This is a genomic window from Halobacillus alkaliphilus (genome assembly GCF_900113125.1).
Classification (GTDB): domain Bacteria; phylum Bacillota; class Bacilli; order Bacillales; family Halobacillaceae; genus Halobacillus; species Halobacillus alkaliphilus.
Window position 1 is genome coordinate 1 of sequence record NZ_FOOG01000032.1, and the last position, 48,138, is coordinate 48,138.

General features: G+C 42.3%; 48 protein-coding genes and 1 riboswitch. Of the genes, 13 read left to right on the forward strand and 35 right to left on the reverse strand.

Annotated elements, in window-relative coordinates; translation table 11 throughout:
* From BMZ06_RS14995 to BMZ06_RS15010, 6 genes are all read right to left on the reverse strand, one after another.
* Window positions 1-322, reverse strand: a 322-nt coding sequence (locus BMZ06_RS14995; protein ID WP_139205840.1) for a helix-turn-helix domain-containing protein, incomplete at its 3' end; no start/stop codon positions are given.
* Window positions 323-536: 214 nt separating this feature from the next.
* Window positions 537-1,547, reverse strand: a complete 1,011-nt coding sequence (gene moaA / locus BMZ06_RS15000; protein ID WP_089753115.1) for a GTP 3',8-cyclase MoaA — start codon at window positions 1,545-1,547, stop codon at window positions 537-539.
* Between the two features lie 23 nt (window positions 1,548-1,570).
* Complete coding sequence (locus BMZ06_RS15005) at window positions 1,571-2,833, reverse strand: molybdopterin molybdotransferase MoeA (protein WP_089753117.1); 1,263 nt, start codon at window positions 2,831-2,833, stop codon at window positions 1,571-1,573.
* Between the two features lie 144 nt (window positions 2,834-2,977).
* Window positions 2,978-3,112, reverse strand: a complete 135-nt coding sequence (locus tag BMZ06_RS21165) for a hypothetical protein (RefSeq protein WP_281244482.1) — start codon at window positions 3,110-3,112, stop codon at window positions 2,978-2,980.
* Between the two features lie 108 nt (window positions 3,113-3,220).
* A complete protein-coding gene (locus BMZ06_RS20785) occupies window positions 3,221-3,358 on the reverse strand; it encodes a hypothetical protein (protein WP_175477904.1) in 138 nt (45 codons plus the stop codon).
* A 358-nt stretch (window positions 3,359-3,716) separates the two neighbouring features.
* Window positions 3,717-4,253 (reverse strand): HD domain-containing protein, encoded by a 537-nt coding sequence (locus BMZ06_RS15010; protein ID WP_089753119.1) that lies wholly within the window; start codon window positions 4,251-4,253, stop codon window positions 3,717-3,719.
* Window positions 4,254-4,380: 127 nt separating this feature from the next.
* Here BMZ06_RS15010 and BMZ06_RS15015 point away from each other — a divergent pair, with 127 nt between their 5' ends.
* The 3 genes from BMZ06_RS15015 (at window position 4,381) to BMZ06_RS15030 (ending at window position 6,930) form a co-directional block, all read left to right on the forward strand.
* Window positions 4,381-5,130, forward strand: a complete 750-nt coding sequence (locus BMZ06_RS15015; RefSeq protein WP_089753121.1) for an SDR family NAD(P)-dependent oxidoreductase — start codon at window positions 4,381-4,383, stop codon at window positions 5,128-5,130.
* An 80-nt stretch (window positions 5,131-5,210) separates the two neighbouring features.
* Window positions 5,211-5,543, forward strand: coding sequence for a hypothetical protein (locus BMZ06_RS15020; protein ID WP_245756028.1), 333 nt, complete (start codon window positions 5,211-5,213; stop codon window positions 5,541-5,543).
* A gap of 823 nt (window positions 5,544-6,366) precedes the next feature.
* On the forward strand, window positions 6,367-6,930 hold the full coding sequence (locus BMZ06_RS15030) for an FAD-dependent oxidoreductase (protein WP_089753125.1): 564 nt from the start codon (window positions 6,367-6,369) through the stop codon (window positions 6,928-6,930).
* A gap of 329 nt (window positions 6,931-7,259) precedes the next feature.
* Here BMZ06_RS15030 and corA read toward each other — a convergent pair whose 3' ends face one another.
* Window positions 7,260-8,210, reverse strand: coding sequence for a magnesium/cobalt transporter CorA (corA, locus tag BMZ06_RS15035; protein ID WP_089753127.1), 951 nt, complete (start codon window positions 8,208-8,210; stop codon window positions 7,260-7,262).
* Between the two features lie 125 nt (window positions 8,211-8,335).
* Between corA and BMZ06_RS15040 the strand changes: the two genes are divergently transcribed.
* Window positions 8,336-8,917, forward strand: a complete 582-nt coding sequence (locus tag BMZ06_RS15040; RefSeq protein ID WP_089753129.1) for a GNAT family N-acetyltransferase — start codon at window positions 8,336-8,338, stop codon at window positions 8,915-8,917.
* Window positions 8,910-9,461, forward strand: a complete 552-nt coding sequence (locus BMZ06_RS15045; RefSeq protein WP_089753131.1) for a hypothetical protein — start codon at window positions 8,910-8,912, stop codon at window positions 9,459-9,461. The genes BMZ06_RS15040 and BMZ06_RS15045 overlap by 8 nt, the downstream gene beginning before the upstream one ends.
* 492 nt (window positions 9,462-9,953) lie before the next feature.
* Here the strand turns inward: BMZ06_RS15045 and BMZ06_RS15050 are convergent, their stop codons facing one another.
* Window positions 9,954-10,877 (reverse strand): manganese-dependent inorganic pyrophosphatase, encoded by a 924-nt coding sequence (locus BMZ06_RS15050; RefSeq protein WP_089753199.1) that lies wholly within the window; start codon window positions 10,875-10,877, stop codon window positions 9,954-9,956.
* Between the two features lie 147 nt (window positions 10,878-11,024).
* A complete protein-coding gene (locus BMZ06_RS15055; RefSeq protein WP_217646825.1) occupies window positions 11,025-11,423 on the reverse strand; it encodes a hypothetical protein in 399 nt (132 codons plus the stop codon).
* A 255-nt stretch (window positions 11,424-11,678) separates the two neighbouring features.
* Here BMZ06_RS15055 and BMZ06_RS15060 point away from each other — a divergent pair, with 255 nt between their 5' ends.
* Window positions 11,679-12,989: a glutamine synthetase family protein gene (locus BMZ06_RS15060; RefSeq protein WP_089753135.1), complete on the forward strand. Its 1,311-nt coding sequence runs from the start codon at window positions 11,679-11,681 to the stop codon at window positions 12,987-12,989.
* A 35-nt stretch (window positions 12,990-13,024) separates the two neighbouring features.
* On the opposite strand, the gene rsgA is transcribed toward BMZ06_RS15060, so the two are convergent.
* The 7 genes from rsgA to BMZ06_RS15090 form a co-directional block, all read right to left on the reverse strand.
* A complete protein-coding gene (rsgA, locus tag BMZ06_RS15065) occupies window positions 13,025-14,068 on the reverse strand; it encodes a ribosome small subunit-dependent GTPase A (protein ID WP_089753137.1) in 1,044 nt (347 codons plus the stop codon).
* 204 nt (window positions 14,069-14,272) lie between these two features.
* Window positions 14,273-14,443 (reverse strand): hypothetical protein, encoded by a 171-nt coding sequence (locus BMZ06_RS20790; RefSeq protein WP_175477905.1) that lies wholly within the window; start codon window positions 14,441-14,443, stop codon window positions 14,273-14,275.
* A 68-nt stretch (window positions 14,444-14,511) separates the two neighbouring features.
* Window positions 14,512-15,435, reverse strand: coding sequence for a VanW family protein (locus BMZ06_RS15070; RefSeq protein ID WP_089753139.1), 924 nt, complete (start codon window positions 15,433-15,435; stop codon window positions 14,512-14,514).
* Window positions 15,436-15,820: 385 nt separating this feature from the next.
* Window positions 15,821-16,867 carry a Gfo/Idh/MocA family protein gene (locus tag BMZ06_RS15075; protein WP_089753140.1) on the reverse strand — a complete coding sequence of 349 codons (1,047 nt, stop codon included), beginning with the start codon at window positions 16,865-16,867 and terminating at the stop codon, window positions 15,821-15,823.
* 26 nt (window positions 16,868-16,893) lie between these two features.
* On the reverse strand, window positions 16,894-17,874 hold the full coding sequence (locus tag BMZ06_RS15080) for a Gfo/Idh/MocA family protein (protein WP_089753142.1): 981 nt from the start codon (window positions 17,872-17,874) through the stop codon (window positions 16,894-16,896).
* Between the two features lie 1,010 nt (window positions 17,875-18,884).
* The gene (locus BMZ06_RS15085) at window positions 18,885-19,664 is read right to left on the reverse strand and encodes an ABC transporter permease (RefSeq protein WP_089753144.1); all 780 of its coding nucleotides are present in this window, start codon (window positions 19,662-19,664) and stop codon (window positions 18,885-18,887) included.
* On the reverse strand, window positions 19,654-20,625 hold the full coding sequence (locus tag BMZ06_RS15090; RefSeq protein ID WP_245756029.1) for an ATP-binding cassette domain-containing protein: 972 nt from the start codon (window positions 20,623-20,625) through the stop codon (window positions 19,654-19,656). The genes BMZ06_RS15085 and BMZ06_RS15090 overlap by 11 nt, the downstream gene beginning before the upstream one ends.
* A gap of 297 nt (window positions 20,626-20,922) precedes the next feature.
* Here BMZ06_RS15090 and BMZ06_RS15095 point away from each other — a divergent pair, with 297 nt between their 5' ends.
* The 3 genes from BMZ06_RS15095 to BMZ06_RS15105 all read left to right on the forward strand — a co-directional run bounded on the left by BMZ06_RS15095 (window position 20,923) and on the right by BMZ06_RS15105 (window position 23,306).
* Complete coding sequence (locus BMZ06_RS15095) at window positions 20,923-21,177, forward strand: hypothetical protein (protein ID WP_089753146.1); 255 nt, start codon at window positions 20,923-20,925, stop codon at window positions 21,175-21,177.
* Between the two features lie 625 nt (window positions 21,178-21,802).
* On the forward strand, window positions 21,803-22,540 hold the full coding sequence (nfsA, locus tag BMZ06_RS15100) for an oxygen-insensitive NADPH nitroreductase (protein WP_089753148.1): 738 nt from the start codon (window positions 21,803-21,805) through the stop codon (window positions 22,538-22,540).
* A 31-nt stretch (window positions 22,541-22,571) separates the two neighbouring features.
* On the forward strand, window positions 22,572-23,306 hold the full coding sequence (locus BMZ06_RS15105) for an NAD-dependent protein deacylase (RefSeq protein WP_089753150.1): 735 nt from the start codon (window positions 22,572-22,574) through the stop codon (window positions 23,304-23,306).
* A 355-nt stretch (window positions 23,307-23,661) separates the two neighbouring features.
* Here the strand turns inward: BMZ06_RS15105 and BMZ06_RS15110 are convergent, their stop codons facing one another.
* The 4 genes from BMZ06_RS15110 to BMZ06_RS15125 all read right to left on the reverse strand — a co-directional run bounded on the left by BMZ06_RS15110 (window position 23,662) and on the right by BMZ06_RS15125 (window position 27,774).
* Entirely contained in the window at window positions 23,662-24,879 is a 1,218-nt protein-coding gene (locus BMZ06_RS15110) for a cation:proton antiporter (protein ID WP_089753152.1), read from the reverse strand.
* A gap of 403 nt (window positions 24,880-25,282) precedes the next feature.
* The gene (locus BMZ06_RS15115) at window positions 25,283-26,725 is read right to left on the reverse strand and encodes an NADP-dependent glyceraldehyde-3-phosphate dehydrogenase (RefSeq protein ID WP_089753154.1); all 1,443 of its coding nucleotides are present in this window, start codon (window positions 26,723-26,725) and stop codon (window positions 25,283-25,285) included.
* Window positions 26,726-27,219: 494 nt separating this feature from the next.
* Window positions 27,220-27,387: a YfhE family protein gene (locus BMZ06_RS15120; RefSeq protein WP_014642969.1), complete on the reverse strand. Its 168-nt coding sequence runs from the start codon at window positions 27,385-27,387 to the stop codon at window positions 27,220-27,222.
* Window positions 27,388-27,489: 102 nt separating this feature from the next.
* The gene (locus tag BMZ06_RS15125; RefSeq protein ID WP_089753156.1) at window positions 27,490-27,774 is read right to left on the reverse strand and encodes a putative quinol monooxygenase; all 285 of its coding nucleotides are present in this window, start codon (window positions 27,772-27,774) and stop codon (window positions 27,490-27,492) included.
* 171 nt (window positions 27,775-27,945) lie between these two features.
* Here BMZ06_RS15125 and BMZ06_RS15130 point away from each other — a divergent pair, with 171 nt between their 5' ends.
* Window positions 27,946-28,614, forward strand: coding sequence for a type 1 glutamine amidotransferase domain-containing protein (locus tag BMZ06_RS15130; protein ID WP_089753158.1), 669 nt, complete (start codon window positions 27,946-27,948; stop codon window positions 28,612-28,614).
* A 110-nt stretch (window positions 28,615-28,724) separates the two neighbouring features.
* On the opposite strand, the gene BMZ06_RS15135 is transcribed toward BMZ06_RS15130, so the two are convergent.
* Window positions 28,725-31,106 carry a penicillin acylase family protein gene (locus BMZ06_RS15135; protein ID WP_089753160.1) on the reverse strand — a complete coding sequence of 794 codons (2,382 nt, stop codon included), beginning with the start codon at window positions 31,104-31,106 and terminating at the stop codon, window positions 28,725-28,727.
* Window positions 31,107-31,255: 149 nt separating this feature from the next.
* On the opposite strand from BMZ06_RS15135, the gene BMZ06_RS15140 reads away from it, so the two are divergent.
* The gene (locus tag BMZ06_RS15140) at window positions 31,256-32,263 is read left to right on the forward strand and encodes an aldo/keto reductase (RefSeq protein ID WP_089753162.1); all 1,008 of its coding nucleotides are present in this window, start codon (window positions 31,256-31,258) and stop codon (window positions 32,261-32,263) included.
* Between the two features lie 109 nt (window positions 32,264-32,372).
* Entirely contained in the window at window positions 32,373-32,849 is a 477-nt protein-coding gene (locus tag BMZ06_RS15145) for a DUF456 domain-containing protein (RefSeq protein ID WP_089753164.1), read from the forward strand.
* Window positions 32,850-32,961: 112 nt separating this feature from the next.
* Here the strand turns inward: BMZ06_RS15145 and BMZ06_RS15150 are convergent, their stop codons facing one another.
* The 10 genes from BMZ06_RS15150 to BMZ06_RS15200 all read right to left on the reverse strand — a co-directional run bounded on the left by BMZ06_RS15150 (window position 32,962) and on the right by BMZ06_RS15200 (window position 42,895).
* Entirely contained in the window at window positions 32,962-33,312 is a 351-nt protein-coding gene (locus tag BMZ06_RS15150) for a YqfO family protein (RefSeq protein ID WP_089753166.1), read from the reverse strand.
* 309 nt (window positions 33,313-33,621) lie between these two features.
* Window positions 33,622-33,891, reverse strand: a complete 270-nt coding sequence (locus BMZ06_RS15155; protein WP_089753168.1) for a hypothetical protein — start codon at window positions 33,889-33,891, stop codon at window positions 33,622-33,624.
* Window positions 33,892-34,478: 587 nt separating this feature from the next.
* The gene (locus tag BMZ06_RS15165) at window positions 34,479-34,949 is read right to left on the reverse strand and encodes a helical membrane plugin domain-containing protein (RefSeq protein ID WP_089753171.1); all 471 of its coding nucleotides are present in this window, start codon (window positions 34,947-34,949) and stop codon (window positions 34,479-34,481) included.
* Window positions 34,949-37,894: a formate dehydrogenase subunit alpha gene (fdhF, locus tag BMZ06_RS15170; RefSeq protein WP_089753173.1), complete on the reverse strand. Its 2,946-nt coding sequence runs from the start codon at window positions 37,892-37,894 to the stop codon at window positions 34,949-34,951. Before fdhF ends, BMZ06_RS15165 begins: the two co-directional genes overlap by 1 nt.
* On the reverse strand, window positions 37,891-38,718 hold the full coding sequence (gene fdhD / locus BMZ06_RS15175; RefSeq protein ID WP_089753174.1) for a formate dehydrogenase accessory sulfurtransferase FdhD: 828 nt from the start codon (window positions 38,716-38,718) through the stop codon (window positions 37,891-37,893). The genes fdhF and fdhD overlap by 4 nt, the downstream gene beginning before the upstream one ends.
* A 120-nt stretch (window positions 38,719-38,838) precedes the next feature.
* On the reverse strand, window positions 38,839-40,014 hold the full coding sequence (locus tag BMZ06_RS15180) for an MFS transporter (protein ID WP_089753176.1): 1,176 nt from the start codon (window positions 40,012-40,014) through the stop codon (window positions 38,839-38,841).
* Between the two features lie 72 nt (window positions 40,015-40,086).
* Window positions 40,087-40,671 carry a DUF2087 domain-containing protein gene (locus BMZ06_RS15185; RefSeq protein WP_089753178.1) on the reverse strand — a complete coding sequence of 195 codons (585 nt, stop codon included), beginning with the start codon at window positions 40,669-40,671 and terminating at the stop codon, window positions 40,087-40,089.
* A gap of 145 nt (window positions 40,672-40,816) precedes the next feature.
* Entirely contained in the window at window positions 40,817-41,017 is a 201-nt protein-coding gene (locus tag BMZ06_RS15190) for a hypothetical protein (protein ID WP_089753180.1), read from the reverse strand.
* 36 nt (window positions 41,018-41,053) lie between these two features.
* A complete protein-coding gene (locus BMZ06_RS21300; protein ID WP_425431776.1) occupies window positions 41,054-41,422 on the reverse strand; it encodes a DUF4181 domain-containing protein in 369 nt (122 codons plus the stop codon).
* A 600-nt stretch (window positions 41,423-42,022) separates the two neighbouring features.
* Window positions 42,023-42,895 (reverse strand): DUF1028 domain-containing protein, encoded by an 873-nt coding sequence (locus BMZ06_RS15200; RefSeq protein WP_089753184.1) that lies wholly within the window; start codon window positions 42,893-42,895, stop codon window positions 42,023-42,025.
* Between the two features lie 143 nt (window positions 42,896-43,038).
* Between BMZ06_RS15200 and BMZ06_RS15210 the strand changes: the two genes are divergently transcribed.
* Entirely contained in the window at window positions 43,039-43,389 is a 351-nt protein-coding gene (locus BMZ06_RS15210; RefSeq protein WP_089753188.1) for a YflT domain-containing protein, read from the forward strand.
* Between the two features lie 40 nt (window positions 43,390-43,429).
* Here the strand turns inward: BMZ06_RS15210 and BMZ06_RS15215 are convergent, their stop codons facing one another.
* The 4 genes from BMZ06_RS15215 to BMZ06_RS15230 form a co-directional block, all read right to left on the reverse strand.
* Window positions 43,430-44,878, reverse strand: a complete 1,449-nt coding sequence (locus BMZ06_RS15215; RefSeq protein WP_089753190.1) for a phospholipase D family protein — start codon at window positions 44,876-44,878, stop codon at window positions 43,430-43,432.
* A 126-nt stretch (window positions 44,879-45,004) separates the two neighbouring features.
* The gene (gene thiT / locus BMZ06_RS15220; protein WP_089753203.1) at window positions 45,005-45,571 is read right to left on the reverse strand and encodes an energy-coupled thiamine transporter ThiT; all 567 of its coding nucleotides are present in this window, start codon (window positions 45,569-45,571) and stop codon (window positions 45,005-45,007) included.
* Between the two features lie 81 nt (window positions 45,572-45,652).
* A riboswitch (TPP riboswitch) is annotated at window positions 45,653-45,751 on the reverse strand.
* A gap of 94 nt (window positions 45,752-45,845) precedes the next feature.
* Window positions 45,846-46,598 carry an alpha/beta hydrolase gene (locus tag BMZ06_RS15225; protein ID WP_089753193.1) on the reverse strand — a complete coding sequence of 251 codons (753 nt, stop codon included), beginning with the start codon at window positions 46,596-46,598 and terminating at the stop codon, window positions 45,846-45,848.
* 57 nt (window positions 46,599-46,655) lie between these two features.
* A complete protein-coding gene (locus BMZ06_RS15230) occupies window positions 46,656-47,495 on the reverse strand; it encodes an SDR family oxidoreductase (protein ID WP_089753195.1) in 840 nt (279 codons plus the stop codon).
* Window positions 47,496-48,138 lie beyond the last annotated feature (643 nt).

Below are 48,138 nucleotides of genomic sequence, written 5' to 3' on the forward strand. Positions count from 1 at the left end.
TCTTCTTTGATTTGAACCGCGGAGGTTGGTTTTGCTTTTTGAAAAACCGTTCATAAGCGTCAGAAAGATGTTTGACCGAAGTTTGGATGGCCGTGCTATCCACTTCCTTTAACCAAAGGAATTCTCTTTTAAGCTTGGGTAGTTGTTTGGAACAAGTAGAGTAACTCAAACCTTTTCCGGTCTCCTTGTAGGCACTGCTCCATTCGGAGAGGAAATGATTGAAGACAAAACGAGCGCAACCGATGGTCTTAACGATGAGCGATTCTTGGGTTTTATTTGGATAGATACGAAAGTTATACGCTTTATGCCTCAACCTTTCCACCCCCTAACCAAGAACGTATGTTCTTACTTTAGAATATCACGAAAGGGAGAATATTCAAAGGCATTCGCCTTACGGTAACGGCATTCATCTCCCCCCTTACCGCCGGTCTTCGACACGGCGCTTGAAGAGGGAGTCTTCTGCTGATGAATGATAAAAATGTCTTGCAAATCCTAGTAAAAAGCCGGGTACCCAGCGCGAGGGTACCCGGCTTTTTTCAGCCGCCGATATACGACATTTCGATTTTCTTCTTCGTTGGTTTTCCTTTGGCACGGTCGATCGAATATTGGTCATCTCTTCTTGTCCAGATCTTAATAAGATTGGATACAATCGCCTCATCCGGCTCTCCGCCGCGCAATAACTCACGAATATCATGACCTTCTGAAGCAAAGAGACAGGTGAACAGCTTTCCATCTGCTGAAAGACGTACTCGCGTGCAGCTGCTGCAAAAAGCATCCGTTACAGATGAAATCACTCCAATCTCTGCTTCGCTTCCTTCATAACGATACCTGGAAGCTACTTCTCCAAAATAATTCGCGTCAAGCGGCACTAAAGGCAGTTCCTGATTAATTTCTTCAATAATCTCTTTTTTAGAAATTACAGAATCCATATTCCAGCCGTTATGATTTCCTACGTCCATAAATTCAATGAACCGCAGGGTGTCACCAGTTTCCTTGAAATAACGGGCCATCGGAAGAATCTGGCTTTCGTTCATCCCTTTTTTCACAACCATATTTATTTTAATTTCAAGGCCCGCTTCCCTGGCGGCTTCAATTCCTTTAAGTACAGGACTGGTTTTTATTCCTCTGCCATTCGTCTGCTGAAAGACTTCATCTTCAATGGCATCAAGACTTACGTTTACACGATTAAGACCTGCTTCTTTGAGCTTTTTAGCCTGTTTAACGAGGAATACGGCATTAGTTGTTACGGCAATATCCTTTATCCCATCTATTTCGTTTAATCTTGCAACCAGTTCATGAAGATCCTTCCTCATCAGAGGCTCTCCTCCCGTTAGACGGATCTTCTCAACTCCAAATTTCGAAAAGATTTGAACAAGCCGGATGATTTCATCGAAACTTAGAAGCTCGTCCTTTGGCATAAATTTATAGTCATCACCGAAAATCTCTGCCGGCATACAGTACGTACATCTAAAATTACATTTATCAATCACAGAGATTCGTAAATCCTTCATTGGTCGTTCATGCTTGTCTAATACATAATCGGTCATACCTTCACTCCTTCTATCTCATGTCAGAAACTCTGCTGTCCTGTCTGATCTTCCAGTAAAAGGGCTTCCACGCTGTCTCCGCATTCGTAGCCTCGGGTGCCTCCTGGGAGCATAATGAGTACATTTGTATGGGCAAGCGAAGAAACAACGGCGGACTTGTCCATACCGACTGGGTCAACGATCACCCTCCCCTCCTGGTACCGTAAGCATCCCCGCACAAATCTAGTAAAAGGATTGGGCTTTTTAAAATCTGTTCCTAGTGTAGCTTGAATCCGTTGATGAAAGGGTTTTGACCGACCTAAATAGGAAAGAATGATGGGGTAAGTAAACAATTCAAACCCTACATAGCAGGCGGAAGGGTTCCCTGACAATCCAAACAACAATTTTCCCTGGTAAGAAGCTACCGTCGTCACACTTCCTGGTCTCATGGCTACTTTATTAAATAGCACATCCGCTTCTAACTTCTCATAAATATCAGGCATTAAATCGTAATCCCCAACCGATACGCCGCCCGTCGTAATTAATACATCCACCTTATCTAAAGCTTCAGATACGGATTGGTAACAAATATCAAAGTCATCTTCTAACTTCCCAAAATAATGAGCTTCTCCACCTGCACGCTTCACTTGGGAAACAATCATAAAGGCATTGGAATTCCTTATCTTCCCAGGCTCCAGAGGCTCATCAACCTCCAGTAGTTCAGTGCCGGTAGCAAACACACCGACAACTGGCTTTTTATATACATTAACATCGCTATAGCCAAAGGTGGCAAGCAGAGCTTTTACACCTGGATTCACTTTCGTCCCAGCCTCTACCAATATGTCACTTTCTTTGGTTTCCGATCCTTTTTGAATGACATTCTGGTTTCTTTCCATAGGGCGTTTCAATGACATCCAGGAATGTCCGTCCTCTTCATAGGTTTGACAAATTTCGAACATAGCTACGCAATCGGCATCTGCAGGGATTTCTGCGCCCGTCATAATACGAACGGCTTCCCCTTCCTTTATTGGCCGACTAGCACGATGGCCGGCGCCTATCGTTTCCGTCACTCGAAACTGACCGCTTTTTTCCTTTGATAGCCCTTTTGTATCTTCGGACCGTAACGCAAAACCGTCATAGGGAGACTTATTAAAAGGAGGAACCGGGTGTGTAGCTACTATATCTTCTGCTAAGGTCCGGTTATCACAAAACTCCAACGGGAGAATTTCCCCCTCAGCCTTCTTTTTATAGTTCATCACCGAATTCACTGCATCCGGCACAGGCAGAGGTTTTCTATGTAAACTCATGTCAACAAAGCCTTTCTATATAAAAATTTTCTGGTGAGTATCTTTCCCTGACCTTAACGGATTTGCCAGATTTTTTCAAAGGTTTAGCTTCTTAAATCCCTTAAAACATACAATACCCCAGCCAAAATGACTGGGGGTTGCACCTTATAATGAAGTGTATTTTAATTTAGTTTTATTGATTTTTTCTCCAATTGCTTTTGACCTTTGGAATGACCGTTCTCTAGCTTCCTGGTCCAGCTTTTGGATATAAATCGTAAAAATAAGCACGTTGATCCGCATGTTTACCCCTCCAATACTACGAAACTAAGCGGTATCCTTCTCGTCGTTTAACCAATCCATAAATTCCATCCTTAGTTTGCTGCTCATAATTTTTCACTCCTTTTTAATTTACATGTAATGGATAAATGATGATTTCCTGTCAAGCCATTGCTCTTCTGCAGACGGATGGTATCCGGGCAGTGGCGCGTATTTCTCTTCCTGGCGTCTACTTACTTGAATCTTAAAAATAAACAAGTGGATCGTCATATCTTCCACCTCCTACATTAGTGTATATTTATATCAAAAGAGTAAAATTACCCTTTGATAGCATAATAAAAAACCACAGGTCCCCTGTGGCTTCGCTTTTAGCAAACGATATCGTGCTTTCATTAAAAAAGCCACAGGAATACAATATGCGTAACCTGCGGCTGATATGAATAAAATGATGAAAAAGTTTACTCAGTAATTCCTATGTGCGCAGGCCGATGTTCGATTGTCTGGTTTAAAGTGATTGTAATGTTCATCATTTGTGTCGACCTCGCTTTCAGAAAATTTTTGCTTTCAATGGAATTATATAGAAGGCTGATTTAAAAGTAAAGCCTAATTAGGAAAAAAGTTATACTTTTTATCCAGAAAGCTCTCCTTGCTCTTCTAAAGCTGCTTCAACTTTCAAATCAAGCTTGTGTAATAATTGGATCGCTTCGCTCTTGTCCATTTGCTTATAATGATGCAGCCCAGATGGCTGCTCGTCTTTTTCATCGGCTTTCCTTACTACTTCTTGAAGATCTGTCCGTTGGGATTCGAGGGAAAAAGGTAGATAGCTGTCCGTGTGGAGAAGTACAGCAAGCGATACCTCTTTTGCAACCAGTCGATCTTCCCCGAGGCGAATCAATAATTTATGAGCGCGCTCCGCTCCCTTAATGGCGTGAATATCATGTTTTCGATATTCTTCATAGTCCCACTTTCCATCCCGGTACCACTCATAATGCCCCATATCGTGAAGTAACGCTGATTTTGTCGCAAGGTCCGGATCTACATTGGATTCAATCGCCATATCATATGCATAACCTGCTACGGTGACCGCGTGATGGATGCCTGATCGCTGTAAGTATTTCTGTGTGATACGGTGCTTAAATACGTCGACTAATGTTACGCGTTTGATACGATCACCTCCAATTTTTTAAGATAATACCACGTTCCCCCCTGCTCTACAAGCCTTTTCCAACAGATATCACAACACAGGTTTATGAATAAAGACATTAAGGTAAAGTGAGGCAGGAGGGATTACTATGAATTTTCATGATGAAATTGTATTAATCACGGGTGCAAGTAATGGGATAGGCCGAGGTCTGGCTTTATCCTATGCTGAACAAGGCGCCACCGTGATTGCCTGCGATAAAGATGAAGAACATGGCAGGCAGCTGGTAGGAGAAATTAGAGAGAACGGCGGCAACGGTTTCTTTTTTTACTGCGACGTACGTGACCCAAAAAATATAAATGAGTTGTTTGATGAGATAAAACAACACGTTGGCACGATCTCAATTTTAATTAACAATGCTGGAGTTAGTTCATTCCAGCCGCTTTTTGAACTGGACGTCGACCAGTGGGATGATGTGATTCAGACCAATCTCAGAAGTATTTTCCTATTTTCCAAACAAGCTGGAAAGCTGTGGAAGAATGAAGGTGTACAGGGAAGAATCGTTAATATGGCTTCAACGCGAGCTTTTATGTCCGAGCCGGACTCAGAGGCCTATGCAGCTAGTAAAGGGGGCATTATAGCACTCACTCACGCTTTAGCATCTTCTCTGTCTCATTATAACATTCGTGTAAATTCCATCAGTCCGGGCTGGATTCAGACAGAGAACTACGAACAGCTCCGCGAAGTCGATCATGAGCAGCACCTGTCTAATCGAGTTGGAAAAGTCGAAGATGTAGCAAAAGCCTGTTTCTATTTGACTGATCGTTCTAATGATTTTGTTACAGGAGAAAATTTGACTGTGGACGGCGGTATGACAAGGAAAATGATTTACAAACATTAACAAAAATACGGGGAGTCAGGTTTAGGTCCCTTGACCCCCGGGTAGTGATTAAGCAAGCAGAAAACATGGAGGTGACAAGGATGGAAGAATTATCATCATATCAATTGCACCTGCACCAACCCTTACAAACCAACCAGGTTATGAAACTTTACAAATTAGTTTCAAAAAGCAATCAGAACATTTATTTACATCAAAACCATTTGATCGCTGACGGTGGACACTTGCCAAAGCTTATGTCATTTTTTCTATTAATGGATATTGAAGAGCCTCTTGTTATGATCATTGACGGTGAAGAAGTAGAAGAAACCTTTCAGGAGATTGAAGACTCGTGGCAGGAGAACATCGCAGAGGCCAACCGCCGAACCAAGTACCCAGATTCTATCATAAACAGCAACATATCTATATTCGTATAACCCCATAGAGATAAATACTTACAGCACATGGAATATGGATCTTAATCCGCTGAAAAGAACTCATCCTCTAAAGGAATTGAGTTCTTTTTTTATTGCTTAGTTAGTTAATTGTCATGGTTGATTTCTCACAAAAGGCTTATAACGCTAAAGGGCCGGATAGTTGAGGACTCAGTTTCGAGATATTTTGTAAAGAAAGGGGCTCCAGGGAACGGCTCGCTTTCCGCGGCCCTGCACGACGCAGGGTCGTTCGACGTTGCCACAGGACGTGGTGACCTTAGTCGAACATCCCTTGTGGTGAGCTTCCTCAGGCTTGCGCCTTCCGGGATCTCACCGATCATGTTCCTCCCGCAGCAGTCTTCGCCGTTCCCTTCCGCCCCTTTGTGATTATGAAGAGCTCGAAATTCTCTGCATAAACACCTTCCAATGAACAAAGATCATTTATGATCACACTGGTTTTTACGTGTGTTTAAGTGTAGGAACCCTGTACTATAAGCATTCGAGGCAGATGCAGCATGGCTCCTTTCTCCTATAGCAGGGTTCGTCCACAATAAATCGCTGGGCTGGTTGGGAAATGAGGAGACTCCCGCGGGTGAAGGAGCTAGTCGATCTCGAAACTGAGTCTTACACAAACGGGAGCTTTACTGGAAGATAAACATGAATTAACTGAGTTTAGATTTTATTAAGTTTCTTTGAGTACAGCTTCTATCGTTTGTCCCCTCCCCTGCCTCCAAAATAATTCTCTTTTTTACCCACCTGATTTCTTCCTTTCGAAAAATTCGATATAATGAAAGTGTACCTACTTTTCCTAAGGAGTGAGTCTTCTATGTATGATGTAGCTATTATCGGAGCAGGACCCGCGGGTGCCAGTGCTGCTTTATTTGCAGCGAAATCAGGTGTGAAAACAGTAATGTTCGACAGCGGCAAGAGTATAACAGCGAAAGCATGGGTGGAAAATCACTACGGAGTAAAAGAAATAGAAGGTCCTTCTCTGCTTCAGACCGGTCAAGAACAAGCCGTTAAATTCGGCACGAATCTCGTGAAAGAGGAAGTTCAGCGGATTATTGAAGATGGAGCTATGTACAAAATTGAAACCACTGAAGGCTCTTATGATGCTGAGCATATTATTTTTGCTACGGGAATGTCCGTAAAATTAGCGGAAGCCTTCGGTCTTGGAACACGGGATGGGCTTGAACCAAGGGTAGCTAAAATCATTCAAGTGGATAAACACGGCCATACGTCCTACCCTAAAGTGTGGGCTGCTGGAACGGCTGCCGGTGTCAGTGTCCATACCATTATTACCGCTGGAGACGGAGCAAGAGTAGCGGTTAATGTAATCAGTGCCCTTAAAGGAACACGCTACGTCGATCACGACGTATTAAAATCATGACCCGCCAGGTCAAAGAGTACTAATTAATTAAAACCCCCTATCCAACTAGAATTAACCACTTCAAGAAACCCACGGAAAATAAGGACGTTCTTCATTCGTTCCTAGAACAAATAATTTTAAAAAGCTATCCCATGCTAACACGGGATAGCTTTTTTAGGTTATTTCGTCCGGCGTTCCTGTACGTCAAGAGAGACTTCTAATTCATTAAACACGATAAATTCATCTCCTTTGATTGATGATATTTAAAGTGTAGTCGAATTCCGTCTTTTCTATAACAGTCCGTCGGGTGATTTTCTTTCAGCCTTCAGTCGTAAACCATCTCAGACTCTTTAATCGAACCAGCCCTTACTCTTGAACCACATGAACATTCCTGTGGCCACACCAATCATAATGATCCAGACAACCAGATAGCCATATTGAGTTTCAAGTTCAGGCATATGTTGAAAATTCATTCCATAAACCCCAACAATAAACGTCAGCGGCATAAAGATAACGGATATAACCGTCAGAATCTGCATCGTCCGATTGGTTTGATGAGAGTTTAAAGACAAATAACTATCCCGGATATCCTGTGTCATTTCACGGTTCGATGCTATAATATCCGCTACTTTTATTAAGTGGTCGTGGATATCAGCAAAGTATTCCCTGCGGTCATGCACTCCTTCTAAATGATGAGTATTCAATACCCGGTATAATAAATCTCGCATTGGGTGCACAGTCTGCCTCAAGGTAAGCAGTTCACTTCTGCGGTCGAACAGTTCATCCAGCAGTTTTTCCATGGATAGGTTCTTCGTATTGGTTTCAATTTCATTAATATGATCTTCAATCTCGTACACGATCGGAAAGTAGTTGTCCACTACTTTATCAAGGATTTGATAGAGTATGAAATACTCATCTACTTTGCTCATATCTTTGCTGCGCTTAAGCAGACGTTCAGCAATGTCGAGCGAAGGAGCAGGCTCCTTATGAAACGTAACGATGGCACACTCACCTAAGAAAATGTCGATTTCCTCTCTTTCAAGCTCTTCGTGATTTACGGAATGAAGCACGAAAAAGGTGTGGTCATCATAATAATCTAACTTGGGCCTCTGCAGCTCATGAAGACAGTCTTCAATAGCTAAAGGGTGGAAATGAAAATAACTATCCAGCAATTTAACTTCATCTTCTGTGGGTGCTTCAAAATCCACCCAGTACCAGTTCCAGTCCAAATCCGATAGCTGCTCCAACGTTAAATCCTTTTGAAGTCCTTTTGTATTCGAATAGGCCGTGACATGAATCATATACTCACCTCTTACTTATGTAACTTCTTCTACTCATACCCTGCTGAGAATAAGAGAAAACACTCAACCTGATTCTTCCATTATGATAGGATAAGACTGAAGTACTCTTAAGGAGCTTAAATACTATGAATAAATCTAAATTCAATACCCTTTTAAAAGGGGAAAAAGTGACCCTGCGTTCCATTCAAGATGAAGACATCCCACTGCTTTGGGAGAAAATTTATGCAAATGAACAAGAGTGGAAGAAATGGGACGCCCCCTACTACCCTCTTGAACCGCATACGTTGGAAAGCTACCGCAGCCACGAGAACGCACGTAAAGAACGTTTAAGTTCTGAGGAGCCGGATTCAAGGCTGCTGATTGAGGTGAATGGTCAAATAATTGGAACAGTGACGTATTATTGGGAGCACAAACCCTCTTTATGGCTTGAGGTTGGCATCGGTATTTACAACCCAGACTACTGGAATGGAGGGTATGGTACTGAAGCCCTAAAGTTATGGATAGACCATCTTTTCCGGTCACTTCCTATTGCGCGTGCAGGATTAACCACCTGGTCCAAAAATGAACGAATGATGAAGGTGGGAGAGAAGTTAGGTTTAACATTAGAAGGTCGAATGAGAAAATGCCGCATTTACGAAGGTAAGTTTTACGATTCCATCCGCATGGGAGTGCTTCGCGAAGAATGGAATGAGATAAATCGTGACTAAATTAAAGATTTACAAGGTAATGTCGATAACGCTTTTATTTCTCTCCATCATCTTAGCGTATATGTGGTACGATACCTCAAAATCTCAGCCTATCGATTCTTTTGCTGTTCAGGCGTCTTCCTCCGCGGTCAAAGAGCTGCCGCGTAAGCTCGAAGACGTGAAGCAGAGATTTAATTTGTATCATACGCGAGAATCAGGAGAGCAGAAAAATTTCCAGCTTGGCTCTCTGTTGTCGGATCAATTGATGAATTTACATGACCAAACCCGGTTGTTCAACACTGCTCAGAGAAGCAGTCTTCTAAACGGCCAATGGTTCAGGGAATATACTGAATCCCTTCGGACCTTAGACTTCATTATTACGGAGCACTCGGTTGGCCAAACAGAAAATGAGAACAGAAACGTTGAACAAGTGGATAAGGAACTAAGTAACCTTATTAGTGAGATTACAAAGATCACTTCTGCTGAGGATTTTTCAGTGGCAGACGAAGATGTATTCCGTTCAGTAACCGGGGAAATACAGGAGTTTAACCAAAACTTCCAATAATCCATCAGCCCCTTCTCCTCCCTTGGCTCTCTAAATCACCGCGTTGATTATTAAAGAAAAGCTCACGTTTATGGAAGACTTGGTTTCGAGATAGTTAGGTCCGTTACGTTAGATGGATAAGGGGTGGTGGAGAAATAACTCGTCTTGTTCCATCACCCAGACACTCGAGACACAAGCCGTTATCAATGGATTGGAAAACCGTCATCCTTTTGATGGTCGGCTTATTCCACATTTCAACACTTTCCTATGGCCCTAAACGACGTAGGGTCGATCGACGTTGCGGCGTGCAGGGTCGCGGAAAGCGAATCATCCTCCAGGACCTTAACTACAAACCAATATCTCGAAACTGAGTCTCCCACAATCCGGCCCGATAGTTCAATAAATCTTTTATGGCGAATCAACAGCAATTTTTATCAGATAAAAAAAAGACCGCCGAGTTTAACTCGACGGCCCCGGAACGATCCTTTTTACGCAAGGATCGTTTTTATATTATTACGCGAAATATTGGTTCAATGGCGGTACGATTTGTTTCTTACGGGAAACTACCCCTTCAAGTACAGCCTGGTTACCATCTAATGTCACATTAAATGCCTGCGCAACAGCTTCTTTATTTCCAACTGCTACCACTGTGGAATTATTCGTAAGGATATCTGTTACGACCAATAAGAACAAGTCTGATCCTTTATCGGCTACAGCTTTTTCCATAGACTGCTCAAGTTCTGCTTTGCGGGCAAGAACATCATCTGTATCCACGGTATTTACTTGAGCGATTTCGACATTTTTATCTCCCATTGAGAATTCTTTTGCATCAAGGGAAATTACTTCTTCAGCAGAAAGACCGCTGATATCTGCGCCGGCTTTCAACATTTCAAGTCCGTACTCTTCTGCATTCACGCCTGCAATAACAGCCAGTTCTTCAGCTGCTTGACGATCCTCTTCGGTACATGTCGGAGATTTAAACAATAAAGAATCAGAGATAATGGCAGATAGCATCAGCCCGGCCATTGGTTTAGAGATTTCTTTATTATTTTCTTTATAAAGTTTGTTTAAAATTGTAGCCGTGCAACCCACGGGTTCAGCACGATAGTAAAGTGGCCCTTCCGTTTCGAAGTTAGCAATACGGTGGTGATCAATAACCTCAAGAATTTTAACTTCTGCCAGATCCTCTACACTCTGCTGACGCTCGTTATGGTCAACCAATATAACTTGTTCCACTTCGTCGGATACTTTCTCAACCAGCCTTGGTGCTTTTACATCAAAATAGTCGAGAGCGTATTGAGTCTCCCCGCCGATCTCTCCTAAACGAACCGGCTCTGTATTAAAGCCTAGTGAATTTTTTAGTGCGGCATAAGCAATCGCTGAGCTAATCGTATCCGTGTCAGGATTTTTATGGCCAAAAATTAATGTTTTGTTCATTGTCATCTTCCTTTCTCCTTGTGCGTAGTTATGTACGTCTTTTACAGTGACGATTATAAGACAAAAATAGACGTGCGTCCATCTTATCGCTGTAATAAACGAAGAATCAACCACCGCACTTACGGAAAATGAAGGGACCTTCTCCATTCACTTCTTTTTTTGAATGCTTCTGACTAAAGCGTAGCCTGCCATAATCTGGATCACAGTTCCTGCTGAAGGATTTGTTAAGATAATTGCAGGTGTTATAGATGGAAAAGGGAGAAAATAGGGTACAAAAAGTATATAAAGCGCTGGCACTACTAATAATGCGATCAATAACGGGTTTACTCTAAATCTGCCTTCTTTCTTCCATTCTCTTATCATTTGTCCTGAGCCCATTAGAAAACCAACCGGGATATATGCGGTTTGGCTAAATAATAGATAAGAATAAAAACGTTCCATTTCATTAGCTTTCACTTGTAAAATTTGGAACAGATAAGAAGCTATCCATAGATAAATAAATATAATTGCTGCCTGTCCAAGTATTACCCAAAAGGTACGCTTCACCATTCATCACCTCTACTAGTAAGCATACGAGGGAGAGATTCAAATATTTCTAAAAATTTTTTAAATCCGTAAATCCTATGGCATGCCTGAATTGAGAAGGTTTAAAGAGAAAGTCAAAGGGGTAAAAGTAAAAAAGATGTTTGAGAACTAATAACACTTTGTGTTAGAATTCCTTACATACACAAATTAAGTGAGGTTCTATTCCAATTTCATTGGATCGAAACTCCTCATAATAAATTAAAGAGAGGGTAATGTATGACTTACACGAAAGAAACGATTAAGCAGGAAGTACAAGCACACAAAGTAGAATTCATCGTACTAGAATTTACAGATATGCTTGGGGAAACTAAAAACGTAGAACTCCCTATCGATGAACTAGATATGGTATTAAATGAAGAAGCTATGTTTGACAGTTCTTCCATTTCAGGTTTCTCTGACATCCAAGAAAGTGATATGTACCTTGTGCCAGACTTAGATACGTTCTTAGTTCTGCCTTCCCTGGTAGACGAAGACCAAAGCGCTCGCTTTATTTGCGATATCTATAAGCCGGATGGTACACCTTTCGAAGGAGACCCTCGTTACATTTTGAAACGCGCTATGCAAAAAGCTGAAGACATGGGCTATACCGTTAACGTAGGTCCAGAACCTGAGTTCTTCCTATTTAAACTTAATGAAGACGGATATCCAGTTAGAAAGTTCAACGACCGCGCTGGTTATTTCGACTCTTCTCCTAAAGATAAAGGTGATAAAGTGCGTCGTGATATCGTACGCACACTTAAAAAATATGGTTTTGAAATGGAAGCTTCTCACCACGAAGTTGCCATGGGTCAGCACGAAATTAACTTCCGTTTTGACAATATGCTGAAAACGGCTGATAATATCCAGACATTCAAAAACGTGGTAAAAGATATTGCAACGAACCATGACTATCACGCAACATTCATGCCTAAGCCGATCACTGGCGAGAATGGTTCCGGTATGCACTGCCACCTTTCCTTATTCCAAGACGGCGATAGTGCGTTCTTCGATGAAGATGCTGAAGATGGCGTTTCTAAGACCATGAAACAGTTCATTGCTGGAATTCTTCATCACGCAAGTGGAATTGCTGCCATCACCAATCCTAACGTTAACTCGTATAAGCGTCTAGTTCCTGGCTACGAAGCTCCCGTAAGCGTAGCTTGGTCTCACTCCAACCGAAGCTGTATGATGCGCGTACCGACTACGCGTGGGAAAGGAACTCGTTTTGAAGTGCGTAATCCAGACCCAACAGCGAACCCTTACTTGACGCTGGCTGTTCTTATTCAAGCTGGACTTGAAGGTATCCGCAATGAACTGGATGCAGGAGAAGCAGAAAGCCGTAACTTGTACGAAGTTGATGACGACAGTGTACCAACCCTTCCTACAAACTTAAAAGAGGCAATTGAAGCTCTTAAGAAGGATGAAGTTCTTCTGGATGCTCTAGGCGAGCACACAGCGCAGGCTTATATCGATGATAAAGAAGAAGAATGGACTGACTATTCTCTTCAAGTCAGCCAGTGGGAAGTCGACAAGTATATGAACAAATAAAAAGTAATACCCCCATCTTAAGATGGGGGTATTTTTTATGAAGGGTAAATCTTTCCTTTATTAGGACCATGAAGCATCCGATTCGTTCGATGAGTGCCGTATTGATCTTTCAACTCTAAACGGTGTAATTCACGATTCAATTTATTAAAGCTGTTCAGCCGCTCGATCTCAAGCTCTCCCTCTACAATAGCTTGCTGAACCGCACATCCAGGTTCTTGCTCATGCTGGCAATCCCTGAATTTACATTGCTGGCTCCAGTTTTCAATGTCGGAAAAGGTACCCGCTGTTGTTTCCTGATCACCCCAAAGCTGTAACTCTCGCATACCGGGGGTATCAATAATAAAGGCCCCTTCCGGCAGTTCAAACAACTCCCTGTGCGTAGTTGTATGACGTCCGCGTTCATCGCTCTCACGAACATTTTCCGTTGCCTGCACCTCTTTATGAAGCAGTCGATTAATTAAGGTGGATTTGCCTACTCCAGAAGAACCTATTAAGGATATGGTCTCTCCTTCGTTAACTTCTTTAAGCAGCGAATCTATTCCTTCTCCAGCCAAGCTGTCCACCGCATACACCGGAACCCCGGGAGCAACACGTTCTACCTGCCACAGCTTTTCAGAGACCGTGTCGCACAGATCACGTTTTGTGCAAACAATTACCGGTCGTGCACCACTCTCATATACCTGCTGGACGTATCGCTCAAGTCTCCTGACGTTAAATTCTTTTGTCAGAGCCGTAACGATAAATACAGCATCAATATTAGCAGCAATAATCTGCTCTTCGTTTCCCGCGCCTGCTTTTTTCCTCGATAGAAGCGTTCTTCTCTGCAGAACTCGATGAAGTAAAGCCTTAGAATCATTGTCATAAGGTTGAAAGATAACCCAGTCTCCTACCGCAGGATAGTTTCTATTCTCCGTTATTTCATTATGAAAACGTCCGGATAACTTACCCGTATAGACTTTGGATTCTGTTGTGATGCTGTAGATACCATGAGTGGATCGAACCACACGTCCAGCTTGTTCCTGTTCGTTCATCTGCTTACTAAAATGCTCATGAAAATCTTTTCTTTCGTTCCGTTTCATTAAATTCCTCCTGAGCGCGGAGGACGTCAGAAGTTGATGGGTCCTCCACTGTATAATGTGATGGATACATAATTAAAATTCTTCATTGTGTTTGCCATAAAACATCAACTCCTAACGTGTAATTACTTTATAGTATAGCAGAAAAAGCAATTGTTACTGATAACTTTTTTTGTAAAAGCAGAATCACTTTAAAAGTGCCGTACTTTAATCTTCTACTGTCCCATGCAGTATGGAGTAGTATTCCACTTTATCATTTGAAGTGGAAAAACCATGTTTCCCATTATCATAGGCGATCAGTACATAGCCTAACTCACTCTCAAGCTCCATGATGCTTCTTTTTTGTTGTTCCGTTAGTTCTGCTATTTGCCAATTCATATTTTCACATCCTTATCCGGAAAATTTTCACCATACTTAACGGCATTTTTTTTGCAATGGAATGAGATCTATTCCACTTTCCTTTGTTTTAATTCGGTTTCCTCTGGCAGTTTCTTTGAAGCACCAGGGATCTCTCTCGATTCGAAATTAATTACATCTGAAGAATAAACCGAAACGCTCATCTGCCCTCCATACACGTTTGCGCGGAGCAGTAATGGCTGATTATATATGTTTTTAAAGGTGAAGTCCGGGCCGTACCAGCTGACCGTTGCATCCCGGCCTTCAGGTACATAAGGCACCCGTTTACTATGGGAATAACGCTGTTCTATCTGCACCCCTGCATTGTCTACGGCATTAAAAATCGTTGAAGAAACCTGACAGATCCCTCCCCCAATCCCTTCCGAAACTTCACCTCTTACAATAACAGGGGCAGGTAAGTATCCCTTTTCCTTCGTTCGCTTTCCAACCACTTCATTAAAAGAAAATGTTTCCCCCGGAAAGACTACAGTACTGTCGATACTCTCAGCAGCCAGTCGAATATTGTGGGTTCTTTCTTTGTTATTGGAATTGAAATACGTATCATAATGACCGATTTTTTGAGCACGAAGGCTGGCAAGGACCTCACTGTCTACTTTCGGGTGAACGGTGTTCATTGGGACTTCAATTTCATGTCCATTCTGACTGTACAAGGAATGATACATGTTCTTAGAAAAAGCTTGTTTATCGAGTTGATAACCTGTTTTTTCAGCTACGATTTCTCCAGACTCCCCTATTTTAGCGTTCACTGGTTCTTCTTTAACGAGCTTCTCTACCCGAACCATAATTTCGTACACTTTTGCATGGTCTATAAAAGGCTGAAGTGTAGCATCCATTAGAATGTCTGCCGGATGTATGGTAAGTATATCTTCCCCTTGATGCGTAATTACCAGTTCCTCATTTTGACTAAAGGGGGAAATAAGCAATAAGAAAATAAACATGTTCGCTAATTTCATAAATGAAACCTCCCACCTCTAGTTTGAGTAGAGGATAGGATTTCATGTAGAAATTCTTTTGCTAGATGTAAAATTCAATCGCTTATTCTGTTTATTTGAAGTGCCCTCATTTTTACAACTAAAAAAAAGAACCATACTCTTATAAGTATAATTCTTTTCCAATTAATGCTTTTAAATTATAGTTTAGGTATGTTCGATTAAGATCGCCACGTCCTGTGGCAACGTCGAACGACCCTGCGTCGTGCAGGGCCACGGAAAGCGAGTCGTTCCCTGGAGCCCCTTTCTCCACCCAATCTCGAAAAACGAGTCATCCACCATCCGGCCCGTTTGTGAAAGAATAAATCTTAAAAATAAACTAAAAAGTTGAACGTAACCTTCATTAAATTCAGTTTATATTTACAGCCTCTCCCGTTTTGGCTGACTCATAAAGAGCCTGGATAATTTGCTGAATCCGCACACCTTCTGATGGAGTACTTAATGGCTGTTTATCATGAATCATACATTCTACAAAATCATGAATGAGGTATTCGTTTGCATCTCGTTTTTCTACATAAGCAGGGGTTGTATCCACCAGGGTGTCGTATTTTTCCTGAAATATTTTTAATGGAAAAAGATCCGCTCCGCCTTCGTCTCCTATAACGGATACTTTTTTGCTGCTCAGCTCTTCTTGGTTTGCGGCAAAAGTAGATTCAAACATAAGAGAAGAACCGTTTTCAAACGTAATCATTCCCCTTGCCATATCTTCTACCGAAAAGTTTTCATAATCCCATTCACCCATTAAACCTACACCCTGACGCTGACCAATCTTTTGATAAGTAGCCCCTAAGACAGTTTTAGGCTTTGGATATCCCATTAGATATAAGGCTGTATCAAGCATATGAACACCATTGTCGATAAGTGTTCCTCCGCCCTGAAGCTCTTTATTCGTGAACACGCCCCAGCCCGGGATTCCCCTTCTGCGGTTATAGTGTGTTTGAGCTGCATAAATCTCACCTAATTCATGACCATCAATGTATTTTTTTAACGTTTCCACCTCAGGTTGAAAACGAAAATGAAAACCATAGGTTAAAATTTTTCCAGCTCTTTCTGCTTCTAACATCATTTTCTCTGCTTCCTCCACTGTCATTGCTGGCGGTTTTTCACAAAGTACATGGCATCCGGCCTGCAGAGCTGCAATCGCTTGAGAGGCATGGAATTTATTCGGGGTACAAATACTGACAGCATCAAGATTCTGTTCTTCAAGCATCTGTTGTTCATTTTCATATGCATAAGGGATCGAAAACTCTTCTGCACATTCTACGGCCTTATCTTTATTATGGTTAGACACAGCTATAACTTGAACGTCCTGACCATAGCTCTGGTAACTCGGAATATGAGCACTTCTGGCAATTCCCCCCGCTCCAATAATTCCAATTCGAATGGGTTGTGGCATTTAATTCCTCCTATTAGCAAGCTTGTTTATTCCTGATAGTAACCTTTTACCAGTTCATCCATCACCCGATTAGTACGTAAAGCGGTCTCACCTGTACTTGGGGAGCTCCCTTTACCTGTAAGTTCATCTACAATTTCCTGAATGAGATGCTGTTGAATATGTTTGGGCCGTTCAATAATAAACTGTTTAGTACCTGATTCTTTAATAAGTGTAACCGGTTTTTCATCAAAGGAAGAAAAAATAATCTCTCCTTTGGAGCCGACGATTCGATTTACATCTTCATTTTTGTAAGATGAAAAATTCCAGACACCATTTCCGATTACGCCGCTCTCAAAAAAGAAAGTGCCACTTACAATATCCTCCGCCGGATAAGCTTTAGCCTGGTTGGACGCGATCCCTTTTGCCTCTTTAATAGGACCGAGTAAATAATCAACCAAATCCAATGTATGAGAGGCTACATCATAAAACAGCCCTCCACCGCTTACTTCAGGCAGAACCCTCCAGGGTAGGTTATTGTTCTCATCTCTTTCCACTAGTTTTTGGGTCTGCTGGATGGAAACAAAACGAATGTCCCCAATTTCATTATGGTCGAGAAGTTCTTTTACTTTTAAAAATCGAGGGAGTGATCTTCTGTAAAAGGCTACATACAAAGGGACTTGCTGTTGATTACAAGCTTCTACCATTTCCTTGCATTCCTCTACATTTAAAGCCATTGGTTTTTCAACATAGACTGGCTTGCCGGCTGCAGCTGCCTTCAGGGTGTACTCTTTATGAGAGGCTGGAGGCGTAGCGATATAAACCGCATCCACATCAGGGTCGTTGATTAAATCGTCAGCTTGATCATACCACTTCGGAACCCCATGCCGTTCAGCGTAGTCTTTCGCTAAATCTCCGTTCCGCCTCATCACCGCTTCCAATGAACTGTTTTCTGCTAAATCAAACGCAGGTCCGCTTTTTACTTCAGTAACATCCCCGCATCCGATAATTCCCCATTTTATTTTTTCCATTATTAGTCTCCTCTTCTCGAGAATATAGTATATCTTTTTCACCCAAATACTCTTTATCAAACAATTTTTTAGGATATTCAATAAACTCTCCAATAATCAATATGAGAGAGTTTATACACAATTTATTTTTTCTAATGGCTTTATTAAACGTCAGTGTTGATTTTAAGGTAAAGCTCCCGTTTGTTGAAGGCTCAGTTTCGAGATAAATTGGGTCCGTTACGTTAGATGGATAAGGGCTGGTGGGGAAATAACTCGCTTTCCTATGGGGGAAAGGTGAGCTTCCTCGCTCGTTTCAATCCCTGCGGGATCTCACCTAGTCCCTTCTCCCATGGAAGTCTCGCCATTTCCCCACCAACCCAACTATAATGCTGCGAACGGACCCTGCTATAGCAAAAAGGAACCATGCTGCATCTGCCTCAAATGCTTATAGTACAGGGTTCCTACACGTAAACACACGTAAAAACCAGTTTGGATCATAGATGAGACTGGTTCATTCGAAGGCGTTGATGCAGAGAATTTCGAGCTCTCCATGATCGCAAAGGGGCGGAAGGGAACGGCGAAGACTCCTGCGGGATGAACATGATCGGTGAGATCCCGGAAGGCGAAGCCTGAGGAAGCTCACCACATGGGATGTTCGACTAAGATCGCCACGTCCTGTGGCAACGTCGAACGACCCTGCGTCGTGCAGGGCCGCGGAAAGCGAGCAGTTCCCTGGAGCCCCTTTCTCCACACAATATCTCGAAACTGAGTCTTCAACTATTCGGCCCTATTGCGTAATAAGTCTCTTATGAAAAATCAACGATAAACTTTAACAGAGCTTTTCTAATAAAAATCAACTAAAGACTTTTCATAAATCCCGCAAATATGTAAAAAATGCGTTCTATCCATACAATGACCAGAAGGAACAAGTAAAGAGCAAGCCTCGCTAAAAGAGTATGCTCTTTCTTGTCAAAATTCCATATAAGTATCAAATTAGGATAACCCGGGAGATTAAATCCACTATCCTTTATTTAACCACGTGACACAGCTTTCTTAGCTGATATCGCCGCGAAGGTAATCGTAATGGTGCAGGCGATCACGATGGCAATAACGCCCTGCATCAAATCCCAGAAAATCCACCCATCAATTAAGACCGTCCGCATACTTTCAAAGATATATGTGGTAGGGTTGATGGTCGCAGCTACTTTCAGCCACTGTGCTTCAATTAATTCGTAAGGGACAAAGGTCGTGCTTAAGAAAATAAGCGGGAAAAAGATAAACGTCCCTGCCTGAGCGGCCTGTGCATTCTTCGTACGAAGTGCAACTCCTGCAGAATAGCCCGCGAATGCAAGCCCCCAACCAATTGCGATTAACAATACAAACAGAATACCTCCAAAGCCCGTTTCGACTTCCAATCCCAGCAGAAATGCAATCCCGATGATCAATAAGGTTTGGATAAATAACTGAAGCATTCCCGCAATAATAGGACCGAGGACAATAGCAAGTCTCGAAGCAGGGGTAAGCAAAAGTCTAGAGAAAAATCCGTTCTCAATGTCTTTCACGATTCCCTGCCCGGCTCCCCCGGCTCCTCCAATTGCAGCGGAAACAATGGAAACGGGAAGGATAAAGGCAAGATAGTTAGCTCCCTCAAACATGGGTAACTGGGATATGCCGCTTAATCCTCCTTCATATACTAATAGAAAGAAAGCGGAGATCATTAAGTTTGGAATAAATGAAAAAGGGTTTCTAAGCGTCGTCTTAACACTTCGGAGGGTGATCAGCCATGTATCTTTCCATACGCTATTCCCCATGAACTTCCCCCTCCTTTTCAACCTGTTCACTTGTAATCTTCAAGAATATGTCATCTAGGGTAGGTGAAGATAAATTAACAGTAGCCACTTCAATATTCTCTTGGTCTAACAGCCTGACGAGTTCTAATAATTGCTTCGTGCCATCTTCCACATAAACGGTCAACTTACGGTTTTGCAAGATCACGTCGCCTGAATTCATATGCTCCTTCAGGATTCTTTCTGCTTTTTCTTCCTCTTCCTTTGTTGAAAAAGTTAAAGCGATTAGATCATTGCCTATCTGAGCTTTAAGCTCTCTTGGAGTTCCAGTGGCTACAATCTCACCATCATTAATAATACTGATTCGATGGGCAAGGGAATCCGCTTCCTCTAAATATTGTGTCGTCAGAAAAATCGTAGTTCCATTCTCTTCGTTTAAACGGCGCAGCTCTTTCCAAATGGCCATTCGATTGGATGGATCGAGACCTGTGGTGGGCTCATCTAAAAATAAAATCTTAGGCTCGTTCACGAGCGTAAGAGCTAAATCAAGTCTTCTTCTCATTCCTCCCGAGTAGTTGCCGATTCTGCGTTCTGCCGAATCCGTAAGCTGTACAATGTTCAGCAGCTCTTCCGCTCTTGTCTTAGCATCAACCTTTGAAAAACCAAAGATGCTCGCTTGAAGTTCAATCAGTTCTCGACCGGTAAGATCTGGGTCAACTCCTGTTTCCTGGAGAGCTACACCTATATATCTTCGAACTTTCTCCGGCTCTCGAATCACATCGTGCCCGGCTACTGTTGCCTTACCGCCTGTTGCGTTAATTAAAGTGGTCAAAATTTGTACCGTTGTTGATTTGCCAGCTCCGTTCGGGCCCAGAAATGCGAAAAATTCTCCGTCTTCCACAGTAAAAGAAACATCTTTCACCGCCTGGACATTCCCTTTCTTGAAGGTCTTAGATAAATGTTCGACTTCAATCTTCCCATTCACGACTATCACTCCCACTAAAATTTTCGGCACTAGTGTCAAAAAAATGCTTATCTTAAAGATAACGAATTTCACCTGGAATTTCATCTAATTGTTATCCACGATCACACATTGAATGATTTTTCTCATAGGATAGAGAACTAGTACGTTTGAAGGTTAATGGATCAGGGAATTAATCACTTCATTTTAAAAAACTAGGATCCACCAATACTAGACATTATTCCCTGTTGATCCAATATTTAGAGGGTGTTACGATTAGTAAAATTAGAAATTATCTAACGATTTACAGGAGGTGATAACATGAATTCAGAAATGCTCCAGACTTATTCTTGGATCCTTCCAAGCTTAACAATCATTCTGCTGCTGACGCTTATTGGATCTTACTATGGATTTAAACATCAGAAGTTCAGTCTGATGATTGCAACCGGGATGATGCAAACCATTATAAGTCCATTAATGCCTGCAGCAGTCGGACCTATTGTACTCGGTCTTGGTATTACACAATTTTATATGGGTATGGTTAACCTTAGAAGAACGCAGCCTGCCAAAGAATAAAAGATGAGTATCTTAAAGATACATCATCTTTTTTTGTTTTCCGGACAGGTTTTTAATAAATGCGCATTATTATTTAAGCCTCTGAAAAATCACCAAGTTGATTTTAAAGATAAGCTCCCAATACTTGAAGACTCAGTTTCGATATAAATGGGTCCTTTACGTTAGATGGATAAGGGTTGGTGGGGAAATAACTCGTCTTGTTCCATCACCCAGACACTCGAGACATAAGCCGCTCATCAACGGATTGAAAAACCGCCATCCTTTTGATGCTCGGCTTATGCTGGTCATGTCTTTCGGGGTGATTCCACATTTGAACACTTTCCTATGTCCCTATACGACCTAGGGGCGATCGACGTTGCCTTCTGCAGGGCCACGGAAAGCGAGTCATCCCCCGCAGGACCTTCACGGTAAACCAACATCTCGAAACTGAGTCTTCAAGTAGCCGGCCCAATAGCGTAATAAGTTTTTTTATAAAGAACCAACAACAAAGTTTAATAGAACTTTATTAAAAGATGAATCATTAGCATCGTTTAAACAACAATTCAATCATTATTCAAACCTGATAGAATCTGTTACCTTATATTTATGCAAACCCAACTTACAATTACTTTCAGGAGGCATAAATATGAACCAGACTATTGAAACGATATTAAACCATCGTTCGATCCGGAAATTTAAAGACATTCCATTAACAGACGAACAATTAGATACGATGCTTTCAGCTGCCCAGCAAGCCTCAACTTCCAGTTATATGATGGCTTACAGCATTATCGGAGTAACAGACCCGGAAAAAAAAGAAAAGCTTGCTGAAATTACGGGGCAGAAATATGTTAAAAATAATGGACACCTTTTTATTTACTGCGCAGATCTGCACAGGCCCGTCATGATGGCTTCTGATGAGGAATATGAACAAATGCTTGCCAATCTTGAAAACAGTGAGCATTTTCTAGTGTCTTCTGTAGACGCTGCATTAGCTGCTCAAAATGCAGCCATCGCTGCAGAATCGATGGATCTTGGAATCTGCTATATTGGCAGTATTCGTAATAATTTAAGCCAGGTGGATGAACTACTTTCCCTGCCGAAGCATGTCATTCCCCTTTTTGGTATGGTGACGGGCGTACCGGATCACCAGCCAGAACGTAAACCACGCCTGCCGCAAAAGGGTATATATTTTGAAAATGAATATAAAGAATCAACTCAGGCTGTTGAATCATTTGATGCGCATATTAAGGAATATTATCAATCCAGATCCAGCAATAACCGCATTGATTCCTGGACGGACCAAATGCTCCGTCGCTTTACAACACCTATGAGGATGGACGTCACCGATCTTGTACAGAAGAAAGGTTTCAATAAACGATAATAGTTATATAGTAAAATGGAGCGTGATCAACATGTTGAAAGACCTGGCTTCCAAGCTTAAAAAAGCAGATTCTATCGTAATTCTTACGGGGGCCGGGGTGTCTACAGCAAGCGGCATCCCTGACTTCCGTTCCAGTGAAGGACTGTGGTCGGAGGATGAAAGCCGAGAGTATTATATGTCGAGCGATTATTTCTATCACGATCCAGTAGATTTCTGGAACAAATACAAAACAATTTTTCAAATGAAATTGCTTAAGGACTATGCACCAAATCCCGTCCACCAGTTTATTAAGGAACTCGAATCAGATAAGCAGAAGGTAACGGTCATTACCCAAAACGTCGATGGCCTGCACCTCGCGGCCGAGAGCAGCCATGTTATCGAATATCACGGGACCTTGAACCAGGCAAGCTGTCCGGAATGCGGAGAATCATACTCTCTTGATTATGTGATGCGTATGGAAACACCCAGCTGTCAGAACTGCGGCGCTGTCCTGAAACCGGATGTTTTATTATTCGGAGATATGATTACAGCTCATGACGAGGCAGAACAGGCTATCCAGACGGCAGACTTCCTTCTTGTGATGGGAACGTCTCTCATGGTCACCCCTTTCAATCTTCTGCCTCATTATGCGAAGCAGGAAGTTGGAATGGAAGCAGCCTTAATTAATAGGGAGCCAACTGTTAAGGACCGGTTATTTGATTATGTAGTACATGACGATTTATCGGCATCTGTTGAAAAACTAAGAGATTATCTCTCCTCTTTATAATTTTTTAAATGAAGGCCAGCACCTATCTTCATGGTGCTGGCCTTTTTCATTTCAACTTAGACAGCACGCCATCATAGGTAGGAAGCTTTTAAGGTAAAGCTTCCATTACTTTAAGATTCAGTTTCGAGATAAATTGGATCCATTACTCTATGTGGAAGAGGGCTGGTGGGGAATAACTCGTCTTGTTCCATCACCCGCAGGACCTTAACTACAAACCAATATCTCGAAACTGAGTCTTACAGTATCCGGTCCTATTGCGTAATATGCATTAGATGAGGAGTCACCAAAAAACTTTAACAGAGTCTTTTATTAAAAAGCTCACCAGTCCTTGGACGACTGATGAGCTTTGTTGAAGCTATGCTTTTGTAATACCTAATCTTTGAATCAACGGCTTCAGGGTCAACCCCTGAACGATTAAGGAAAACAAGACCACCGAGAATGTAAATAAAAGTACTTCTTCTCTTCCATCAAAATCCTGCGGCAGACTCAGGGCCAGGGCAATGGACAAGCTTCCACGCAACCCTCCCCAATTTAGCAGGATTCTTTCTTTGGCCTTAAGATCTTTAATCCATCCTGTACTAATATACAAGGCAATCGTTCTTCCTGCGAGCACAATGAGAATCGCTGAAATAATCAGCATCCACTGCCCTGTAAAATCAATATTTCGGATTTCAATGCCCACCATTAAGAAAATCAGTGAGTTGGCAAGCAGCGTGATCACGTCCCAGAAGGTGTTGATATTTGTTTTGGTCTCCTTGGACATGCCGATTTTTGCACCATAATCTCCGAACATAAATCCAGCCACTACTACCGCAATAACTCCGGATGTGTGAAAATGCTCGGCAATGAAATAACTTCCGAAAAACAACAGAGCGCTGAAGGCAATTTCAAGTGGGTAATCATCGAATATGCGAATGATTTGGGAGAATATATAACCAATAATTAAACCGATTAATGCTCCGCCTAACGCAAATTGCAGAAACAGCAGCACACCGCTTCCTAAACCGGCCCACCCCATTTCGATATAGGTGAGCAGGTAAATACTTGCAATCTTAAATAACACGACCGCTATCCCGTCATTAAACAACGATTCGCCTTCCATCACAGTGGATAACTTCTCAGGAACACCTAATGACTTAAAAATCGATAATACACTAATTGGGTCGGTCGCACTCATTAATGCAGCAAAGGTAAAAGCCACAGCTAGAGGCAGATCAAGCAGAAAGTAAGCCCCTCCACCAATCACCAGCCAGGAAATAAACGTGCCAATAAAGGCAAGTCCGATCACCGGTTTCTTTTGCTGATACAGATGATGGAACGGCAGCTTCAATGTGGCGTCACCTAATAATATAGGTAAAAATAAAGAAATGACCGTCGCCTGGAAAACATCCGATTGAGTTATGTAAAATTCGGCTTCTTCAATGATCGGAAACTCCGTTAAACCTAAGACCAGCCCGACCAGGACAAGGGCAATAGAATAAGGTTCCTTCAGTAACTTTGCGATTCCGATTACAGTGACAGAAATAGCAAGTAAAATTAATATTTGAATAAAAGCGTCATGGAATTCGTGCATAGTGGCCCTCCCTGATATATTTCTCTATAATATTGTGTCACATTTTTCCTTTATTTACTATGAACCCCTTTGAACCGCACTCGCAATTCCAGCCATAAATTTCTCTTAAGGGGTATTATAGTTAATTGGGAGAATCCTCCTCCTACAAGCGGGGTGTAATAAATAACGGTAAGTGGATCTAAAAGCCACGAAACTAAGCTTATGGTTTTCACAGGAGAATGGTGCTTTCAATTCCCAGAGTTTAAGGAATTCGGTGAGTTCATCTATACGTTTCCTCTATCCTTATAGTCTAAACATTTTATCTACATTATTATTATCGTTTATCAGTAAATTTTTCTTAGGGAGATGTCCGTCTCCTAATAAAAAAAAGTGCCGAGACATTCTCGGCACTTTACAAATCAACTTACATATTAATAACAGTTACTTTATCACGTACAACGGATTCAAGGCTTTCACGAATACCCTGCACGCCAAGACCGGAGCCCTTAACACCTAAGAATGGGAAATGGTCTGGGCCACGTTCTGTTTTAGCATTGAGCTGAACGGTTCCTACCTCAAGTTTCTGAGCAATCCCAATTGCTTTATCCATGTCTGTAGAGAAGACACTAGCCTGCAGTCCATAGTCGGATTCGTTTGCCAGGCGAATAGCTTCTTCACTGTCAGAGACGCGGATAATCGGCAGCACAGGACCAAATGGTTCTTCCCATGCGATCTTCATATCAGGGGTTACGTGATCGAGAAGGGTCGGATACAGCAGATTCCCCTCACGCTTGTCCCCTGTAACGACGGTGGCGCCTTTTTCTTTAGCGTCATCGATGAGGCTTTGTACATAATCAGCGCTTTTATCATTAATTAGAGGTGTAACAGTGGCATCATCTTCCGGCATACCTACGGAAATACCTTCTACTTGATCGGTAATCTTTTGGACCAGCTCATCTGCTTTTTCGTTCTGCACAAGGACACGTTTGATCGCTGTGCAGCGCTGGCCAGAATAGCTGTAGGCTCCTGCTACGATTTCCTTCGCGGCTTTGTCCAGATCTGCATCTTCAAGAACGATGGCAGGGTCTTTACCGCCTAGTTCAAGTACTAATGGTATCATGGAAGACAGGTCGGCAATGTGACGGCCGGTAGCTGTACCGCCTGTAAAGGTAATCATGTCGACTTCTGGATGCTGGACAAGGAAATCCCCAATAACAGAACCTCTTCCAGTGGCTACTGTAACTAAATCACTTGGCAGTCCAGCATCAATCAGCGCCTCGATTAATTTAATTCCGCTGATGGCTCCCTGAGTAGCAGGCTTAAAGATGACACTATTTCCCTGCATTAAGGCCGGAGCAATTTTAGACGCGGAAAGGTTAACAGGATAGTTGAAAGGGCCAATTGCCAGAATCGTACCTCGAGGCGTTTTCTCTGCAAGACCAATCTTATTAGGGTTGCCTCCCTTAAAACCATCCCCGCGTTTTACACTGCCGTCTAATCGGAAGGCCTCTTCTACGGTATAGCGGATGTATTCAGCGGTACGCGACACTTCCGAAACAGCTGAGCTACGTTTCTTAGCCACTTCGAGCATGATGGATTCGCCAATTTCTTCCTTACGCTCTTCAAGAATTTCTGCCCATTTTTTCAGGATTTCTCCGCGTTCCTGAATCGACTTCTCCGCCCAGGCGGATTGAGCGTCTGCGGTTTTTTTGATGGACGCATCAAGCTCTTCTTGAGAAAGCGACGGCACCTGCCCAATCGTTTCTCCATTGTGAGGGGACGAAATCTCAACGCTTTTTCCAGATTCGCTTACATTCCATTCCCCATGAATTAATGTTTTTAAGCTTAGTTCTGTTTTAGTTGTCATGATTGTACTCCTCCCAATAAATCTCAAACGAACCCATCCTCCGATGGATTAACCGTTTGAGTAGTCCATATTATTACTCCAGGTTTTTCTATGGAGTGAATATTGTTCTCGTGTTCTTGCTTTTTGCATGTAGCAGGAATTCAAGTTACCTGGCAACCATTTCTTTTATCCTAATATTCTGAAATTTCAGCATCCATATGGGATCGATTCCAACTACATAACCACTCTTTTAAAAATTTCAAACAAGTACATTTGCTTTTCCTAATGTAAACTTTTTCAAGTTTATGCTTTAGAGCGATAATGTACGCGCTGTTTTTATTACTATAAGAGTTCTGACTTTTTTTATCAAGTGTTCAGACTTCTGATTTTCAAGGGATTGACCAAGGAAGCGTTTTCAATAAGCGGGGTGGAAAAGAGCGTAGAAAAGCCCAGGCTGTAGGGATCTCTCCCTTTGAACACCTGGGCTTTTTTAAACCAATAATTTTTTTATAATTTTATTGTTTTAATTTAGGGTTTTCTTGTTTAGCCTGCTCTACTCGAGGTTTACGATAACCTCCAGCAATGTCTGCCTGTTTAAATTCTTTTGCATAGGCTACTTCCTGAGCATCTGAAAGTTTAAACCCACTTCCACCGATTGGTTGATACTGTGAATTACGTGCCATTTTGTACTCATCCTTTCTCTAGAAACTGGGTTACATTTAAAGGTTACCCTGCTTCAAAAAAGAATAAACATACGTTTTATAATTTTGCTGCGGTCAGGCAGTCTAAATAAAATTCCATTTGTTCACTTCTCTTGAATCTAAAAGATCCTCTGTGTTTTCCCGATAGGTTTTGTAATGGACTGTCTGAATATGGTTCTGGACAGCAACGCTGTCTTTCCATACCTCGTATAGGAAAATAGTATTTGATTCGACGGATTGATGAAGGTCATATTGAATACACCCTTCTTCTTTCCTGGAGGCCTCTTTCACCTTTTCAAGTTCATCAAGCAGCGCGTCTTTATGACCGTCCTTTGGTTTAAATAAGGCGGTGATCGCTATTTTTCCCAAATAAATCTCCTCCTTCCATGTTCACTAACTTTATCACGAGTCTTCTTCCTCTCACACCTATTTGAACTTAGATTACGTGAGCAAACTATTTCGTTTTTTTCTGTGGGGGTGATATAACAATATGCGTAGTACAAAATAATCAACACAATGCAGAATAGGAGGCTGACCATCATGAGCAAGAAGCAAGTATTAATGGTAGTAACCAATCATAGAAAAATTACCGATGATTACGAAACTGGTCTATGGCTGGAAGAATACGCCGTTCCTTACAATGCCTTCAAGGACCAAGGCTATGAGGTGAAAGTAACCAGTATTCAGGGCGGAGAAGTTCCCCTTGATCCAAACAGCATCCCTGAAGAAGAAGTCACGGAATGGCAACAGGCTCAAGAAGAACTTAAAGATACCGCTAAACTCTCTAAGGAAGACGCAGAGGGATTTGAAGGAATCTTTCTACCGGGAGGACATGGAACAATGTTCGATTTCCCTGATAATGAGACCCTTCAATATGTATTGCAGCAGCACGCAGAACAGGGCAACATTATCGGTTCGGTATGCCACGGTCCAAGCGGACTGGTCAATGCCACTTATAAAGATCAGACCCCAATCGTTCAGGGTAAAGCTGTCGCTGCGTTTACAGATTCGGAAGAAATTGGCATGGAGCTCGATCTTTTTATGCCTTTCATGCTTGAAACAAAACTCCGTGAGCTTGGAGCTCATTTCTCTAAAGGAGAAGACTGGACTTCTCACGCCGTACGAGATGGTAATTTAATTACCGGGCAAAACCCAATGTCCAGCGAACGTGCCGCTGAATTAATGGTTGGAGCTCTAGAAGAAAAATAAGCAATAACCATGTTTAGCTCTTCTCTTCACCAAGAGAAGAGCTTTTTTATGAGTACAACGATCTTTTGATTCGGGTGATCCACCGTTTGAACCACCCCACTGGCCTGTCGCTAAGGGGTTAAAGACAACTCCCGTCCTTCATAACCCTCTGTCTTAATAAGATGGTACTCTCCATCTACCCAGTCTTTCAGTTGATCGTGGTACCATTCACTTCTAAAGTGGCCCGATTGTCCTGGTCCTACCAGCTGATAGGCTTCTTTCATATTCTCAAGGTCCATCACAAACCGCCATGAAGCCCCGTGATTAACCAGTCCTTTACTATTATATCCAGCTGCTCTCACCGTGACCCTGCTGCCGCTCACCGGGAGAGGTTCGCCAGGGTTAAAGAACCGCTCCAACATTTGAATGTTCGACAAAGGATGAGTAAATTCAACAGCATGGCCTGCTCCCCACGTCCACTCTTCTAGAGCTTCCCCGTGTTCCTCAGTTAATTCTGTGATTGTCTTTTGAAAGGCAGCTGTAACCACCCCGGAAACACCTCCGTTTTTATCCATCCAAATCGAAGATCCACCTTCTTGCACTTTACGCAGTATTTCATCTGTGGTCTGGCCAGCTCCGTGAAATAAATCAATCATTTCTTCCGGAATTGCCTCGTTGTATAACTCTTTCTGAATATTTGCCATCCATGAATGAAAAATAAGTGGCTGGGCAAGATCCTTCTGGTCCTCATAGTTCCATTCCTGCATGAGTTTAAGTGCTTCTGTTTCGGACTCAGAAAGTGCTCCCTTTTTCGTAACCTCAAATAAATAAGGGACAAACTCCTGGGCCTGTAAATTCCTCACATCCATTTGCATATCCATAACTTTCTCAGAGGTTAATGGTTTCTTTTCTTCAAGCATCTCGACGATACGCTTATAGCGATAAGGCTGAGCCCAGTTATGACTGATATGATATGGATAGTTGTCATCAGCAATCTTATTATTAGCGGTAGCTATAAATCCTTTGTCAGGATTTACGGTTTTAGGCAGCTCGTCAAACGGAATATATCCCTGCCAAAGATCTTCCTCTTCCCAGCCTCTCATAGGCAGTAAAGCGTCGTCGGCATTGTTGTAAATAGGTATCCTGCCATTTGCTTTATAAGCAATTGTGCCATCCTCAGAAGCAAATACGAAATTCTGAGCCGGCGCCAGGAATTTTTCCAGTCCTTTTTCGAACTCGTTCCAGTTTTTCGCTCGATTGATTTCCAGTATGGCTTCCAGTTCAGTGGTAGGGTCCAGAGCCGTCCATCTGAGAGATAAAACGACATCGTCACCGCTTTGTTCGGCGAACTCACTAATTACCGGTCCATGTCTCGTTTCCACAACTTCATAGTCAAGCGTTTCCTGATCTTTTACACGAATCGGCTCTTTGATCACATCTGCCTGCTCCCATTCGTCTTCAAATAGAAATTGACTGCGATTCTCGGGATTTCTTTTCTCTAAGTATAGCTGCTGAACATCAGGACCGACATTAGTTACCCCCCAGGCAATCTGGTTGTTATGTCCTAAAATAATGCCTGGAATTCCTGCAAAAATTACTCCGGACACATTATAATCGGGTGCATTTAATTGCATTTGATACCAAATCGACGGAGTAGCCAGACCAAGGTGAGGATCATCCGCAAGTATGGGAGCCCCTGATTCGGTCATATCTCCGCTCAAGACCCAGTTATTACTGCCGTTGAACTCATGCGGAATGACGATATTTTTAAAACTTGCCGCTACATCCACTTTTTCAGTTTCTTCCAGGATTTTCGGAGCTTCTGCGGGATAAGCAGGAAACAATTCCATAGCCTGTTCTTCTGAAAACTCATTGGTTAAATAATAATTAAAAGCCTGACGTTCCCAGTGCCCGCCTAAATCAAAGGCCATGTATTTTCCTATCGTTAACGAATCTACCGGTTTCCACGGATCTGGAGAAAATCCCATTAACGTAAATTCAGGAGGCAGCCGGTTCCCCTCTTCCGCTTCTTTCATATATGCATTTACACCTTCAGCAAAAGCCTCTAGGCTTTCGACGGCTTCATCTGAATAAGCAGAGAGTGACGCTTCCGCTGCTCTTCTTAACCCAAGCGTTCTAAAGTATTTATCCTGATCGATGGTGGCTTCCCCGACCACTTCACTTAACGTTCCTGAAGCCTGTCTCCTGGCCATTTCCATTTGAAATAACCGGTCCTGAGCCTGGACATAACCTTGAGCTATAAATAAATCACGAGTGGAATCTGCTGTGATATGAGGTATTCCCTGCTCATCACGAACCACTTCTACTGTACTGCTCAGAGATTCCAACTGAATTTCTCCATTTACCTCAGGTAAGCTGCGATTAGTGTAAACGCTTACAAAAATAACTATACCTATGACGATTGCAATGAAAATCATCCCCAGGATAAAGACGATTTTTTTCCATCTTTTTTTCGGATTTGGTTCTATATATGTACGTTTGGCCGTCTCCATGTAATCACTCCCCCCTGCCATTATATCTCAATTGAATAAATAAATGAATACAATTAGAAGCCCGGACAGGCTCCAGGATGATTAGACAGAGTTAGTACCGGGTACATACTTCAGAGCATGAGATGCTATAATTTTGGAGGTGAACGGAAGTGGAAAAAACAAATATTCAAGGTACTTCCATTAATGCAAGCCGTCTCGGCTTAGGAACATGGGCGATCGGCGGCTGGATGTGGGGTGGAACGGATGAAAAACAATCCATAGATACCATCCATACAGCGCTTGATCAAGGAATTAATCTTATTGATACCGCTCCAGTATATGGTTTTGGACGCTCCGAGGAAATAGTAGGAAAAGCCGTTCAGCAATATGACGGTGATCGAGAGGATATCATTCTGGCCACTAAAGTAGGCATGGACTGGAACGATGACTCTGTCTTTAGAAATGGCAGCAAAGAGCGAATTCATAAAGAAGTAGAAGATTCCTTACAGCGCTTGCAGACAGACTATATTGATATTTATCAGGTTCACTGGCCTGATCCGATTACTCCGATTCACGAAACAGCAGAAGCTCTGCACTACCTTCATAAGCAAGGAAAGATTAAGGCGATCGGTGTTAGTAACTTTTCACCAGAACAAATGGATATATTCAGGGAAGCAGCACCGATTCATACGCTGCAGCCACCGTATAACTTATTTGAAAGAGATATTGAAAAGGATATTCTTCCTTACGTGCAGGAACACAACATGACCACAATTTCTTACGGATCTCTCTGCCGCGGTCTTCTTTCAGGTAAAATGTCCTCTGACCGGGAGTTTGAAGGCGATGATTTGAGAAATGAAGATCCTAAGTTTCAGCAGCCAAGATTCAAGCAGTACTTAAACGCAGTTCAGGAATTGGATCAGCTTGCCCAGAACCGTTACGGTAAACGAGTCCTGCACCTCGCTCTTCGCTGGGTGCTTGATCAGCCAGGTTCCGGAGTCGCTTTAATGGGCGGCCGCCGTCCGGATCAGCTGGATCCTGTTAAGGAAGTGGAAAACTTCAGTATTGATCAGGAAACGATGCAGGATATTGACGAAATTCTCAGCAAGCATATTAAAGATCCAGTAGGACCTGAATTTATGGCTCCACCTGACCGTCAGGAATTAGGGCTTAAATAAATTCCATAAAAACCGAGCTTGCCTGCCAAGCTCGGTTTTTCTATGATGGTAAGGGAACCATTGTCATGCTCAATCGTATGAATGAATGTAAATAAAAGGAGGGCAATTCATGGAGATTCTCATATGGGCAATTATTATCGTATGTTTTATAGCCAGCTTCGCAAGCATTATTTTTCCAATCATTCCCGGACCACTGGTTTTATGGATCGGGTTCCTGGCTTATTTTTTCTTTCTTAATGGCGAAGAATTGTCATGGTTTTTCTGGGTAGGAGTCATATTATTAACCGTCTTGCTCATTGTTTCGGACATAATTGCTAACAGCTATTTTGTAAAGCGATATGGAGGAAGTAAGTGGGGGGAACGCATGGCCGCTGTTGGGGTAATCGTCGGTTCATTTATTATCCCCCCGTTTGGAATTATCGTCCTGCCTTTCATTCTCGTTATCGGAACCGAATTGATTCAAAAGAGATCAAATGAAGAAGCTTGGAAAGCGGCAATTGGCTCCCTATTTGGATTTTTGAGTGGCACCGTAGCCAAAATCGTCATTCAGTTAATTATGATTATTTGGTTTTTCTTTGAAATTTAACAAATATGTAAAAGTCCCAGGTAGTATCCATCTGGGACTTTTACATGAAACAAGATCTTACATATAAATCTTATTTTTATTAACCACCTATCCTAGAAGGTCCAAAGAAAAATTAATCATGCTTTCTCGCTTCTAACTCTTCGGTGACTTGGACAACAGGCTCATCCCAGGGATGGTTAGGGTAAATACCATGCTCAATGATGTTGGTTAGCAGCTTTTCATCTCTGGGGATGGAAAATTCCACTCGGACTGAAGTTACTTTTGTCGTTTCTCCTATGTTCCCTTCTGTCGGTACAGAGGTTTCAGAAGGAACAAACTGTTCTACTCCATCATTTGAATGCCAGACCACATTTTTATAATTCCCATACTTCAAGTCATCAATCTTTAATACTCCTTCAATGACTTTCTCCAGATCTTCTGGTACGACAAACGTTCTGATTCTATAGATTGGTTTTAACTGCATAAACAATCTCCTTTCCTAGCAAGCTTGATTACTATCTTACCATTTATTTCGGCTTCTTATTTCTTCCGTTCACATGCGGAAATAGCTTCTTTCTAACCGGGTACCTTTATGAACTGTAAAATGGATGTTTTTGTCATGATGCTAGTCCTATAGTAACTTACCTGATCATAATAAGAGAGTTTAGTCTTCCAAATTTTTTAAGGATGACAGAGAGTGAGTTGTGCCCTCGGTGGACACGGTTCCTTTCGTTTTACCTTCAACACTCTGCCGCTTTATTTAAATGGATCCTAGATACAACTCCTTCAATAGTTAGAAAAGGATAAGAAAACCACCTAAACCTATTACGATAATGAATCCAATGAAAACAGCTTTTATGATGCGCCTTTCTTTCGATTCCAGGAGAAGAGTTTTCTCGAAATACCTTATGATGCTTCCCATGCAAAGAATACTAACCACGATTAAAAAATTTCCTATATGGTCATCTACTAATAAAAATTTTATTGATGCAAGCAGCAACATTAAAACGACGCCATAAGCACTACTCAAGTAGAAAAGCTCTGTTTTCTTTTTTTCTTCCAAAACTTTTTCCTCCTTACCATTTAGAAAGGGGTGCCCACTTTTGAAATTCCCTTACACTACTCTGAAAGTATAGATAGACTTGTAGTGGTTAACTATAGAAGGTCTATTATTCTATGAAAATGTTTATATTCTCTAGTTCATAGGACATGTTACCTCTTCATCAATTAAAGACTCCATTCCTTTCATTCTCCATATTAACAGTACCAAGTCATTAAATATTAAGTGATACAAGATGGTTAGACAACGCACAAAAAAAATGGGTGATATCCTTAAGTATTTAAGCCACAATTTTATCTTGACTATTGGAATTACGAACTATGTGGATGAGGAAGTATCCACTCTTTTTAGAGGACTTATCACAATCGAAGATATTTGGTTTGCCGAGAAAAATACCTTTATACTAGTCGAAGAAACAAAGAAAGAGAAGGACAGCCTGCCAATCGTTACATTCACTATTAGAAACGATAAGCACCTCAACTCACTAGTAGGATCTATGGTATTCGCTCGTTCATTTGAATCCAATATCAAAACAAAACAGCCCTCTCCTGGATGTATTAAGGAGAGGGCTGTTAGATTCGTTCTTTATTCTAGTTACGTCCCATACCTTTTAAGAAATTCATAAGCATGGTAATGCTGCGATTGATTTCTGGGTCTTTTAGAGCTTTAGCTAAATCCAGGACGGATGTTTTTTCCTTGGAGGAAGCAGCAGCGTTCATCTCTTCCATACCCTGGTTAAGCTTAGAGGTCACGTCCCTTACTGTCTTCAGGTCCAGATCGCCTAGAAGATAGACAATTTCCGGAATATTCTCCAGGATACCCGTATACATATCACGGTTGATTTCCTCTACAATGTTGGCGAGTATTTCTTTTCGTTTGTAGGTAAAAGCCGTAGCAGCATCGAGTGTCTCACTTTCCTCAAGAGCCTTTAAAAGATCAATTCCCTTTAGAATTGCCGTTTTATTATCGGCTATAGCCGTCTTTACTTCCTCAAAATCTTTCTCAATTTGTTCCTCACGGCTGGCTTCATACTTTTTAATACTAGTAATTGGTTTCGCCATTATCGCTTCACCTGACTTCCAGGAAATTCGTAATCGTCACGCTTCCATTTCTCCTCAACTTTGACACCCATTTGAGGGACCGGATTTCCGCGTCTGTGATTGTTAACAGGAATTGGTGATTTACCTTCTTTTGTCAGAACTTTCATTTTGACCGCAATCTCTTTATAGGCTGGTGTATCCGTATCTTTATCAACCCGGTTATCCGTGAGGAAGTTTACAGCAGACTTTCCGGTTCCGTTCATCGGTACGAACAGTTCTTTTCCTTTAACGCGGTCTGTAACGGTAACGGTTCCAGTTGCTTCCCCTGATTCAGAGATGAGCTTAACCCGGGCTCCTTCTTTGATACCCCGTTCTTTTGCCAGCTCCTCTGAAACTTCAACGAAGGAATCCGGCGTCTTCCTGGATATACCTGCGGAGCGGTACGTCATATTCCCTTCGTGGAAATGCTCGAGTAAACGTCCATTGTTTACGTGTAGGTCATATTCTTCTGTCGTATCGTACATTAATTCAAAATCTAATGGATAGAGACGAGCTTTTCCGTCTTCAAATGGAAAACGATCGACAAATAGTAAAGGTTCGTCCGTTCCATCTTCCGCTACCGGCCATTGAAGAGAATTATAGCCTTCCAGACGATCATAAGTGACACCCGCAAATAATGGTGCTAGGCTTGCCGCTTCGTCCATGATTTCTGAAGGACTTTCATATTTCCAATCAAATCCTGCTTCTTTGGCTACATCCTGTAAGATTTCCCAATCAGGTTTTGTCCCTTGAAGCGGTTCAAAGGATTTATACAAGCGTTGAATCCTTCTTTCAGTGTTCGTAAAGGTTCCTTCCTTCTCCAAACTTGGAGCCGCAGGAAGTACCACGTCTGCGTATTCCGCTGTTCTTGTAAGGAACAGATCCTGCACGATAAAGAAATCAAGTTTTTCAAAAGCTGCGGTTACATAGTTAATGTTAGCATCCACGATTCCTGTATCCTCGCCAATTACATACATCATGGACAGATTTCCATCGTGAATCGCTTCTATCATTTCGTGATTATCCATACCTATTTCTTTAGGTAGATCTACGCCCCATGCCTCTTCGTAACGCTTTCTTACCTCTTCATCCGTTACGCTTTCGTAACCTGGGAATTGATCAGGCTGGCTTCCAAAATCACTGCAGCCCTGTACATTATTATGACCGCGGAGTGGATAAGCTCCCGTACCTGGTTTGCCATAATTTCCTGTGATCAGAAGCAGATTGGAAATAGCTGTGCTGGTATCACTTCCGAGCATATGCTGCGTTACACCCATTGCCCAGCAGATGGAGACCGTTTTGGCTTCCACAATCTCTTTCGCAAGGTCTTTTAAATCCTCTTCTGAGAACCCGGTCATATTGGCTGCGTATTCTAAAGTGAACGGTTCCAGGCTTTCTCTGTAATCCTCAAATCCATTTACCCAGTCGTTCAAGAAGTTTTTATCTTCCCAACCCTGATCCAGAATGTATCTAGTTACAGCTGAAATCCATACAAGATCGGTACCGGATTTAGGACTGAAGAAACGATCCGCGCGTTTAGCCATTTCGTGTTTTCGCAGGTCAAACACAAAAAGTTTTTGTCCAAACAGCTTTTGGGAACGCTTGATACGGGATGCCAGTACAGGGTGGGATTCAGCCGTATTTGAACCAATGGTCATTACCAGTTCAGATTTCGCAAGATCATCAATCGATCCTGAATCTCCTCCATAGCCAACGGTACGGAACAGCCCTTTGGTTGCCGGTGCCTGGCAGTAACGGGAGCAGTTATCCACATTATTGGTACCAATGACCTGACGGGAAATCTTCTGCATCAAATAAGACTCTTCGTTTGTTGCTTTAGAAGAAGAGATGAATCCTAGGTGATCGGCTCCCTTTTCAGCTTTAATTTCATTCATACGGCGAACCGCATATGCAATTGCTTCTTCCCACTCTACTTCTTCAAAGGTATCTCCGCGGCGGATCAGCGGTTTTTGCAGACGATCATCTGAGTTCACATAATCCCAGCCAAATTTCCCTTTCACACAGGTGGAAATTCCATTTGCCGGAGACTCAGGGTGAGGTTCTACCTTCAGAATTTCGCGGTCTTTTGTCCATACATCAAAAGAACAGCCAACTCCGCAGTAGGTACAAACGGTTTTCGTTTTCTCGATCCGCTCTTCACGCATGGCGGCTTCTGAGTCAGATACGGCAAATAACGGACCGTAACCTGTTTCTACTTTTTTCGTTAAATCAATCATCGATTTCAAAATTCCTGGCTTTTGATCGGTTATGAAACCGGCTTCTTTTTCCATTCCTACTTCCATCATGGCATTACACGGGCAGACGGTAGAGCACTGGCCGCAGTTTACGCAGGAAGACTGGTCAATCGGCACATCGTTGTCCCAGATAACCCTTGGCTCCTGGCGTTCCCAGTCAATGGTAAGCGTTTCGTTTACCTGAACGTCCTGACAAACTTCTACACAGCGTCCGCAAAGGATACACTGGTCCGGATCATATCTGTAAAAAGATCCGGAGTCATCACGGTTGTAAGATGTAGGCTGGAACGGACGAGACTGGTGATCGAGCCCAAAGTCCGCCATCGTATTATGAATCTCGCAATCTCCATTATTATAATCACATACGGTGCAATAAAGTTCATGCTTTTCAAGAACACGGTCAAGCGCCTCTTTCTGAGCTTTATGTACATGAGGCAGCTTGGTCTGAACCCGCATTCCCGCTTCCACTTTCATTCCACAGGCTCGCTGAATTTCACCATTCACCTGAACCATACAAGTATCACATGTCTGAATCGGTCCTAGTGATTCGTTGTAGCATATTTGAGGTACATCCTCGTTTGTTGTGTTAATTAAGTCTAATAAATTCTGTCCCGGATCTGCTAAATATTCAGTGCCATTAATGGTCACGACGGTATGATCTCTGTCGATCAATTGAATTCCTCCCTGTTCGATGTGACGATTTCGTCATTTTCTTTTAACTCAATACGCTCCGGATGAGTATAAACATTCATCCTCCCACCGCGGATAAATCCGACAGCGGTTATGTTTAGATCTTCAGCCAGCTGCAGGGCTAAATCCGTAGGAGCCGACTTAGACAGCAGGCACCCGATTCCCATTTTGGATACCTTTAAGAGTACCTCTGAAGAAATACGGCCGCTGAAAATGATGACGTGATTTTTTTTGCGGCCTCCGTTTTTAATTACGTGGCCATAGAGTTTGTCTAAAGCATTATGTCTTCCTATATCTGAAAACTGGATTTCTATTTCTCCATCTGAAGCTATGGCCGCCTGGTGGACACCACCCGTACGCTGAAAGGTGTGGGCGTTTTCATGAAACGATTCCATCAGCTGCATACAGCTTTCCGGAGATAAAGAAAAATGGTTCATCACGGTTCGGGCCGTTTTGGCATCATTTTGAAAATAAAACGCCCGGCTTTTCCCGCAGCAGGAACCAATCCAGCGCTTCTGTTCGTTTTCTCCCACTGGAATGGGACGAGAAGTTTCTACATAAGCAAAACCACGCTCTTCATCTATAGATAGCTGCTTAATTTCTTTTACTGTGTAGATCGCTCCCTCGGTTGCTAGAAACCCAATCACCAATTCTTCCAGGTGATCCGGAGTACAGACCATTGTGGCGAACTCCTGACCATTAATCATAATGGTGAGAGGAAACTCTTCGGCTACAATGTCCGTTGTATCATAGGAGGCAGTACCATCTACGCGTACCATATTCCATTTTTTTGTACCTTTATCCATAGTTCCTCCCACTTCCCAGTAATTACAACTCATTTTCCTCTTTTGGAAAGTTTTAAACCTTTGCAATTAAAGCTTTCCAGTTTAACACTGGTATCTATACCCTATTGTTCCAACTTATTACTATTTTTTCAAATATTTATGCCTGAATAGCCAGTACATAAGAATAACAAGTCCTCCAGCTGCACCAAGCATCCCTCCTGTAGCCCCTATCTTTCTGATAGGAAAAACGTCCACTGCTAACCCGCCACCTAACATCATCATCCCAAGGATTACATTCGAACCTGACTCAATAAACCCAAACACACTTCCCTGCCGGACGGAAGGAATCCTTTGCATAACGAGTGTATCCAGGAAAGCTCCCGACATTGCGCCGATGAGAGATATCACAAAAAAATACAGCATAAGTTGAGATAACGTCCCCGCCTGGCTCGCTGCCCCCTGCAGAATCCCTTCCACGACAAGCGCGAGTATGGAAAAAAGCAACAGATGATGCTTCACGTGCTTCATTAAGAAGAAACTCGTCATCATTCCTGTTCCAAGTGCACCATAAAGAAGCCCTACCCCAAGTTCCCCGCTCGAAAAAATTTCAACGGCATACACGCTGATCAGCACGTTGAAAATTCCATCCATACCTGCGCCTGTCCACTGAATGAAGACGGCTAAAAGAATACCTGTACTTAACCAGTCCTTGGCTTCCATCTGTATGCCTCGAGGTTCGGAATTCTCTTGAACAGAATTTTTCTTTACTTCCAGATTTCTAATAAAAAAAGCGGCGGCAGCAAATGACACGGCGTTAAACACAAACGCCATATCCGTTCCCCATAAATAAGCGGCGGCACCCCCGGATACGGACCCTAAAATAAGCACAATTCCGACTCTGAATTGTTCCAATCCATTAACTACCGTTAATTGTGAAGGTTCGGTTATTTTTCCAATTGTGCTTTTCCTAATTGGCTGATAAAAAGCCTCCCCAGAAGAGAGGACCAAAATTCCTGTGAATGCAATCCACATATCCTTATCCGATTCAATTAAAGTAAAGCTGAGTGCGAAAGGAATCCGAAGCAGGTCAGCTGCTATCATAAGGTTTCGGGGATCGATTCGGTCGGCGGCTTTTCCACCAAGCGGTGAAAGGATAAGGTAAGGAAGAATTCTCAGGCCGAGTGCGGTACCTACCGCGAGCCCTGAGCCGGTAATCTGTAGAATAAGCGTCAACACGGCGACCTGACTGAACCTGTCCCCTACTCCACTAATGATGCCTGAATAAAATAAATAACGGTACGAACGGTTTGCTAACATCCTTAGACCCTCCAAAATTTCTAATTAGATATTCATCTAATTAGTTAGGGAAAAAAAGAGACCAGCGTCATCTTAGACGACGACGGGCCACATTTCTTGAGGATTAAGTTCATAACGATTGTTTTCTCTGTACATGAAGTGATGCATAATCCATTCTCTTCGCACCGTAGCATAATCCTCAAAGAACGTTTGAATGTATTCGTTCACTTCTTTCTCCTCATAAGTTTTTCCCGGTTGGAATGCTTTCACATAATAAGCCAGAATAATGACTCGCTTCTTCAACTGGCTGGGCATCTGCTTGAGTTTTCCATCTACAGTGATAAAGTTTTGAAGAATCTGACGCTCTTCTTTCTCTGTTACCTGCCACTCTTTATCAGTCTTCACTTTTTCATCTCCTATTCGCGTCACGGCCTCTGCCATAAATGTAAGTTTCTTTTCATCCAGATAAAAATAAATCGTGTTTTTATCGCGGCGGGAATAAATCATTCCCGTATCCTTTAATTTCTTTAAGTGATGGGTAATTGTCGGCGGCCGAAGTCCAAGTTTCCCTGCAATGGCTTGCCCATGAAGCGGTCCCTGTCTTAGCAGAGCAATAATACGTAACCGGGTCGGGTCTCCAACGGCTTTATGAAAAGCTACCATTTTATCTAACTGCATAATAAGACTCCTTTTCTATCTAATTAGTTATATATCTAATTAGATAGTAATGAAATTAATGAGTAAAGTCAATGTAAATTACTTTCTTTAAGACCAATAAAAAATCAGCTTAGTTATATCTAAGCTGACACTATATAGCTGGGTGCTATTTATATTTTTCATCTAATTGTTCTTTCCACCGAACCAGAATGAAGATTATAAGCACAATCATCACTACGACAATCAGAGTTCGCAGCATTCGAAGACCTTCAAAAAGGCCAAAATAGGATAGTCCCAGGGTGATTCCAATAATCATTCCCGCTGAGACCAGTATGCTTCCATAAACTTTATCATTAACGTCTTTCATTTAGGACCCTCTTTTTCTTTATTTACAGAATTTCATCTAGCTAAATAAGAGTATTACGCCTAAAATGGTTACAAAAAGTAGCGCGATTTCCACTAGAGATACTTTATAATTCTGCCTGTTAGAGCAGAACTTCCATTCTGCGAAAGTCCGGAAGCTAAGTTGGACTATTATAAATCCAGTCATCAATCCCGAGATAACCAAGGGATTATTTATAGACCACGGCATCGATGCTAGGAGGAGGATTATAAATAAAGCACGAAGCATCAAATCCCCTTTTTTACGGAAATTATTGATATGGTTATAGGAATTCCACTTCTTCTTATCTGCACCTAATAGATTTCTCAAAATTATCGGGATACCTATCACAGGAACGATAAGGGCTGCTGCAATTATAAAAAAATACATCTCAAAAACATAATCCGCTACGTTGTTTTCCAACTAAATCAACTCCGAATTAGGATGATAACTTAAAAGTAATGCACCCTCTAAAGAGGTGTTTTATCATATCTATAGATAAACACTTTTTAATATGAGTTAAACGGAAAAAAAAGTACCCAATAATCATTCATTGGGTCTTAAGCTTCTCTATAACGGAAAATGGCCGTAATGCGTCACTTTTCTTTTCGGTCTTCTTCAAATGTACCCCAGTCATATCCTGACTTCCCCCAGCTGACTAGAAACAAGGCTGGTGCTGCAATCATCAAGAGTGCTATAACTAAACCCATACTGAAAAACCACCTTTTAAGAACGACTTTCATTACTCATAATTTAACATAATTAACCAATTATTTGAATAGAAATGCATCTTCTTACCATATTGGGTTTGAGAAAACGGTGAAACTCTATAAACATGATCGATGAGACCCCGCAGAACGTTAAGAGCTCAGCCATGGAAGCGAGTCGTTTTCCTGAGGATGTCTAGAAACTGAGCATTCCAGCATCATGAGTTTATCTGAAAGAATTTTGAGGGATAATGAATCTGATCTTTTTTAAAAAGAGTTTTCACTATTTCTGGTTTTTCATGAACGCGAGGACTTTCTGATCAATCCAGCCTCTCTCCTGTTCTCTCCCCTCAAAATTTTCCGTATGCAGATAAGCCGTTAGTGCATCGTACAATTCAGAGTCTGGCAAATCAATGCTTTCCGTGTAGTTTAACCGGTGAAGTTGAGCGATAATATCCGCTTTTACTTCCCCTTCAACGGGTAACCTATGCTCCTCAAGCGTTTCTCCAAAATAAAGCTGCTGCAGTTGATAAATGCGAACAAGTTCCTGGATAGGCTCAGGATGGTCATCCACCCGAAGGTCTACAAAAACGTCACTCAATCCGCCGTATCCGCCTTTATCTTTGACAACATATAGGGCAGCCGACTGCTTCCCGCGGCTGTCTCCTCCAGCTTCCTGTGCAGCCTTTAATCCTTCAAGCAAACGGTCAGCAAGAGAACCCGAAGCTTGCTCAAAAGCACGCCCCATATGGGTTACCGTCTCTTTGTTTACCAGAATATTTCCCTGTGCCGCATAATGTTCTCCTGTTATGCCACCTGCCCACTCATAACACTGCTTACCTGTGAAAGTTGCGGTGTTTCCTTTCGCATCTACTACCCCTACCTGACGATCTTCTGAAAATTCATCTTCCGCCGTCAGTTTCTCAATCACTTCACTCGCTGTATAGCCTTCTTCAAGAAGGGCAAGCCCATTCGGTCCGTAGGAAGGGTTAGCAAAAGCCTGGGTCGCAATTGCTCCCACGCCCGCTTTGGCCCAGGGAACTACCGAACCTACCCCTAGAAATTTCGACTGTACGGCCACTCCTAACTCTCCAGTTTTCGGATCGTATCCTGCGATAGAAAACGTGGCTATGATATTAGATTTATTTTTATTCATAATTTTTCCCTCCATTCCGTACTTTTTCGACTCCTATCCTGATAAATCCTTCTTAAAGAAAAGAGAACATTGTTATGTTTTTACAATAAGTAAACGGGTATTATTTCTACTGTACATCATTATTGAAAAAGGAGATGATACGAATGAAACCGATGATTCGTGAATATAGTAACGATGAAAAGTTGATGACAGACGTTAAATCATTACAGGATAATGGCATCCACCCAACCGATATATACATTCTTTCCCATGATGATGACCGCACCAATCGCATCGCTAACAATGTGGATGCAAACACGATCGGGTTTTCCGAACAGGATTTCACCAATATCATCAGTAACATTTTCAGCAAACAAGGTGACGAGCTGCGTACGAAGCTACAGGAAATGGGATTCTCAGAGTCTGAAGCTGAAGAATACGAAGAGGATATGGATGAAGGAAAAGTTCTTCTCATCCTGACCGATCAGGAGAAAACTTCAGGCATTTTAGACTAAATCAAAATTATAGCTCACTGACGCTGTCAGTGAGCTCTTTTTAATAGGTAGTAAACCAAGTCCATTTTTGGAGATGATACGTAATGTAGCGAACAAGAGTTAAATTCCCTTTGTTTTCCTCATAGTCCGCTGTGTAATGTCCGCTGTCATTATTCCAAATCCGTTCGAAATATTGGTCTACCTCTTGAAATACGTCCTCATCTGATTTCCCTTTTATAACTACATCTGCTTCCAGGTTTAAATTCGACAGGTTACGCCGGGTGTAATTCGCAGAACCTCCGATGATTACACTATTGCTTCCTTTATTAATATACAGCATTTTTGTATGATACTGTTCAATGTTTACATCATACCACCTTAAGTTAATGTTGTTATTTCCAAGCCGCTGCATTTCTGCTGCTACTGGCAAGTTAGGCAGTCCGGGTTTCTCATGCCCGAAGGATTTTTTATTCGGATCCATTACAATATTGACGGTTGCTCCGCGATCCGCTGCCTTATCCAGAAGGTCAATAATGTTGCGATCCGACAAGTAGTACATGCCGAGCCACACTTCATCGCCATTTCCCGCTTTTTTCAATTCTTTTTGTATCGAGCGATAGATTTTTCCTTCGGTTACAAACTGAGTACTTAAATTACCCTCCTGCTTCTCCCAGGAGCGATTTTCATACTCCGGGAAATCCGCTTCTCCAGAATAATTGACTACCGCTTCCTCTGCCTCTAAGATATCTTTAATAATTGGCCCTTCCATTTTGAACGCTGCGTTTTCGTGATAGCCGCTGGCATCATGAGGATTAGCCGTCGATACCATGGCAGCATCCTCTGTAACAAGAAGCTTTCTGTGGTTAGCTTTAATATTCAGCAATTTCAAATAGGATCGCAGGGTTACATCCGGAGCTTCTTTGGCCAGAGGATTACCGATCCATCCTTCTCCACCTGTGCCTGTCCAGGAAAAAAACAGACGCCAGATACTGGAGTAAACTGGATTGGAATCCCGCAGCTGATTCAGGTTTGTTAATACAACGTCGACCCCTGCATCTTTCAGACGGCGAATGGTCTCAGATTCATAGGATCCGTAAATCGTGTTAATTTGATCAGTAATAAACACAACTTTAAGATCAGGAACTTCTTCTTTCTGACGGACAATCGCGTTTACCAGATTCTCTGAAATCGCAGGGAACTCCTGCTTCCCATCCGTATAACCATTAAATAAAAACATATCTGCGACAATAAAGTCATCAGCCTCTGCAATGGTGTTGTTTATCTCCTGGAAGATCTGCCGGTCGTGTACCGTTTCCCCCGCTTCATTTTCGTAAGTCAAATCGTAAAAAAATTCAATGTCATCCATTGAATGAACGTCGCCCTCATAAGAAACCCCTTCAGGAAGTGCCTTCCAAGAGGTGTGATAACCGATTGTAATCGAAATAATAATAATGAATGCCAATATAATCCAAAAGACCTTACTTTTATGTAATTTCTTTAGTTTTTTCACGTTTATCCCCCCTTTTTAAATACTTTACTGTTTAGCCCTCATCCTTTTGGCTCAAACCTGGTAAATAATAGGTTGATACACCTAAAAAACCCTGACTAGAAAGAGGGACTCTAGTCAGGGTTTTATTTATCTTACAATTAGTTTTGGACGCTTTACAAAAAGTAAACTGACCACAAGAGCACTCAGAATAAATGCAGGCAGCATATAACCTCCGTTATAGAGAAGTGAATATAGCCACACCGGCTGACCTTCTGGTGCAAACTTTCCATAAAATACAATACCGGCAATGAAGTGCCCTATAAATCTAAGAGAGCTGCCGATGAGACAGCCGAATACTATCCACATAATCAACGACTTTTTATGATTTTCTTTGATCGAATTCCAGAGCGGTTTAGCTACCACTCCTGCAAGACCGATGACGGCAAAAGCCAGAATATAGTCGATAAGGGTTTGAACCGGGGTGATAATGATGGCTCCAGTCAGAATTTGATAGAATCCCAGTAATAGTCCGGTCAGCACTCCACCTCTCACGCCCCAGCGGAAGGCCATTATAAATACCGGAACCATGGCGAATGATATCGATCCGCCCTGAGCCCATAGCTTAAAGGATAGAAACGGTATGATATCCAGCAAAATGGCAAGTGCTGAGAAAATCGCCACCTCTACCATAAATAATACTCTTCTATTTTTCATTGTATCCTCTCCTTTTAAAGACACAAAAAAAGCAATGCCAAAGGGAAGCTTCCTGATGGAGGAGTCCCGACTGCATTGCACCATCAAAAAAGCCGCCATCCCTGCGTCAGTATTAACTGACAGGTTCGAAGGGTCTGAACATCGTTCACTCTCAGCCGGAAGGCTCCCCTTGAAGGCTTTATACCGTTACTTTTCTTGATATATTCCATATTATAGTAGTTTTCTGTTTAATCTTCAACTATTCTCTCTTATTCCCGCTGAAAGTCTCAGAAAGTTACCCCATGGTCTTTGCATACATTTCAAAGAATTCCAGACTTCTCTCTATAATTAAGTCCTGGTCATGATCGAGCGTAGCCACATGGTAGCTGTTTTCTAAATGGACAATTTCTTTATGTTCTGAAAAAACCGAATCAAAGATCATCTCTGAATTATGAGGCGGAACCACATGATCTTCATCCGATACAAAAATCAGAATCGGACAATGCACACCTGACAATTTCTCTTGCACCTGATTCATTAAAGTAAGCAGCTGATTCACTGAACTTACAGGCGTTCTCTCATAAGCCAGTTCTTCCACTTCCGGATTTTTAATATCAGAACCAATGGCATCTATAAAGCGCTCTTCCATAGCGACCGTTCCTTCCATGGCTGGAATTTTAATTGCCGCATTAATGGGAATGACGCCTTTAATGTCTGGAAATTTTTCTGCGATATGAAGGGCTAATGTACCTCCCATTGATAAACCGACCACAAAAATCATGTCACAGCGATTTTTGAGCCAATGATAGCCATCTTCTACCGACTGAATCCAGTCCTCATAGGTCGTGGTTTCCATATCTTCAGGTGTCGTTCCGTGACCTTTTAATCGTGGGCCGAATACGGTGTATCCTTCCTTTGCATAAGCTTCCGCAAGCGGCCTCATGCTTTGAGTAGTTCCGGTAAATCCATGCGAGATAAGGATACCTACTTCATTGCCTTCAAAACGGATTTCCTCTGCTCCTTTTAATACGATGGGCTGTTCTGCCATGACCGATCTCCCCTTTCATTTCCTTCTGTACTGTTACCCAGATTTTGGATTACGAAACTAAGAGGAACGTATTTGCCTTAGAATCAGCTTTTCAAGCCATGCCCAGGGCAGCACTCTTTTCAGGATAATATTGAACCTGACACCGGGGCCGATGGGGTATCGCAGTCGAGATAAGCTGTCTTTATCAGAAAGCTTCGCCATTAGCTGGGAAACATCGTCAGGATCGCTCCGTTTTCCCTGCTGCATTGCCTTCCAAAGATCTTTCATATAATCGGCGTAAGGAGAATCAGGATTGTGGACCTCCTCAGGCAGTTCCATTCCCGATGACCAAATATTCGTTTGATAAGACCCAGGCTCAATTAGAGCCACATCGATGCCAAATGGTTTCATCTCAAGCCGCAGACTCTCTGAAAATCCTTCGAGTGCGTGTTTGGATGCAACATAGGCGGATAACCCTGGAAAGCCGATCAAACCACTCACACTGCTGACATTCATGATCTTTCCGCTTCTCTGCCGTCTCATAATTGGCAGGATGGCTTGGGTTACACGAATGACACCAAAGAGATTCGTTTCAAATTGACGTCGATACGCTTCGATAGGAACTTGTTCAACAAATCCACCCAAAGCATATCCAGCATTGTTGACTAATATATCTATCCGTTCAGTCTCCTGCACTCGATTCTCGAATTCAAATAATGAAAAAGAATCAGTCACATCTAGTGGCCAGACTTCAATACGCCGAGTGATCTCTTCATCTATATCCTCTGAAAAAAATGCCTTGGCTTTATCCATATTTCTCATTGTGGCTATCACGTGAAATCCTCGGGCAGCGCACTTTACGGCGGTTTGAAAACCAAAACCGCTTGAAGCCCCCGTTATTAATACTGTTTTTTCCATACAATCGCCTCCTAATCAGCGTCTGTTTAAATTTCTATAAAGTCATCATGTTCCCCTTCTTTTAATAGCTCCGTTAAGTAACTGCGAATTTGTTAACTTATTCAGCTCAAGGGCCGGTTAGTTGAAGACTCAGTTTCGAGATAAATTGGGTCCGCTACTCTATGTGGAAGAGGGCTGGTGGGGAAATAACTCGTCTTGTTCCATCACCCAGACACTCGAGACATAAGCCGCTCATCAACGGATTGAAAAACCGCAACCCTTTTGATGGTCGGCTTATGCTGGTCGTGTCTTTCGGGGTGATTCCACATTTATACACTTTCCTATGGCCCTACACGACGTAGGGTCGATCGACGTTGCCACAGGACGTGGCGATCTTAGTCGATCCTCCTTTTACCATCAGCTTCCTCGCTCGTTTCACTCCCTGCGGAATCTCACCTAATCCCTTCTCCCGCTCTTACACGCTCATAAGTCATAAGCGTAAATCAGGACATAAACGACGATGAGTGCTATCCAGCTCCAGCACCTAGCGGCTAGTGAGACTTCCCTCACTTCTGTACGATAAGTCAACATCGAATCGCTCCGCTCTTCGTGTTTCCTTTATCTCCGCCAGCTTCAGGCTAGTTTCGGTGCCTAGCCTCTCGAG

What these genes read in the sequence shown, in the direction of transcription:
- BMZ06_RS15145 (WP_089753164.1), top strand. Translation starts at nt 32,373, where the DNA reads ATGGAGATTCTCATATGGGCAATTATTATCGTATGTTTTATAGCCAGC.
- BMZ06_RS15180 (WP_089753176.1), bottom strand. Translation starts at nt 40,014, where the DNA reads ATGTTAGCAAACCGTTCGTACCGTTATTTATTTTATTCAGGCATCATT.
- BMZ06_RS15030 (WP_089753125.1), top strand. Translation starts at nt 6,367, where the DNA reads ATGTATGATGTAGCTATTATCGGAGCAGGACCCGCGGGTGCCAGTGCT.
- BMZ06_RS15070 (WP_089753139.1), bottom strand. Translation starts at nt 15,435, where the DNA reads ATGAAATTAGCGAACATGTTTATTTTCTTATTGCTTATTTCCCCCTTT.
- BMZ06_RS15230 (WP_089753195.1), bottom strand. Translation starts at nt 47,495, where the DNA reads ATGGAAAAAACAGTATTAATAACGGGGGCTTCAAGCGGTTTTGGTTTT.
- BMZ06_RS15120 (WP_014642969.1), bottom strand. Translation starts at nt 27,387, where the DNA reads ATGGCACGTAATTCACAGTATCAACCAATCGGTGGAAGTGGGTTTAAA.
- moaA (WP_089753115.1), bottom strand. Translation starts at nt 1,547, where the DNA reads ATGACCGATTATGTATTAGACAAGCATGAACGACCAATGAAGGATTTA.
- BMZ06_RS15135 (WP_089753160.1), bottom strand. Translation starts at nt 31,106, where the DNA reads ATGGAGACGGCCAAACGTACATATATAGAACCAAATCCGAAAAAAAGA.
- thiT (WP_089753203.1), bottom strand. Translation starts at nt 45,571, where the DNA reads ATGAAAAATAGAAGAGTATTATTTATGGTAGAGGTGGCGATTTTCTCA.
- BMZ06_RS15095 (WP_089753146.1), top strand. Translation starts at nt 20,923, where the DNA reads ATGAATTCAGAAATGCTCCAGACTTATTCTTGGATCCTTCCAAGCTTA.
- BMZ06_RS20790 (WP_175477905.1), bottom strand. Translation starts at nt 14,443, where the DNA reads ATGAATTGGCAAATAGCAGAACTAACGGAACAACAAAAAAGAAGCATC.
- corA (WP_089753127.1), bottom strand. Translation starts at nt 8,210, where the DNA reads ATGATTCATGTCACGGCCTATTCGAATACAAAAGGACTTCAAAAGGAT.
- BMZ06_RS15020 (WP_245756028.1), top strand. Translation starts at nt 5,211, where the DNA reads ATGGAAGAATTATCATCATATCAATTGCACCTGCACCAACCCTTACAA.
- BMZ06_RS15085 (WP_089753144.1), bottom strand. Translation starts at nt 19,664, where the DNA reads ATGGGGAATAGCGTATGGAAAGATACATGGCTGATCACCCTCCGAAGT.
- BMZ06_RS15075 (WP_089753140.1), bottom strand. Translation starts at nt 16,867, where the DNA reads ATGCCACAACCCATTCGAATTGGAATTATTGGAGCGGGGGGAATTGCC.
- BMZ06_RS15040 (WP_089753129.1), top strand. Translation starts at nt 8,336, where the DNA reads ATGAATAAATCTAAATTCAATACCCTTTTAAAAGGGGAAAAAGTGACC.
- BMZ06_RS15005 (WP_089753117.1), bottom strand. Translation starts at nt 2,833, where the DNA reads ATGAGTTTACATAGAAAACCTCTGCCTGTGCCGGATGCAGTGAATTCG.
- BMZ06_RS20785 (WP_175477904.1), bottom strand. Translation starts at nt 3,358, where the DNA reads ATGACGATCCACTTGTTTATTTTTAAGATTCAAGTAAGTAGACGCCAG.
- BMZ06_RS15190 (WP_089753180.1), bottom strand. Translation starts at nt 41,017, where the DNA reads ATGAAAGACGTTAATGATAAAGTTTATGGAAGCATACTGGTCTCAGCG.
- rsgA (WP_089753137.1), bottom strand. Translation starts at nt 14,068, where the DNA reads ATGAAACGGAACGAAAGAAAAGATTTTCATGAGCATTTTAGTAAGCAG.
- BMZ06_RS15150 (WP_089753166.1), bottom strand. Translation starts at nt 33,312, where the DNA reads ATGCAGTTAAAACCAATCTATAGAATCAGAACGTTTGTCGTACCAGAA.
- BMZ06_RS15130 (WP_089753158.1), top strand. Translation starts at nt 27,946, where the DNA reads ATGAGCAAGAAGCAAGTATTAATGGTAGTAACCAATCATAGAAAAATT.
- fdhD (WP_089753174.1), bottom strand. Translation starts at nt 38,718, where the DNA reads ATGGATAAAGGTACAAAAAAATGGAATATGGTACGCGTAGATGGTACT.
- BMZ06_RS15015 (WP_089753121.1), top strand. Translation starts at nt 4,381, where the DNA reads ATGAATTTTCATGATGAAATTGTATTAATCACGGGTGCAAGTAATGGG.
- BMZ06_RS15115 (WP_089753154.1), bottom strand. Translation starts at nt 26,725, where the DNA reads ATGACAACTAAAACAGAACTAAGCTTAAAAACATTAATTCATGGGGAA.
- BMZ06_RS15225 (WP_089753193.1), bottom strand. Translation starts at nt 46,598, where the DNA reads ATGGCAGAACAGCCCATCGTATTAAAAGGAGCAGAGGAAATCCGTTTT.
- BMZ06_RS21300 (WP_425431776.1), bottom strand. Translation starts at nt 41,422, where the DNA reads ATGTATTTTTTTATAATTGCAGCAGCCCTTATCGTTCCTGTGATAGGT.
- nfsA (WP_089753148.1), top strand. Translation starts at nt 21,803, where the DNA reads ATGAACCAGACTATTGAAACGATATTAAACCATCGTTCGATCCGGAAA.
- BMZ06_RS15060 (WP_089753135.1), top strand. Translation starts at nt 11,679, where the DNA reads ATGACTTACACGAAAGAAACGATTAAGCAGGAAGTACAAGCACACAAA.
- BMZ06_RS15165 (WP_089753171.1), bottom strand. Translation starts at nt 34,949, where the DNA reads ATGGCGAAACCAATTACTAGTATTAAAAAGTATGAAGCCAGCCGTGAG.
- BMZ06_RS15110 (WP_089753152.1), bottom strand. Translation starts at nt 24,879, where the DNA reads ATGCACGAATTCCATGACGCTTTTATTCAAATATTAATTTTACTTGCT.
- BMZ06_RS15050 (WP_089753199.1), bottom strand. Translation starts at nt 10,877, where the DNA reads ATGAACAAAACATTAATTTTTGGCCATAAAAATCCTGACACGGATACG.
- BMZ06_RS15185 (WP_089753178.1), bottom strand. Translation starts at nt 40,671, where the DNA reads ATGCAGTTAGATAAAATGGTAGCTTTTCATAAAGCCGTTGGAGACCCG.
- BMZ06_RS15105 (WP_089753150.1), top strand. Translation starts at nt 22,572, where the DNA reads ATGTTGAAAGACCTGGCTTCCAAGCTTAAAAAAGCAGATTCTATCGTA.
- BMZ06_RS15080 (WP_089753142.1), bottom strand. Translation starts at nt 17,874, where the DNA reads ATGGAAAAAATAAAATGGGGAATTATCGGATGCGGGGATGTTACTGAA.
- BMZ06_RS21165 (WP_281244482.1), bottom strand. Translation starts at nt 3,112, where the DNA reads ATGCGGATCAACGTGCTTATTTTTACGATTTATATCCAAAAGCTGGAC.
- BMZ06_RS15200 (WP_089753184.1), bottom strand. Translation starts at nt 42,895, where the DNA reads ATGAATAAAAATAAATCTAATATCATAGCCACGTTTTCTATCGCAGGA.
- BMZ06_RS15210 (WP_089753188.1), top strand. Translation starts at nt 43,039, where the DNA reads ATGAAACCGATGATTCGTGAATATAGTAACGATGAAAAGTTGATGACA.